This window comes from Pseudomonas sp. P8_229 (assembly GCF_034008635.1).
In the GTDB taxonomy this organism is placed as follows: Bacteria; Pseudomonadota; Gammaproteobacteria; order Pseudomonadales; family Pseudomonadaceae; genus Aquipseudomonas.
This window is the reverse complement of record NZ_CP125378.1, coordinates 3,672,720-3,730,390: the sequence shown is the minus strand read 5'-3', so window position 1 is coordinate 3,730,390 and position 57,671 is coordinate 3,672,720. Positions and strand designations below refer to the sequence as shown.

The window sequence follows — 57,671 nt, the reverse complement described above, 5'->3', positions numbered from 1 at the left end:
CACCATGCTTTGACGCGGCTCACTGGAGCACGAGGTCCAGACCATCAGACTGGTGGCGCCGGGAGCCACGCCGGTCAGCAAAAACGAAGCGCGGCCGGTGTCATGCACATCGGCGATTTTCGGGTCGCCGATGGCCACGCGGGTGATTGCCACCGGCGACTGGATGTCCTGCTGGAACCCTTCGCCGATCTCGATCACCGGCGGCATACGGCCGAGTGCCGAGCAATTGCCCGTGGCCGCGATGGCCGCGTTCATTGACAGTCCCATCAGTATCAAGGCCCGGACTACAGGTTTTACTATCGGCCTGAATCGACTCTGCATGCACGTGGATCCTTGCTCAGTCATGGGGCTTGTTGGGAAACCTGGTTGCCGCGGATCACTTCCATCGGCGTGCGCGTATGGCCGCCAGTGGCCGGCGTTTTCGGCGCCGCGCCCAGGGCCAGTTGCGTGAACTGGAAGAGTTGGCTGTTGGCGTTGTCCAGGTGCGCCGGCGACTGCTTTTCACCAGCCCAGTATTTGGCCAGGCGCTGCTCCTCGCTGCTGCGCACGGCCAGGCGCAACGTGCCGACCTGGGTGGCGAGCATCATCCGGCTCAGCAACTGCTCAGGCACCGCCAGCACCACGGTGCGCGCGGCGATGCGGCGTTGATCCTGTTTGAGTTTGTCGTCGGCGCTGAGGGCCGGGCTGGCGGGCTGGCCGTCGTTGGTCAGGCCGTATTGATCGCCAACGCCGAGTACGCGCATGGCCGGTACGACGATCTGCGCCGATTGCTGCAGATTGCTCGCGTCCTGGCGCAGGTAGAGCAACACGTCGACGTAGTCACCGGGGATCAGTTGCCCGGCAGCACCGATTACCTCATCCACCGCCACGGTCAAGGCACGCTCATCACTGTGAATCATCCGTGCCAGCGATCCGCCAGCTTCGAAGCTTTCATCGTTGAGCCAAGTGCCCGCGCTCAGGTGTCGCCAAGGGGTACGGCCGACTGCTTGATCGACGCTGGACAGGCTGCCGGCCGGGGCACTGCGCAGCTTTTCCAGCGCCAGATCCGCAGCCGTCAACGGGGTAAAAGGCGGGACATCGTGCAACAGCACGACCACGGGCTGACGGGTCTGGTCTTCGGCGGCGGCGACGGTTTTTTCCACAACGGCAGCCGGGGCGGCAGGCGCCTGGGCAACGGGAGCCGGTTGCCGACTGAGGACCAGGCCCCAGTAACCGACGATGATTGCCCCAAGCAACAACACTACTGCAAGACCCATGGTGACGCGACTGTTCATGACGGCTCTCCCTTTCCTTACTGCACCGACAGCCTGTACTTCCTGATGAGAGATTTTTTCGCGATCAGGCAGCTATGAACATGCAACTATTTCGCTATTTCCAAACTAGCTGATCCGAGCCAAAACGCCATTACTGACAGGAAAATAACTCACTAAAGTATGAGTCCTGGCCAATTAACTGTAGGGACAGGGCCGACTCACGATCCGACTAATCCTTTGTGATTAATCCGTTCTTACAGTTGTTGACCGGGGGTTTGTTGACAATGCTCTGATAGCACGGTGAAAGCATGCCGCTGTAGCGTTGGATCGGCGCCAGAGGCGCAAAGGAGTGGACGTATGTTTCGGATGATCATCGACTATCTATTGGCCAGGGCCAGATTGCTGTGCAGAAGTGAAGAAGGTGCGTCTGCCATTGAATATGCGATCGTGGTGGCAATGGTGGCGGTCGTTGTGGTGGTGTTTGTGACGCCCATCGGCGACAAGGTGCTGGCCATTTTCAACCTGGTGCTGACCAAACTCGGTGGCGCTACACAGGTCAGACCGACGCCCTGATCCAAACCTTTCCCCTCTTCCAGTGCCCGGGTCAGTGCTGAAAAACAGCAACGCTCCGGCACTGGCAAGTCATCGGATTTCAGGTCCGATCTCCCGCTGTCATGAAGGAGAATGTCCATGATCCTTGAATACCTGATAATGCGCCTGAGGTCCTTTCTGGCCAGCACGGAAGCCGCGTCAGCCATCGAGTACGCCATTGTGGTGGCCATGGTGGCGGTCGTGGTGGTGGTATTCATCACACCACTGGGCGCGAAAATCTTTGCGATCTTCAACAGCGTACTGGTGTCCCTCGGCGGCACTGCACAAACAGCTCCGGTGCAGACACCCTGATGTGAGTCGCGTCCGGCGAATGTCGCGCTACACTCGATCTCACTTTCAGCTACTCAGGGACTGCCCATGACTGCTTCCTCACTCCCCCGCCAACAGTTGCTGCTGGTTGACGATGAAGAGGATGCGTTGCTTGAGCTGGCCGAGTTACTGGAGGGCGAGGGCTTTGTCTGCCACACCGCGACGTCGGTGAAACTCGCCCTGCACCACCTCACCCGCTATCCCGATATCGCCCTGGTGATTACCGATCTGCGTATGCCGGAGGAGTCCGGCATGTCGCTGATCAAACGCCTGCGCGAGCACACTTCACGCCAGCATCTACCGGTGATCGTCACGTCCGGACACGCCGACATGGAGGACGTCAGCGACATGCTGCGCCATCAAGTGCTGGACCTGTTTCGCAAGCCGATCTACCACGTGCGCCTGCTGGAAACCCTGGACAATCTGTTCCCCAATCCCAAGGCTCAGGCCACGTAATCGGCGACGAGATATTTTGGAAGAATTGACTGCCTGTCCGCGATGGACAGGCCATCGGGATCAGTGTGCGGTTACCCGCTGACGAGCTGCTGAGGCGCTGGGTGAAAGCGCCAATGCCAATTGGGTGCGGTTGTGCATGTGGGTCAGGCGCAACACCTGCGAAACGTACAGCTTCACGGTGTTTTCGGTGATGCCCAACTCGCAGGCGATCTGATAGTTGGTCTGCCCTTTGCCCACCAGGCGCGCCACATCCAGCTGCCGTGGTGACAACTGATTGAAGATCGCCGGAATTTCCTGCTCTGCCTCGGCGCCATCGCCGCCGAGCATGTCGCTGACCACTGCCGCCGGATTACGCCGGACCTTGTCCAGGTCCTGGTAGAGATCGTCGATGGATTCGGAAAGAAATTGCAGCTTCTGATTCAGATGACCCAGCTGCACATTCTTGTGCCGATCCTGCAGCGCCAATTCCTGACGTCTCACGCCTTCGAGCAGTTCATCCAGTTCGATCGGCTTCTGATAGTAGTCGGCAATCCCTGCGCGCAGGGCCTTGATCACGTCCTGTTTATCAGCGCGACCGGTGAGCATGATCGCTTCGAACACCCGGTGTTTGCCGCAGATACGTTGCAGCTCCTGCACCAGTTGAATGCCATCCATGTCGGGCATATGCAGATCGCTCAGCACCAGGCCGATTTCCGCGTCTTCGCTGAAACGCTCGATCGCCTGCTGGCTGGATTCACACGGCACACAGCGGTAACCGCTGCTTTCGAGAAACTCGCACAACTCTTCGACAATCAACGGTTGATCATCGACTACGAGCACTTTTACCGCAGACGTAAGCTTGTTCACGAACCACTCCATTGCTCGAGGCCAAAGCTGACTTTTTCTGCACTTTGGCGGTGTAACGACTTCATTTGAAAGTAGACGCACTTTCCGACTATGTACATAGGACTAGTGGCAACTGGCGACTAATGGATCCAATGAATCGAAACCAGTACCCCCGCCAGCACGAACGGTGCAAATGGCAGCTTCTTTGACACTCCCGGCTCCATATATCGAAGATGTTCTCTAAGTCGTTGACTCATATGAAGCCAGACTCTTGGCGCGATCAGCAGCCAGAGCAGACTGGCGACGCCGGCGCCGATAAACGCGCAAAGAATGAATAAACCGTTCGTCGCAAGGCCCATGGCTGTCATTAATTTCACATCGCCCGCGCCCATGCGGCCCATGAAATACCCCGGTGCGGTCAACGCCAGGGCGATCACGCCAGCCCAGAGCCCCTCCTGCGCATCGGCCCCGAGCCAGGTCGTGCCGGTCACCCACAGATAAATCAGCGCCAGCGCCCCCGCACCGAACGTCAGCACATTGGATATACGCCGTTGCCGGGCATCCTGGGCTGCGCACAAGGCCAGCCAGATCAGGAGAACTAAACTCTGCATCCGGTTAAATCCCGTCCGATTCTGCTGATTGATTCTATGCTGATACTACGCAGTGAACGTCAGGGTAGACGCAGTCATGAAAACCGGCTTCGCAAAATCACAGGCAGGCGCAGTGGCGATCGAATTCGCTCTGGTATTCGTGATTTTTTTCGCTGTGTTCTACGCGCTCGTCAGCTACAGCCTGCCGTTTGTATTGATGCAGACGTTCAACGAGGCAACGTCCGAAGCGGTGCGTCGCAGCGTCGGGGTCGACCCCAACACCCCCGGTTATGCCTCCGTGGTGGTGAGCACTGCCAACACCGCGTTGACCCAGCAGTTGCAGTGGGTGCCACCAGCGCTGAACCTGGTGGTCGGCGTCGACACCTCAGCGGTGTATGACGCCACTCAAGGTACGCTGACGGTCAGGGTCGATTACCCTACCAGCAAGCTCAATCAGGTCATTCCGTTTCTGGTGCTGCCGGGCGTGGGTGCAGTGCCGAGCCTGCCCGCCACCCTCTCCGCCGCGTCGAGCCTGAAATTTTGACCACCGGCGACAAACTGTTCGGGCGCCTGCTCAAACGCGCGCCTGCGCCTGCCAACGAACTCCCCGACCATCTCGGCTCGCCGCCGCTGGGCCTGCATCTGCATCTGGACCACGACGGTTGCGTGTTACAGCTGGCCGGGCCGTTGCGCCACCAACTGGCACAACAGCCGCCCCACCAATCACCGGTGCCGCTGTCGGCTTATTTACTGGCGCACAGCACGCTGGCGATTGAAGGCCGCCCACAAGACTGGCAAGGGCAAATGCTCGACCTGGACTTTCCCGGCCTCAGCGATCAGACCCTGCACCTGCGCGGTTGGGTGCAGCCTTCGGCCGAGGGCTGGGTGCTGCAACTGATGGACATCGCAGACCTGCTGCTGGAGCGCCAGCAATCGCGCCACCGCGAATCCTGTCAGGCGCTCGCCGGGCAGATCAGCGAACACCTGCGAGCCTGCAGCCTGATGCGCCTGCCGGTGGTGGTCAGCGAGCAATTGCAGGCCATCGCCCAGCGCTGGCATATCCCGTGCCTGGCCATCGCCCTGCTCGACGAACAGGAACAGGGCTGGCAGATCTTCGAACAGTATCGCGCCCACGATGCACCCATGCTGTGGCAGGACGGCCAGCGTCTGGGCACGCCGCTCGACAGCCTCAACGGCAGTGCACCGCAGCGCCTCGGCGCCCATCATGGCTTGTACGAACACGCGCGGGTGGAAGCCACGTTCGGCAACGCCGATGGTTTCGCCGTGCCCTACAGCGATGATCGCGGGGTGGTGGCGTGGCTGCTCTGCGGCTTCTACACCGTCGACGTTGCCGCGCCGCATCTGAGCGACCGCGACTGGATGTCATTGACCAGCGCCCTCGCCGGCCCGTTGCTCAGCCGCCTGCGCGACCAGCAGCATCATCAATACACCGAGCGGCTCGAGTCGCTGCAAACCCTGCTCGGCACTGGTTGGTGGGAGATGCTCGGTGACGAGGTGCTGCTGGCCCCGTCGCTGCTCGATGTGCTGCCAGCAGACAGTGCTCGAATCTCACTGCAGGACTGGCTGGCGCTGATTCATCCGGCCGACCGCGAAGAACTGCGCAGTCGCCTGCACACCCTGCAACTGCACGGCGAGGCCCTGACCTTGAACGTTCGCCTGCACCGCAGCGGTCCCGAACAAACGCCCTTGTGGTATCGCGTGCAGGGTCAGGTCGCCGGCACCGGTGAACAGCGGCGCCTGGTAGGGTTCATGCTCGACATCAGCGACATCCAGAACCAGCAGCAACGGGCCGAAGCCGCCCATGCGCGACTGGACAATCTGATCGCCAGCTCGCCGGCGGTGATTTATGTCCAGCGCTACGTCGAAGGCGCGCTGATTCCAGACTTCTTCAGCGCCAGCCTGGAACCTCTGCTGGGCTGGACACCAGACGAGTGCAGCAGCGCCGACTGGGTGCAACTGATTCACCCTGAGGACCGCGAGCTGTATTTCGCCCGCTCCCGACAACTGTTACGCGAAGGCTCGGTGCGCGCGCGTTTTCGCTTGCGCGACGCGCGCGGCGAATATCACTGGCTGCTCGACGAAGCCAAGCTTTTGCGCAATGACCTTGGCCTGCCGGTCGAAGCTGTCGGGCTGTGGCTGGATGTCACCGAAGCGACCCTCGCCGCCGAGCAGGTCAGGCACAGCGAAGAGCGCTATCGGATTCTGGTGGAAGACTCGCCAGCGATGATCTGCCGCTATCGCCCGGACCTGACCCTGACGTTCGGCAACCGTCCGCTGGCGACCTATCTGGAATGCACGCCGGAGCAATTGCCGGGGGTCGATCTGGGCAGCTGGATGTCCGATGAACAACGTGCAGCGTTCGTGCAACGCCTGGCGCTGCTGACCCCGGAGCTGCCAGTGAGCACCGCCGAAATCAGCCTGCAGTTGCCCGGGCGCGAACACGCGTGGTGGGTGTGGTCAGATCGCGGCGTGTTCGATGAACACGGGCGCCTGCTCGAAGTGCAGGCCGTGGGCCGCGACAACACCGAGGTGCGGCGCTCGCAGCAGCAACTCACGCAAAGCGCGAAAATGGCCACCCTCGGCGAAATGGCCACCGGCCTCGCCCACGAAATCAACCAGCCACTGAACGTCATGCGCATGGCCATCGTCAACGTGCTCAAGCGCCTGGGTAACGGCGATGTGCAGATCGATTACCTGACCGACAAACTCAACCGCATCGACGCCCAGGTGCAGCGCGCGGCAAAAGTGGTCGATCACATGCGCGTGTTCGGCCGCCGCTCGGAGGTCGAGCAGCAACTGTTCAACCCGGCCTCGGCCATCGAAGGCACGCTGTCGTTGCTGGCCGAGGGCATGCGCGGCAAGGGCGTGGACCTGCGCATCAGCGAAACCGGTTTTAGCGTGCAGGTACGCGGTTATGTCGATCAGCTGGAGCAGGTGCTGATCAACCTGATGGTCAACGCCCGCGATGCACTACTCGGCAAACGCGAGAAAGATTCGTCGTTCAAGCCCTGGATCTCGATCTACGCCGAGCGCGATGAGCACAAGGTGCGGCTGTGGGTCGAGGACAACGGCGGCGGCATCGACCCGCGTTTGCTGGAGCGGATTTTCGAACCGTTCTTCACCACCAAACCGGTCGGCGTCGGCACCGGGCTGGGCCTGTCGGTAAGTTACGGCATCATCGAAAACATGGGCGGCCATCTCAGCGTGCGCAATTCGGTGGAAGGCGCGCGGTTCTGCATTGAGCTGCCAGTGGCACCGGAGGTCTAGATCACCAGATAGGCCTTGCCCGTCTGGCCACAGGTCATGTTGGCGCCGACGTCGACGTCCATCAGGTTGATGCCCAGGCTTTTAAGCAGATTGTTGAGCAATGGGTCGAGCAATGGGCTAACCAGGTTGGTCACCACAGGCAGCAGATGATTGGTGACATCACTGATCAATGAGGCGACGCCAGTCACAATTGCGCCCAGCGGATTACTGCCCTGCGGTCTGTATACGATCAAATTGATCCCCGCCAACGTGTTGCTCAGGCTGCCGACGATATTGGAGGTCGGCGCAGCTGATTGCACACTTGGCGGCAGTTTAAGGTTGGCAGGTGTCGAAAATGGCGTACCACTGGAAAATAGCAAGTCCTGCGAGTTTTGCGCGACGGGAGTATCCAGCATGATTGCGATGCCGCCGGCACCGTATTGAATATGCGAATTAGGGTCGCAACTGCCGAGCCCAACGACCCGGTAACAGGTCGCTATGCCCAGATCGATCAGCGGCAACGGCGTTACCGTCGGCTCTGCTGAAGATGAGAAAGCATTGGTGGGGTCGATCTTGCCGAGCTTGAGGTCGGCAATCGAGGTAACGGTATGCGCAGTCAGACTCTTGGTACCTGTGGATCCGGTCGGGCAACTGTAATCAGTGACATAACTTTTGGCACCACCGGCATCTAGGCTGATATCGATTCTCGGCGACGGCAAAAGCAGTGGATCCAGTTGCTGACACCCAAGGCATACCACCGAGTTCAGCACTGCCACCAGATTCAGGCCGAGCACAGCATTGAGCGTCGAGGTCAGCCCCCCCACCAGCCCCAGCACCGCGTTGGTCAGTCCGGCCACCCCACTCAATACCGGCAGATCCACCGAGAGCATCGTGCGGATCTGCGCAGTACGCACATAAATCCGGTCCGGCCCCAATGGATTCGCCTTGGCCCGCGCCGGGTCGCCAATCGCCGAAAACTGCGGCGGCTCGATCACCTTGACCCGCACCGTGACGTTCGCCAGCCCCAAGACACTGATCGGCAAGGTCGCGGCCACCGCGCTTTTGCTGTTGGCCAGTTGCACCACGCCCTGAATCAATTGCAGCAACTGCAGGTTGGCATCCAGCCCGGCCGCCGTGGTGCCGGTCTGCAACTGCAGGATATCGCCTAGTTTGACCGGTGCGGCGTTGATCGCCGCGACCTGCAATTGCCCCAGCGCGGTGATCACCGTGGCGGTCGCGCCATTGAGTTGCACCACTGTCGCAGCCGCCTGAATCAGTTGAGTGACCGTAGCCTGAGTGTTGAGCAGCTGCGTGTAGTTACCGGCGGCCACGTTGAGGTTGATCGCCAATTGATTGAGGTAGCTGAGCAGGTTGATGTCGGTGTTGAGCAGACCATCCCAGCCCAGTGCAGTGAGGTTGACGTTGCCGCCGAGCAGCCCGGAGAACAGCGGGTTGAGAATGTTCGATTGCGCGGTGTTGATGCTCGCCAGGGTACTGCGGATGTTCAATTGCGCCACCGTCGGGATTGGCAAGGCGGCGACCGCCGAGGCATTGAGCGTGGTGCTCAAGCTGACGGGTGAGCCAGTGAACAACGCTTGTACGCCACCGGCAAAACTGGTGGTCACCGTTCGGCTGGCGGCGACCTTGACCGCGGCCGACTGGGTGGCATCGACGGTAAAGGTACGCAGTCCGCTGGCTGGGGTCTGTAGGCTGCCGCAGGTGGTTGCCAGGGTGTTGTTGGCATCGACGGTGTAGCCATTGCGCACGGCGCTTTGCCCGGCATAAGCGGCGGCGGTCAGGCCTGACTGACAATTGCCGCCGCGACTGACGGCTTCCAGCGCCGCACTGTCGACCACCCGCTGCAACTTGCGTTGCTCCATGTACAGGCGACCGGTATCGACCACCAACAGCATCAACACCAGCGCCAGGCTGAGGGTGGCAGCCGCCATCAACCCGATCGCCCCGTGTTGCCGGGCCGGGCCGTTGAACTGCGAACGAGGCGACATGGCGCACTCCTTTGCCGGCGCGTTGCCGAGCGCTACCTCCGATGGTGGACTTGAGTGTAGACGGGGCTGAGCGAGACTGCTGGCAACACGCCACTTCGCAACGATGAAGATCCCCTGTGGGAGCGAGCTTGCTCGCGAAGACGTCGGCCCAGCAAACATTGATGTTGACTGCCCCACCGCTTTCGCGAGCAAGCCCGCTCCCACAGGGGATTTGTGTCAGGCAAAAAAAAGGAGCCACTTGGGCTCCCGTTTTTTTACAGCGGTCTAGCGCGGTGGATAGTTGGCCAATATCCGGCTGACGGTTTCACGCACTGCATTGCTGCGATCCTGTGGATTGGGTGTGCTGCTGAGCATTTGCTCATCGCTGCCGCGCCACACCAGTTTGCCGTCCTTGCCGTCGAGCAGGTCGATCTGGATCGTCGCCACCTTGTAGGTGATGTTGCGGGTTTCGTTGTACATCGGCGCGCCCCAGTAACCGTTCCACGGGCCGCCCCAACCACCGCCGTAGTTGGTGGTCACTTGCTGCTGGCGATCCTCGACGATCAGGTAGGTCTGCACGCTCAAGTCACCCTTGGCCCCCGCTGCGGCGGGGCGCAAACCGCGCTGGTCGAGCTGATCGCTGACCGCCTGGCGGATCCGTTGCTCGGTCAGGTCGCTTTTGATCCGGGGATCATCCGGGCGATATTGCAGGGCGGGGTCTTTCCAGCTCCAGCTGCGATACGCGGCAAAGTCGCGGCTGGCATCGAAGTCATGGTTGACCTGATTAGCGGCGCAGGCGCTGAGCAGCGCGGCCATGGCCAGTAATGCGAGACGACGGAACATGGTTTTTCTCCGGTTGAAGGCATGAACCTGCGAAGCGTTCTCACCTGGAGTTTAGCTGGGCGGATAGGCTGACATGGCTTTTTCCACAGCCTCGCGAATGGCATCGGTGCGCACGAGTTGGCTACCCTGGTTGGCAGTTTCGGCGCTGGCGCTCCACACCGGTTGACCGGTGCCGGCGTCGAACAGATTGACCTGCACCACGACAACCTGCTCCTGATAGGTGCGAACAATCGGCACGCTGTTGTACATGCCATAACCGCGCCCGTATCGATCATAGCCACTGTATCCGCCGTAACCGTAATCGTCCTGCACCTGACGCAAGCGGGTTTCCAGACGCAGATTGGCGCTCACCAACAGGTCGGCCGGACGATTGTCATGCAACGGCCGCAAACCACGTTGATCGAGGGCATTGCTGACCGCCTCGGCCACTTGCGCCGAATCGGCCCAAGCCGTGCCCGGCGGCAACTGGCCATTGAGCCAGGCCCAACTGCGGTAGCGCCCGTAATCGCGCGGTGGCGCCGGATAGGCACTGCGGTCGAACGTGGTGGCGGCTGGCGGCGGGGCCGGCGGCAAGGGTCGCGACTGCGCCACATAAGGGTTGCTGCCCTGGCAAGCGGCCAACCCCAGGCAAATCAGTAATAACCCCGATTGAGCTTTCATGCAGTGCTCCGATCAGATCGGCCGGCAGATCCAGTGTAAATAACGCCCAAGCCCGGCGAAGCTTGGGTGACGACGGTGCGCCAGTTCCATTTCCAGCAAGTCCGCCAGTTCGACGCGGGCCTGGAACTCCACCGGCATGTAGTCGTGGAAAACCCGCACGCCGCTCTGGGTTTCGACCTGCCACAAGCCTTCGAGTTGCGTCGCCAATTCCCGTGGATCAAGCGGCTGCTGCGGGGTCAGGCTCTGCTTTTCGCCGGCCATGACGTTCTTGCGCATCTTCTTGAAATGGCCCTTGAGCAGGTTGCGATAAATCAGCGCATCACGGTTGTAGAACGCCAGCGACAGCCAGCCGCCGGGCTTGGTCAATTGATGCAGCACCGGCAGGATCGCGTGGGGTTCGGCCAGCCATTCGAGCACCGCATGGCAGATCACCAGATCGTACGGCTCAGTGAGCTGACCGAGCAGTTCCTGCCACGGCGCCTGAATGAACGTCGCGGTTTGCCCGGCTTCGGCAAAGCGCTGGCGGGCGCCTTCAAGCATCGGCTCGGCCGGTTCGGTAAAGGTCACTTCGTGCCCACGTTCGGCCAGCCACAGCGACATGTGGCCCAGGCCGCCGCCGATATCCAGCACCCGCAGCGGCCGGTCCGGCAAAGCTTCGGCAAGGTCGGCCTGGAGCACCGCAAGGCGAATCGCACCTTTGGCACCACCGTAGATTTTTTCGGCGAAACGGGTCGCCAACTGATCGAAATGCCGGTCGCTCATCAGCTGAACCGCCGTTCGCTGTCGGCGAGCTTGCTGCGCACCACTTCATTCATGTCCAGCCCCAACTCGCTGCACAGCAGCAACAGGTACAGCACGATGTCGCCGACTTCCTGCCCGGCATGCGCCAGTTTGTCCGCCGGCAACTGGCGCGACTGGTCTTCAGTCAGCCACTGGAAAATCTCCACCAGCTCGGACATCTCGACGCTGGCGGCCATGGCCAGGTTTTTCGGGCTGTGGAATTGGCGCCAGTCATTGCGGTCGCGAATGGCGTGCAGGCGTTCGGTCAGTTCAACAAGGTTCATCGGGCTCTCCTGAAGGCGTATAGCTTCGGGGGGATGCCAAGCGAAGGCAAGGGGCACGCTGTGCTTTTGGTGGGAGCGGGCTTGCTCGCGAATGCGGTGGGTCAAGTAACTGATGAGTTGAATGACACACCGTCTTCGCGAGCAAGCCCGCTCCCACACAAGCTCGGTGCAAACCCTCTATAGTTGCAGGGAACTCGGCCACCTGCGTTGTGGCCCAAGGCTCAGCTCTTTCATCAGGATGCACACATGCAGGTAGAAAGCTTTTTCGAATGGCTCGGCCAGGCACTCGGCTCGATCATCCGCTTCATCGTCGATGGGCTCAGCGGCCTGTTCAACATTCTGGGCAACGCCGGTGGCAACTTCGTCGATGGCCTGGCCAAGACGCTGGGCATGGACACCTCGATCATCAGCATCCTCGCGCTGATCGTCGGCTTGATGCTGTTGTGGTCGGCGATCCGCGCGTTCATGAATGCGTCGATCATCGCCGGGATCATCTGGTTGCTGCTGGGGTTGTGGTTGCTGAGTTGGATCATCCACTGACACCGATGCCTCCCGGTGGGAGCGAGCCTGCTCGCGAAGGCGGTGTGTCATTCAGCACAGCTTTGACAGACCTGACGCTTTCGCGAGCAGGCTCGCTGCCACAATGGATCGCACTGCGAACCAGATGAATCGCTACAATCCCCGCTCCCCCAAGGAGCCCGCATGTCCAACCTGATTGCCGACTGGCGCGACCGCCCGACTCACCGCAAGGTCTGGGCGCTCGCCGCGCCGATGATACTTTCGAATATTTCCGTGCCGCTGGTGGCGCTGGTCGACAGCACCGTCATCGGCCACCTGCCCCACGCCCATCAGTTGGGCGCCGTGGCAGTCGGCGCCAGTCTCTACACCTTTCTCGCCTGGGCCATGGGCTTTCTGCGCATGGGCACCACCGGGTTTGCCGCCCAAGCCGCCGGGCGCAGCGATGGCGCGGCGTTGCGCCAGATTCTGTTGCAGGGCTTGCTGCTGGCGCTGGGGCTGGCGATCGTGCTCGGAGCATTGGGCGTGCCGTTGAGCGGCGTGGCCCTGCATTTCATGCAGCCCTCGGCGGAACTCGATCAACTGACCCGCGACTTCTTCCACACCCGGTTATTCGGACTGCCGGCAGCGCTGGCCAGTTATGCCCTGGTCGGCTGGTTTCTCGGCACCCAGAACGCCCGGGCACCGCTGGCGATTCTGCTGAGCACCAACCTGATCAACATCGCCCTCAACCTGTGGTTCGTCATTGGTCTTGAGTGGGGCGTGGTCGGTTCGGCCCGGGCTTCGGTGATTGCCGAGTGGAGCGGCGCCCTGCTCGGCCTGTGGCTGACCCGCGGCGCATTGCGCGCCTATCCCGGGCACATCGCCTGGGCGGCGTTGAAGGTGTGGCAGAGCTGGCGCCCGCTGCTGGCGGTCAATCGCGACATTTTCATCCGCAGCCTGGCGCTGCAATCGGTGTTTTTCCTGATCACCGTGCAAGGCGCGCGGCTCGGCGATGCCACGGTGGCGGCCAATGCCCTGCTGCTCAACGGCCTGCTGTTGACCGCCCATGCACTGGACGGGCTGGCGCATGCGGTCGAAGCCTTATGCGGACACGCCATTGGCGCCCGTGATCGCCTGGCCCTGCGTCGCTCATTGGTGGTGGCCGGGGGCTGGTCATTGCTGGCCAGCCTCGGTTTTGCCGCGTTGTTTCTGCTGGCCGGGCATTTGTTCATCGAAATGCAGACCGATATCCAGAGCGTGCGCGACACCGCGTTCGTCTATCTGCCGTATCTGGCCGTGCTGCCGTTGATTGCCGTCTGGAGTTACTTGCTCGACGGCCTGTTCATCGGCGCCACCCGCGCCCGGGAAATGCGCAACGGCATGCTACTGACCGTCGCGCTGCTGTTGCCGTTCGCCTGGGCATTGCAGGGGCTGGGCAATCACGGCTTGTGGATAACTTTCCTGTTGTTCATGGTATTACGCAGCCTGACCCTCGGCGCACTGGCCCTGTGGCTGCGGCGTAAAGATGGCTGGTTCAGCGGTAACCATTCTCAGGGTTGATCGCGTTGCCAGAGTTGGCGCAATTGTTCGAGTCGCGCTGGCGCACTCAATCCGTCCGGCACGGGCAGTAATGGTCCGCGCGGATGCTGCAAGCGTAGCCACAGCCAGTCGTCGAGCAGCGTCCTTTCGCGAAACCCCAGCGCCAGCCCCTGCTGAACGTGGGAAGCCATCGTCGGGTAGTTGCTTGCCGCCGATTGGCACCAGCGCCAGATGTGCTGTTCCAGCAGACAGCTTTGCAAGCGCTCACGCTGACGACGGGTGAGACTTTCATCGATTCCCAGCGGCTCCACCGCCCACTGCGGATTACGCAGTTGCTGCCAGCCCTGACTGCCGATGGCAAAGTCGGCCCAGGTGCCGCCGAACCAGCGCAACAGGTCGATCGGCCCGAGCCAGCGGCTCAAGTCACTGGCGTCACAGGCATCGAAGAAGTAACTGGCCGTCTGGCGGTTGTAGTACCCGAGCAAGGCACGGTGGTTGGGCTCGAAGGAAACCGTCAGCATTCGCCGCAGATGACTCAGCAGGCTCTGCTCAGAGGCCTCACTGGCCAACAGCAGACCGCGCCAGGTCTGCGGATCCCGGTGACACAGCGCGGCCAATGCCGGACAACCGTCCAGATCGACCAGCAGCGGCCCGTGCTCACTCACCGCTTGAAATTCGGTGCCATCGAACAACCGCGAGCAACGCACCCCGGCGAACCCCTGACCCAGTGTCGTCAGCGCCTGCCGGGCATCGGCGCCGTCGAGCAACAGCCAATTCACCTGCTGGGCAAACCCGACGCCGCTCAAGTGGCGCCGCCCTGATCCAGCGACGCGAGCAGCCGGCAACTACAGATTGACGCCGCGCAGTGGTTGTAACTGCCACCACCGGGGATCAGACACAACAGCAGCATGGGTTCGCCAGACTCGAGCCATTGTGTCAGGCCTGCGCTGGGCAAATCGTCCGGCAGCACGGGAGGCGAAGACTCATGTTCGCCTTCGAGCACTGCCGATTCCTGCAGGAAACCACTGATCACCGGCCGATCCGGATCGCCCTCCAGAAAGCTCACCACCACTTCGACACCTTCGCGCAGCGACGCCAGCGACGTATCGCTCAATGCCGGAGCGAGGGGTAGCCAACAGTGGCTGGCAGCAGCGCCCTCCCCCTGATAAAGCCAGTCAAACTGCACGGCCACCGGCCGCAGTTGATCGGGTTGTGGCTCGTCGACCGTCACCACCCAGGCCCGTTGCAGGCTGTACATGCGCGGCCTCGCGCAAATGCTCACGGATGTGGGGAGTGGCGCCTCGGCTGCGGCGAACAGCCGATTGCTGTAAGACGGATCGCTGGCAGGATCACCGCGATGCTCGATCCGGCTCAGCAACCAGCGGCGGTTGCACTCGGCAAACGGGTGGCCGGCCAGCGCCAGCCACTGCGCGCTGCGCAAGGTCGGCAGGTCGCTGCGGCCTTCGGCCATGCGGGTTCCGGCAGCACGCTCGGGCACATCCTGTGCCTCCACTTGTACCTGCCAGCGACGCACCGCCGGCTTGGCGCCATTGTCCACAGACGCCACGTCAGCCACGGGCAGACGCGCCGGATCATCGGCGAAAACCAGACAGTGTGCGTCAGGCCTGTGCTCGAAGTAGTAGTGGATTCGCGCCTGCGCGCACAGCCGCTGCACGAATTGCAGATCCGACTCGCGGTACTGGGTGCAAAAGGTCCGTACCGGGTATTCGCGGTGCAGATCGAAGCGTCGTTGCACACCGATAATTCCGTGTTCCTTGAGCACCTGCGCAAGGATCTGCGGCACGCTCTGGCTGCTGAAAATCCGCTGACTGAAGCGTAACTCCAGACAACTGAGCTTCGGCCCCAGCGTCACCCGACACAGCCGGGAACCCTCGCCGTGTTCATGCTGGACGACACCCTGCAACTGGCCGTTCAGACCATTGTTCAAGGGACCGAACTGCAGGAAGGCCGAGCGGTACAACAGGCTGGCAAGGTCAAGGTGCGGGTCATCGACCAACAGGTCGATGTCAAAGGCGAAGGGTTCGCTGATGCCCTCACTTCCGGTAAAGGCCAGCACCTCGAAGGGGTCGGAAAGCCCCGCTACATCGAGACGAAACGACGGCTCGTTGACTGAATCGAACATGGGCGGATCTCTACAGGAGGGGCGGCCGGGGATTCTCGCCGAGAGCCATGGCCGAGTAGAGAGCTGAAGTACAACTTAGGAAATGACCTACGCGAAAAGCAGACCGGATGACTTTCCTGATGCAGTTAGCCAAACATTTCGCGAGGATTTTGGGAGATGTCCCACCGGGTTATCCGAGTTTTCCGCAGTTTGCGGAAAAACTTCAGACAACCCGGCGGGAGCGCACCTGTTCTCAGGAAGACAGGTAGGAGGAGCGGGTCAGGCCCAGACGCAAGGCATCGAGGAACTGCGTGCGCTCGCTGGCACTGATGCGGGCACTGGCGCACTTGTCGCGGTAGTGGGTCATCAGTTCTTCCGGCGACAAGTGCACGTAACGCAGCATGTCTTCGATGGTGTCGTGGGTTTCGATACCGGCGTGGTACACGCTGCCATCGGCGTTCTGGTAGATGTTCACCGAGTCGGTGTCACCAAACAGGTTGTGCATGTCGCCGAGGATTTCCTGATAGGCGCCGACCAGGAACACACCCAGCAGGTAGTCTTCACCCTCGTTCAGACCGTGTACCGGCAGGCTGGTCTCGATGCTCTGCTCGTCGACGTACTGGTTGATCTTGCCGTCAGAGTCACAGGTCAGGTCTTGCAGCACCGCCCGGCGCAGCGGCTCTTCATCCAGACGATGCAGCGGGATGATCGGCAGTACCTGGTCGATCGCCCAGGTGTCCGGCAGGCTCTGGAATACCGAGAAGTTGCAGATGTACTTGTCGGCCAGCTTGTCGTTGAGTTCGTCGAGCACCTGACGGTGCGAACGCTGACGCGCCTTCAGCGAGTTGTGCAGGCGACGGCACACGGCGAAGTAGCACTGCTCGGCCAGGGCTTTTTCGGCCAGGGTCAGCTTGCCATCGGCGTACTGCGAAGCCACGTCGCTCATATAGTGGGTGGCGCGCCAGTAGGTCTCGGTGACCATTTCGATGTCGGTCGGGCCGAGCAGGTCAACCAGCCACTGCACGGTTTCCGGCAGCGCTTCCTTGTTTTCGATCTGCGGGATTTCGTCGTTGTGCTTCTCGACGTCGGTCACCTGCACTACCAGCATCGCGTGGTGCGCGGTCAGCGAACGGCCGCTTTCGGAGAAAATGTGCGGGTGCGGCAGGCTCTGCGCGTCGCAGAACTCCTTGAGCATCCCGACCACGACACCGGCATAGTCGTCCATGTCGTAGTTGATCGAACTGGCGTTGCGCGAGTGAGTACCGTCGTAGTCGACACCCAGACCGCCGCCGACGTCGATGTGATCGACCGGCAGGCCAAGGTTGCGCAGCTCACCGTAGTAACGGATCGCTTCCTTGAAGCCGTGCTGGTAGTCAGCGAGGTTGGCGATCTGCGAACCCATGTGGAAGTGCAGCAGGCGAATGCCCTGATCCAGACCGGCCGCGCGGAAGCGCTCGACCACCGACAGCAGTTGCGCCGCCGACAGACCGAACTTGGACTTCTCGCCACCGGTGTCCGCCCACTTCGACGAAGCCAGCGACGACAGGCGCACGCGCAGGCCGACCTGTGGCTTGACCTTGAGCGAGGCGGCCTCTTCGATCACCAGACCGACTTCGGATTCTTTCTCGATCACGATGAACACGTTGTGGCCGAGCTTCTGGCCCATCAGCGCCAGACGGATGAACTCGCGGTCCTTGTAACCGTTGCAGACGATGGTGCCGCCCTTCGGCGCCAGTGCCAGCACCGCCAGCAGTTCAGGCTTGGAGCCGGCTTCCAGACCGATGGAAACGTTCTGGGTGGCGATGATGTTCTCGATCACCGCTTCTTGCTGGTTGACCTTGATCGGGTACAGCGCGGTGTACTTGCTCTGGTATTCCAGGCGCTCGATGTTCGAGTCGAAAGCACCGGTCAGCTGACGAACGCGGTCTTGCAGGATGTCGGGGAAACGCACCAGCAACGGCAAGGACAAGCCGCTCTTGCGCAGTTGGTCGACTTGTTCGAACAGGTCGATAGGCGAGCTGCTCGGGCCGTTCGGACGAACTTCGACGCGACCGGCGTCATTGATCGCGAAATACCCGGCCCCCCAATGGCGAATCCCGTAAACACTGCGGCTGTCCGCAACTGTCCATTGGCTGCCATCGTCTTTGCGTGTGCGTCGTACGGACATCGAAGTCCCCTATAAAGAAGTCATAGTGCGTCGCCTGATCTCAGGCCGGCGCAGTCTAAAGAATGAAAATGACGGTTCGTCAGCGCCGCGGTAGACCGCGCTGACAGCGTGTAGTTTAGAAACCGGTATGAACAGGCTCTGTGAAAACCATGGAGACGACGCCGGCGCTGAGCATTTCAACACCGGATCAAGCCGCAGGTGGTTTTCACAGAGGCTGCTAGCCGCCGGACTTCTTCGCCTTGAAACCGTGCTTGATCAGCTCTGCCAAGAGTAGCTCGACATGATCGCCCTGGATTTCGATGATCCCGTCCTTCAACGCCCCACCGGTGCCGCAACGTTTCTTCAACGTTGTCGCCAGCTCCTTGAGGGCGTCTTCGGCCAGCGGCACGCCGGTGATGGTGGTCACCGTCTTGCCGCCACGGCCCTTGCTCTCGCGACGCACGCGGGCAATGCCGTCGCCTGCAGGGATCACGGTTTGTTTGCAGATACAGGCGTCCACCGGCTGACTGCATTCCGGGCAATGACGACCTGCGTCGGTGGAAAATACCAGGCCACCAAGGGCGGCGAAGGATGCGGCTTTTTTGGCCACCGGCAATCCTCTTGGGAGGACAAAGACTGATCGCAACCTTGGGCAAGGTTATCGACCGCGAAGCCCCACTCAGGCAGGGGCAGCGCTACTGCACCGGATGCTCCTGCAAAAGCAGGCCGGCACAGCTTGAAAAGGTCGCGCAGTGTAACGGCAAAAAGCGCAATTGCTAAGAGCCAATCGGCGCCAATTCATGTGTTCTTTGCGACGTCGCTTTGCTGAGCCTTCAGATAGCGCTTCAAGGCTGCCAAAGAGTCCGGGCAGTAAGGCTTTTGTTCGATCTCCAACAGCACCTGCGCAACTGGAATGAAGCGCGCTTCCAGCACTTCTTCCGGCTGCAGTTTCAACGGGCCGTCCCACACTGCGGAAAACGCCGAGCACCACAGGCGATTGCCAGTGTCTTCGAAGTAGAAATGATCGTGGGCGGTCAGTTCCACCCCGCTCACGCCCAGCTCCTCTTCCAGCTCACGGGCAGCCGACTCGGCGTAGGTCTCGTCAGCCTGCACCATGCCGCCCGCCGCCACGTCCCAATAACCGGGATAGATAGCCTTGCTCAAGGTGCGTCGGTGCACGCAGAGCTCACCGGCGGAGTTGAACAACATGATGTAGGTGCCGCGACCGATCAGCCCGCGCTCACGCAAATCAGCCCGCACCAGAGCGCCGAGCAGGTTGTCCTGCTCGTCGACCCAGGCGATTTGTTCGGCATCGGAGGCGGCGCGGTGGGCCGCCTCTTTGGCGCTATCGACCATGACTCAGCCCTGATTGAGCAACTGACGCAGATCGATCACTGCGGCGTTGGCCCGGGAAATGTAGTTGGCCATGACCAGCGAGTGGTTGGCCAATACGCCGAAGCCGCTGCCGTTGAGAATCATCGGACTCCAGACCGGCTCCTGCGAAGCCTCCAGTTCACGGATGATCTGGCGCACGCTGACGGTGGCGTTCTTCTTCGCCAGCACATCGGCGAAATCGACTTCGATGGCGCGCAACAGGTGCGACAACGCCCAGGCCTGACCGCGAGCTTCGTAGAATACGTTGTCGATCTGCATCCACGGGGTCTCGACGACTTCTTCGTCAACCTGCGGCACTTCGCCAACGGCCGGGACTTCGGTTTTCAGCGCGGTGTTGAGTTTCACCCGGCCGACGCTGGCCGACAGACGTTGCGACAGCGAACCCAGACGGGTGCCGACATCGCCCAGCCAGTTGTTCAGGTTGTCGGCACGGGCGTAGAACAAGGCGTTTTTCTGCGTCGGGTCAGACAGGCGCGCCTGATAACGGCTCAGGGAGTTGATGCCTTCCTGATATTCCGACTCGCTCGATGGCAGGATCCAGCTCTTGTTGTCGAAGTTGAAACGCGGTTCGGCCTTGGCCAGATCGGCGTCTTCGGCCGACTGCGACTGCGAACGGGCGAAGTCTTTACGCAGGGCACGGGTCAGGTCACGGACCTGCACCAGTACGCCGTATTCCCAACTCGGTGTGTTGTCCATCCACAAGCCCGGCGGGAAACGGTCGTTGGAAATGTAGCCGCCCGGCTTGTTCAGCAAAGTACCGGCAACGGTCTTGAGGGTTTCGACCGTGGTGTAGCCGACGACCATTTGCTTGCCTTCTTTCTCGGCGGCCGCCTGGGCGCTTTGCGCCACCGGAAACAGCGCCGGCTCTTGGCTCCAGTACCAGCCCAGGCCGATGGTCACCAGCAGGTAAATGCCGATCAGCGTGGCCAGCGCGCGGCTGAACAACAGCCCGCCCACATAGCTGCGGGCGGCCGACTTCGGCTCAGCGGCACGTTCAGGCGCGCTGCCCGCGCGGTTCTTCCAGTCCAGCATGGCGATATCCTTTCAATCACTTGGGTTCAACGGTTCGACCACAACCATACAACAACGTGCCGAGGCCGGCACCCGCCATTGAAGAGAAGCAGAAAATCGGCGCAAGGCGCAGCATCGACCGGCGATTTTTCTAAGGGTTTCCCTGACGCACTGTCATCAATGAAGGTCTGGACAAAGCATTTACAGATGCGCGCGAGTGTGTGCTGTCGCGTTGCTTAAAAAAGCTTTTCCGCCGGATAAGTAGCATCACATGTCCGGTTTTCGGGGGGATTAACAACGAGCAGGTCCAATCTGATACCACTCGGTCAGAAACTGAATTGTGCAGCGCCGCAGATTATTGACGCACGACACTCATATAAGGGAAAAGAGGTGCTAGCATAGAGCCACCAGTCGATCTCAGCATGCACCCTAACTAGTAGTCAGGATATGACCGAGCCAGAAGACCCCAGCCGTGAGCGCCTCAAGCACCACTTTGCCCAGCGGGTAATTCATCAGGCACGTCAGATTCTTGAGATATGGCAACGCCTGCAACGCAGTGAGTGGTCCACTGCCGACCTCGCCGAACTGAGCGAGGCCAACCTGCGCCTGCTGCGTTTCGCCGAACGTTTCGAGCAGCCTGAGCACACACAACTGGCCCACCACATCAGCCAGTCGCTGGACGCCGTCGATGCCAATCGCGGCCGCCTGAGCAGTGGCCTGATCACCGACCTCAATCGCTTGATGCAGCGTTTGTCGCGCACCGGCCTGCGTCATGGTGATCAACTCGACCAGACATTTCTGCCACCGCTGCGCAAGCCGATCTATGTGTTGCTGCAGGATCATGACCGCGCCGAGCGGCTGGCCAAGCAACTGGAATTCTTCGGGCTGACCGCCCAGGCGCTGGACAGCGTGTCGGCGTTTCGCTCCTCGATGGTCGAGCGTTTGCCGGCTGCGATCGTCATGGACGTGGACTTCAGCGGTGCCGGCGTCGGCTTGCAACTCGCCGCCGAAGCGCAAGTGGGTCTGGAAGAACCGCTGCCGCTGCTGTTCTTCAGCCTGCACGAAACCGACACCCCGACCCGCCTCGCGGCGGTACGCGCCGGGGGCCAGGAATTTCTCACCGGCACCCTCGAAGCGTCGAGCCTGCTGGAGAAGATCGAAGTCCTCACCTGCGTCGCCCAGTACGAACCTTATAAAGTGCTGATCATCGACGATTCCCGCGCCCAGGCCTTGCACACCGAACGCCTGCTCAACAGCGCCGGGATCGTCACCCGCTCCCTGATCGAACCGATCCAGGCGATGGCCGAGCTGGCGGATTTCCAGCCGGACCTGATCATCCTCGACATGTACATGCCGGCCTGCACCGGCACCGAGCTGGCCAAGGTCATCCGCCACAACGACCGTTATGTCAGCGTACCGATCATCTACTTGTCGGCGGAGGACGATCTGGACAAGCAACTCGACGCCATGAGCGAAGGCGGCGATGACTTCCTGACCAAGCCGATCAAGCCACGGCACCTGATCACCACCGTGCGCAACCGCGCCGCCCGTGCGCGCAATCTGAAGGCACGGATGGTCCGCGACAGTCTCACCGGGCTGTACAACCACACGCACATCCTGCAATTGCTCGAAGACTGTTCGTTCCGCGCGCGCCGCGAGAACAAACCGCTGAGCTTTGCCATGCTCGACATCGACCACTTCAAACGGGTCAACGACAGCCACGGTCACCCGATGGGCGACCGGGTGATCAAGAGCCTCGCGCTATTCCTCAAGCAACGCCTGCGCAAGACCGATTTCATCGGCCGCTACGGCGGCGAAGAATTCGCCATCGTCATGCCCGACACCGATATAGAAGCCGCGCACAAAGTGCTCGACGAGATCCGCCAGCGCTTCGCCGAAATCCACTACCCTGCGCAGCCGCAGGATTTGTGGTGCACCTTCAGTGCCGGCGTGGTGGAAATGCGCGAGGATTCCGACAGCCTGATGATGGCCAGCCAGGCCGACGAAGCGCTGTACCGCGCCAAGGGTGCCGGACGCAACCGGGTGCAGACCGCGCGCGACTCAAAGCAAAGTGCCACTTTTTCATCGGAATCCACCGATTCGGTCATAACCCTGTAACAGAACCGCAATAAATTCAGTCGCTTACCATTTCTGCCGTTGGTAGCCGTCATGCGCCTGAAGTTGCTCACCAATCTCAACACTCTGCTGCTGGTCGCCGTCTGCGTGGCCCTCGGCGCGACGCTGTGGTGGTCGCAAAAAGCCCTGGAGCGTCCGTATCTGCTGATGGAGCGCTATCTGGGTCTGTCGCAGCAATTTCAGAATGAGGTGGCGCGCAATGTCGAGGACTACCTTGCCAGCGGCGACGCCCTGCGCCTGAGCAGTGCCAGCCAGGCCATCGACGGTTTGCAGAAAGAGCTCGGCGAACTGCCGCCGGCGCTGGCCGAGACCCTGCGCCCGAGCCTGTCGAGTCTTGAAGAGTTCAGCAAGACCGACCTGCTCGCGGCCGGCAAACTGGCCGGCGATCCCCAGGCGCTGCTGCTGCAGGCCGAACGCGAACTGAGCGCCAGCCTCGACCAACTCAACACCTACGCCAACGGTAACGCGACGTACCTGACGCCGCTGCTCACCGCGTCCCAGCATCTGGGCAAGCTGTCGCTGGCCCGCGACAAACTGGTCAGCAGCGGCCGCAGTGAACTGGCCGCCGAGGTCGAGCGTGAAGTCGCCAGCCTCCGTACCCAGGCCCAAGCTATCGACGCCCTGCCCCTGCTCGGTGTGGTTGCCCGGAACGAATCCGGCAGTGATGACTTCGCCGCGATGATGGGTATCGAAAGCAGCGAAAAAGCCGCTGCCGAAGACGCCGGCGTCGGCCTCAAGCGCGAACTCAACAGCCTGCTGGGGCGTTACCCGGCGGAGCTGGAACGCACCCGCGAACTGATCCAGAAACGCACCGACCTGAGCACCGCGACGCACCAGAAGATCGCCGCCGTGCAGCAGGCCATTGCCGGCCTCGAGCCTGTGGTGCGTGCTCAGCACGGGCAGATCCAGGGCGAAGTGCGGCTGATGCAAGGCGTGATGATCGGCCTGATCCTGCTGATCGCGCTGCTGATCGACACCTTGCAGCGGCGCCTGGCCCGCACCCTGACCAACCTTGCCCCGGCGCTGTCGACCTGGGCCGAGGGTGATTTCAGTCGCGATATCGATCTGGGCAAAACCAACCGCGAACTGCACGACATCGAAGCGTCGCTCAATCGACTGCGCGCGTACCTGGTGGATCTGGTGGGCACGATTCGCGGCAACGCCGAACAGGTCGCAGGCAGCAGTCGCACACTGGCCGAACTGAGTAACGACCTGCACACGGGCGCCGAGCATCAGGCCGGGGACACCGCGCTGATTCGCGATTCTCTGGGCGAACTGGAAGCCACTATTCAGCAAGTCGCCGGCGATGCGCGTCAGGCCGCGGACGCCAGTCGTCATGCCGGGCTGGCCGTCGAGCACGGGCAAACCGTGATCGGCCAGAGCCTCACTGGCCTGCATGCGCTGGTCGGTGAAGTACAAGGCAACGCGCAGATGATCGAGCACCTCGCCGAAGAGTCGGCGACCATTGGTGGCGTGCTGACGGTGATCCGCTCGATCGCCGACCAGACCAACCTGCTGGCGCTCAACGCGGCAATCGAAGCGGCGCGGGCCGGGGAAATGGGCCGTGGTTTTGCCGTGGTCGCCGAGGAAGTGCGCTCACTGGCACAACGCACGGCTGGCGCCACGGCAGAAATCCAGACCCTCATCGCCGGCCTGCAAAGCGCCGCCCGACAATCGGTCGAAGGCATGCGCGCGCAGGTCGAACACGCCGAAGCCACGGCCAATCAGGCGCAAGCGGCGGACGGCGCGCTGGATAAAATCGTCGGCGCCATTCAGACCATTTCCGACACGGCGATCCGCATTGCCGACGTGACCGCGCAGCAAAGTGACGCGGTCAGCGAGATTCGCGACCACAGTGAACGGATCCATCAGTTGGGTGGGGATAACCTGCTGCGCATTGGCGAAGGTCGCGAACAGGGCGAGAACCTACTGGTATTGGGCGGGCAGTTGCATACCGCCGTTCAGGCCTTTCGCGTCTGACAGATCGCTTTCGCGAGCAGGCTCGCTCCCACAGGAGCATGCATTCCAAGGTGGGAGCGAGCCTGCTCGCGAAGGTGTCAGTCCAGACACCACAAATGACCGGATCAAATGACTCAGTCACAAATTTCGCGCAAACATCGGCCATCGTGCCGGCTATTGCATAGAACTGGACAGTCACAAAGTCTTTGCGGCATAGTCGCCGGGTTCTGAACATTGCTCACCCATAACAAGGACAACGCAGATGGCAACCCTACTGGTGCTGCACGGCCCCAACCTGAACCTGCTCGGCACCCGCGAACCCGGCACTTACGGTTCAACGACCCTGGCGCAGATCAATCAGGATCTGGAGCGTCGCGCCCGTGAAGCCGGCCATCACCTGCTGCATCTGCAAAGCAATGCCGAGTACGAATTGATCGACCGCATCCACGCCGCCCGCGGCGAAGGTGTGGATTTCATTCTGATCAATCCAGCAGCTTTTACACACACAAGTGTCGCATTACGTGACGCGCTGCTGGGAGTGAGCATCCCATTCATCGAAGTGCATTTGTCCAACGTGCACAAACGCGAACCTTTCCGCCATCACTCTTACTTCTCCGATGTAGCGGTGGGAGTGATCTGCGGCCTTGGCGCCAGCGGTTACCGACTGGCCCTGGAGGCTGCACTAGAACAGCTTGAAACACAGGCAACGACTTGAACTACAAGCGTTAAACGCCCCTGACCGACCCTTGGGAGTTGATGATTCATGGATATCCGTAAAGTTAAGAAACTGATCGAATTGCTGGAAGAGTCCGGCATCGACGAGCTCGAGATCAAGGAAGGCGAAGAGTCCGTACGCATCAGCCGCCACAGCAAGACCCCGGCTCAGCAGTACTACGCGCCGGCTCCGATGCAGGCACCGGTCGCTGCACCTGCCGCTGCTGCTCCGGTTGCTGCTGCAGCCCCGGCTGCCCCTGCTGCGCCAGCGCTGAACGGCACCGTTGCCCGTTCGCCGATGGTCGGTACCTTCTATCGCAAATCTTCGCCAACCTCGCCGTCCTTCGTTGAAGTCGGCCAGACCGTGAAGAAAGGCGACACTCTGTGCATCGTCGAAGCCATGAAGATGATGAACCACATCGAAGCTGAAACCAGCGGTGTGATCGAGTCCATCCTCGTCGAAGACGGCCAGCCGGTTGAGTACGACCAACCGCTGTTCACCATCGTTTGAACTGCGGAGAGCCTTTGATGACTGCGAAGTTGGAAAAAGTTCTGATCGCTAACCGCGGTGAGATCGCCCTGCGGATTCTGCGTGCCTGCAAAGAGATGGGCATCAAGACCGTCGCCGTTTACTCCAAGGCCGACAAAGAGCTGATGCACCTGGGTCTGGCAGACGAATCCGTCTGCATCGGCCCGGCTTCTGCCGCGCACTCCTACCTGCACATCCCGGCAATCATCGCGGCTGCTGAAGTGACTGGCGCTACTGCCATTCACCCAGGCTACGGTTTCCTCGCGGAAAACGCCGACTTTGCCGAGCAGGTCGAGAACTCCGGCTTCGCGTTCATCGGCCCGAAAGCCGACACCATTCGCCTGATGGGCGACAAGGTATCGGCCAAGCACGCGATGATCGAAGCAGGCGTGCCAACCGTTCCTGGTTCTGACGGCCCACTGCCGGAAGACGAAGAAACGGCGCTGCGCATCGGCCGTGAAGTCGGCTATCCGGTGATCATCAAAGCCGCTGGCGGCGGCGGTGGTCGCGGCATGCGCGTGGTGCACAAGGAAGAAGACCTGATCGCCTTCGCCAAACTGACCCGCACCGAAGCTGGCGCGGCGTTCGGCAACCCGATGGTCTATCTGGAAAAATTCCTGACTAACCCGCGCCACGTGGAAGTCCAGGTTCTTTCTGACGGCCAAGGCCACGCCATCCATCTGGGCGACCGCGATTGCTCGCTGCAACGTCGTCACCAGAAGGTTCTCGAAGAAGCGCCGGCACCGGGCATCGACGAGAAGGCTCGCGAAGAAGTTCTGGCTCGCTGCGTCAAGGCGTGCATCGACATCGGCTACCGTGGCGCCGGCACTTTCGAGTTCCTGTACGAGAACGGTCGTTTCTACTTCATCGAAATGAACACCCGTGTTCAGGTGGAGCACCCGGTTTCGGAAATGGTCACCGGTATCGACATCGTCAAGGAGATGCTCAGCATCGCCGCTGGCAACAAGCTGTCGTTCACTCAGGATGACGTGGTTATCCGCGGTCACTCGCTAGAGTGCCGGATCAACGCTGAAGACCCGAAAACCTTCATGCCGAGCCCGGGTACCGTCAAGCATTTCCACGCCCCGGGCGGCAACGGCGTTCGCGTCGATTCGCACCTGTACAGTGGCTATGCGGTTCCGCCGAACTACGACTCGCTGATCGGCAAGCTGATCACTTACGGCGCCACCCGCGACGAAGCCATGGCCCGCATGCGCAATGCCCTGGACGAAATCGTGGTTGACGGGATCAAGACCAACATCCCGCTGCACCGCGATCTGGTTCGCGACGAAGGCTTCTGCAAAGGCGGTGTGAACATTCACTACCTCGAGCACAAGCTGGCTGGCGAGAAGCACTAAGCTTTACGCCCGCACCTGACAAAGCCGCCTTCGGGCGGCTTTGTTGTTTTTGCAGGTTTCAAATCCCCCTTGTGGGAGCGGGCTTGCTCGCGAATGCGGTGTATCAGATACATTTATTTGTCTGGCACACCGCTTTCGCGAGCAAGCCCGCTCCCACAGGGTGCAATGCAGCTCCCACAAAAGCTCTGCGCTCGCGTAAACTTGCGCGCTTCTCGCTGGCCGCTAGGCTGCATTCATATTTTTTCAAAGGTGCCCGCCATGCCTTGGCTGCAAGTACGTCTCGCCATCAGCCCGGAACAAGCCGAAACCTACGAAGACGCGTTCCTTGAAGTCGGCGCCGTTTCGGTGACCTTCATGGACGCCGAAGATCAGCCGATCTTCGAGCCGGAACTCAACACCACCCCGCTGTGGGCGCACACTCACCTGCTGGCCCTGTTCGAGGGCGGCACCGAAGCCGCGCCGGTATTGGCGCATCTGGAACTGCTGACCGGCAGCCCATTGCCCGAGCACCACAGCGAAGTCATCGAAGACCAGGACTGGGAACGCAGCTGGATGGATGGTTTCCAGCCAATGCGCTTCGGTCAGCGCCTGTGGATCGTGCCGAGCTGGCACGCCGCCCCTGAGCCTGATGCGGTCAACTTGCTGCTGGACCCGGGCCTGGCGTTCGGCACCGGCACGCACCCGACCACCGCACTCTGCCTGGAATGGCTCGACGGTCAGGACCTGAAAGACTGCAACGTGCTGGATTTCGGCTGCGGCTCGGGGATTCTGGCCATCGCCGCCCTGCTGCTCGGCGCGAAAGAAGCCGTCGGCACCGACATTGATGTGCAGGCGCTGGAAGCCTCGCGCGACAACGCCGGGCGCAACAATATTGCCGACGAGCTGTTCCCGCTGTACCTGCCGCAAGACCTGCCGCAGGTCAAAGCCGACGTACTGGTCGCCAACATTCTGGCCGGCCCGCTGGTGTCCCTGGCACCGCAACTGTCCAGCCTGGTCAAATCCGGTGGTCGCCTGGCGCTGTCCGGCATCCTCGCCGAACAGGGCGAAGAAGTCGCTGCTGCCTATGCCCAGGACTTCGATCTGGACCCGATCGCCAATCGCGATGGCTGGGTGCGTATCACCGGCCGTCGGCGCTAGAATGTCCGCCTGCATAAACCGGATCGCCGCATGACCGACAGTTTCGTCACCCAGTGCCCGCATTGCCAAACCAGCTTCCGCGTCAGCCATGCTCAATTGAGCGTGGCCCGCGGGGTGGTTCGCTGTGGCTCCTGCCTGCAAGTGTTCAACGCCGCCAAACAGCTGCTCGAACAACACGCCGGCAAGGAAGCGGTCACGCCAGTGGCTCCGGCCATCGTGCAACCGCCTCAGGCGCAACCTGCAGTCAGCGAGCCACCGGTGGTCGAAGCGACCGCCATCGTCGAACCACCCGCACCACGCGCCATCAGCCAAAAGCAATGGAGCGCCAGCGAGCTGGATCTCGACAGCCTGGACCTGGACGAAGAACTGGCCCGCCTCGAACAACGGGAAATTCAGCCGACCACCGAATTCGGGCGTCAGCGTGAAGATTCCCTGAGCGCCCGGCGTGACAGCCCCGAAGCCGATGAAACGGTGTGGCGCGACAGCCTGTTCAGCGCACGCGATGATGAGCGCCTGCCTGAGCACGAAGATGAAATCGAACCCGAGATCATCGAACCGGAACCGGAAAAAACCGCACGCACCGAGCCATCGTTGTCGCTGGAGCCGGTGGACCTGGACGACGAACCGCCGATTCCGCAGTTGCGCCTGCACGACCCAATCGATCCGAATGCCCGCCGCGAGCGCCTGTCAGCCAGCGCCGAACCCGATGACGATGACCTGCCGTCGGTCGAACCGCTGCGCAAAAAACGCGACCGGGCAGAGCCCGGAGTTCGCGCCGAAGTCCTGCAGGACCTGACCGACGATCCGCTGCAACTCGACTGGCAGAAGCGCCGTTCACCCTGGGGACGGCGCCTGCTCTGGAGTTTGCTGGTGCTGCTGGCCGCTGCAGGTCTCGCCGGTCAGTACGTCGCCTACCACTTCGACGAACTGGCGCGACAGGATCAGTACCGCCCGTGGTTTCAGCAACTCTGTCCAGAGATCGGTTGCACGGTGCCGTCCAAGGTCGACATTGGCAAAATCAAAAGCAGCAATCTGGTGGTGCGCAGCCATCCCGAATTCAGCGGCGCACTGGTGGTCGACGCGATCATCTATAACCGCGCGACGTTCTCCCAGCCATTCCCGCTGCTGGAGCTGCGCTTCGCCGATCTCAATGGCCACCTGATCGCCAGTCGTCGCTTCAAACCCGGCGAATACCTCAACGGCGACCTCGAAGGCCTGGCGGAAATGCCGCCGCAGACGCCGATCCACATCGCGCTGGATATCCTTGATCCAGGCCCCAAAGCGGTGAATTACAGCCTGAGTTTCCACTCCCCCGAGTGAACGGCTGCAGCGCTTCAGGTTTGACGGCAGTTTTCTGACTGGGCGCCCGCCAACCAAACCGCTGGTAATAACAGAATAACTGTTCAGATTTTGTTCAATTCAGCCTTTATCCAGTCATCGAGAGCGGGTATCATGCCAACCCTTTTTCGAACTCTCATGATCCGGCCCCACTTCAGGGAAGTCCTATGTCGGCGGTACGCATCGGCCCATATACATTGCAGAACGGTTTGATTCTCGCCCCGATGGCAGGGGTCACCGATCAGCCCTTTCGTCAGCTGTGCAAGCGTTTGGGCGCAGGGCTTGTAGTCTCGGAAATGGTCACCAGTGACATGAGCCTGTGGAATACCCGCAAGTCGCGCATGCGCATGATCCACGAAGGCGATCCCGAGCCACGCTCGGTACAGATTGCCGGTGGCGACGCGCAGATGCTGGCGGACGCGGCCCGGGCCAACGTCGAACTGGGCGCACAGATTATTGATATCAACATGGGTTGCCCGGCAAAGAAGGTCTGCAACAAGGCCGCCGGCTCCGCGTTGTTGAAGGATGAAGCACTGGTTACCGAGATCCTGCACGCCGTGGTGGCGGCGGTTGATGTGCCGGTAACCCTGAAGATCCGCACCGGATGGGATCGCGACAACAAGAACGGCCTGACCGTGGCGAAGATCGCCGAGCAGGCCGGCATTACGGCGCTGGCAGTGCATGGCCGCACGCGCGCCGATCTGTACACAGGTGTTGCCGAGTACGACACGATTGCCGCGATCAAGCAGGCGGTGTCGATTCCGGTGTTTGCCAATGGCGATATCGATTCGCCTGAAAAGGCCCGTTACGTGCTCGACGCGACCGGTGCCGATGGCCTGCTGATAGGCCGGGCTGCCCAGGGGCGGCCATGGATTTTTCGTGAGATCGAACACTTCCTGCGTACCGGCGAGAAATTGCCGGCGCCGGAGCTGATCGAAGTGGAACGCATCCTGCTGGAGCATCTGGCCGCACTTCACGCCTTCTATGGGGACGTGATGGGCGTACGTATTGCCCGCAAGCATGTGGGCTGGTATCTCGCAACCTTGCCGGGCGCCAGGGAGTTTCGCGCCCACTTCAATCGTTTGGATGGTACGGAAACACAATGCGCCAACGTTCGGGAGTTCTTCGCCGAGCGTTACAAGAGCCTGACAGGGGACGAAGAAGGGGTGGCCGCATGACGATGATGACCGAGACTTTAGTGAGTGGAACAACACCCGTGAGCGACAACGTGAATTTGAAACAGCACCTCAATACCCCGAGCGAAGAAGGTCAGACCCTTCGCGGGAGTGTCGAGAAGGCGCTGCACAATTATTTCGCCCACCTTGAGGGCGCGTCCGTCACGGATGTGTACAACCTGGTGCTCTCCGAAGTCGAGGCTCCCCTGCTCGAAAGCGTGATGAACTACGTCAAGGGCAACCAGACCAAGGCCAGTGAGCTGCTGGGACTCAACCGCGGCACGCTGCGCAAGAAACTCAAGCAGTACGATCTGCTGTAAGCATTCAATCAAACCAGAAAGGCGCCCGCGTAAAACCGGTCGCCTTTTTTGCTGACTTCCCTTGCTTTTGATGGAAATTGAGATGACCGACCAGACTACCCGCCTGCCGATCCGCCGCGCCTTGATCAGTGTTTCCGACAAGACCGGGATCCTCGAATTCGCCAAGGAGCTTGAAGCCCTGGGCGTCGAGATCCTCTCCACCGGCGGGACGTTCAAGCTGCTGCGCGACAACGGTGTTGCCGCAGTGGAAGTCGCGGATTACACCGGCTTCGCGGAAATGATGGACGGCCGGGTGAAGACCCTGCACCCGAAAATCCACGGTGGGATCCTCGGTCGTCGCGGTATCGACGATGCCGTCATGAACGAGCACGGCATCAAGCCGATCGACTTGGTTGCGGTCAACCTGTACCCGTTCGAAGCCACCATCAACAAGCCAGGCTGCGACCTGCCGACCGCGATCGAAAACATCGACATCGGCGGCCCTACCATGGTCCGTTCGGCGGCGAAAAACCATAAAGACGTGGCGATCGTGGTCAACGCCAGTGACTACGCCAACGTCCTGGAAGGCCTGAAAGCCGGTGGCCTGACCTACGCGCAGCGTTTCGACCTGATGCTCAAGGCCTTCGAACACACTGCCGCCTACGACGGCATGATCGCCAACTACATGGGCACCGTGAACCAGGCCGCTGAAACCCTCAGCACCGAAGGCCGCAGCGAATTCCCGCGCACCTTCAACAGCCAGTTCATCAAGGCGCAGGAAATGCGCTACGGCGAGAACCCGCACCAGAGCGCGGCGTTCTACGTTGAAGCCAAGCCTGCCGAAGTCGGCATCGCCACCGCGACCCAACTGCAAGGCAAAGAGCTGTCGTACAACAATGTGGCCGACACCGACGCCGCGCTGGAATGCGTGAAGAGCTTCGTCAAGCCAGCCTGCGTGATCGTCAAGCACGCCAACCCGTGCGGCGTGGCCGTAAGCCCGGACGCCGAAGGCGGCATCCGTCAGGCCTACGAACTGGCCTACGCCACCGACACCGAATCGGCGTTCGGCGGCATCATCGCCTTCAACCGTGAACTGGATGCCGAGACCGCCAAGGCGATCGTCGAGCGTCAGTTCGTTGAAGTGATCATCGCCCCAAGCGTGAGCGAAGAAGCCCGCGCCATCGTCGCTGCCAAAGCCAACGTGCGCCTGCTGGCCTGCGGCGAGTGGTCGACAGACCGCGCAGCAGCGTGGGACTACAAGCGCGTCAACGGTGGCCTGCTGGTGCAGAGCCGCGACATCGGCATGATCAGCGCCGACGACCTGAAAGTGGTGACCAAGCGTGCACCGACCGAACAGGAAATCAACGACCTGATCTTCGCCTGGAAAGTCGCCAAGTACGTTAAATCCAACGCCATCGTCTACGCCAAGAACCGTCAGACCATCGGTGTCGGCGCCGGCCAGATGAGCCGCGTGAACTCGGCACGTATCGCCGCGATCAAGGCTGAGCACGCCGGTCTGCAAGTGGCCGGGTCGGTAATGGCTTCGGACGCGTTCTTCCCGTTCCGCGACGGTCTGGACAATGCCGCCAAGGTCGGGATCACTGCGGTGATCCAGCCGGGCGGCTCGATGCGTGATGCCGAGGTGATTGCTGCTGCCGACGAAGCCGGCATCGCGATGGTGTTCACCGGTATGCGTCATTTCCGCCACTAAGTACACGATCCACTGTTGATCGTGCCCACGCTCTGCGTGGGTACGCAGCCCCTACAGAATTAGCGTCATCCGAGGTTTTTGAAATGAATGTTTTGATCATTGGCAGCGGTGGCCGTGAACACGCCCTGGCCTGGAAAGTGGCTCAGGATCCGCGCGTGCAGAAGGTTTTCGTCGCGCCGGGCAACGCGGGCACCGCGATTGAAGCCAAGTGCGAGAACGTCGCCATCGACGTGCTGGCCCTTGAGCAACTGGCCGACTTCGCCGAGAAAAACGTTTCCCTGACCATCGTCGGTCCGGAAGTGCCGCTGGTGGCTGGCGTGGTCGACCTGTTCCGCTCCCGTGGCCTGGACTGCTTCGGTCCGACTGCCGGTGCTGCACAACTGGAAGGCTCGAAAGCGTTCACCAAGGATTTCCTGGCCCGCCACAAGATCCCGACCGCCGACTACCAGAACTTCACCGAGATCGAGCCAGCCCTGGCTTATCTGCGTGAAAAAGGCGCACCGATCGTGATCAAGGCCGATGGCCTGGCCGCCGGTAAAGGCGTGATCGTGGCCATGACCCTGGCCGAAGCCGAAGACGCCGTGCGTGACATGCTCGCCGGCAATGCGTTTGGCGACGCTGGTTCGCGCGTGGTGATCGAAGAATTCCTCGACGGCGAAGAAGCCTCGTTCATCGTCATGGTCGACGGCAAGAATGTCCTGCCGATGGCCACCAGCCAGGACCACAAACGCGTCGGCGACGGCGATAGCGGCCCGAACACCGGCGGCATGGGTGCCTACTCCCCTGCCCCGGTGGTCACTGCCGACGTGCACCAGCGTGTGATGGATCTGGTGATCTGGCCGACCGTTCGCGGCATGGCTGAAGAAGGCAACGTCTACACCGGTTTCCTGTATGCCGGTCTGATGATCGACAAGGCCGGTAACCCGAAAGTCATCGAGTTCAACTGCCGCTTCGGCGACCCGGAGACCCAACCGGTGATGCTGCGTCTGCAGTCGAGCCTGGTGCTGCTGGTCGAAGCCGCCCTCGCGCAAGCGCTGGACAAGGTTGAAGCGCAGTGGGATCCGCGCCCGAGCGTCGGTATCGTATTGGCCGCTGGTGGCTACCCGGGCGACTACGCCAAGGGCGCAGCGATCAACGGTCTGGACGCAGCCGCCAACCTGGAAGGCAAAGTCTTCCACGCCGGTACCGCGCTCAAAGATGGCAACGTGGTAACTGCCGGTGGTCGCGTACTTTGCGCCACTGCCATGGGCGCCAGCGTGAGCGAAGCCCAGCAGCAAGCCTACAAGCTGGCCGCCGCCATCGACTGGGAAGGCTGCTTCTACCGCAAGGACATTGGCTACCGCGCCATTGCCCGTGAACGTGGCGAAACCCAGGAATAAGCTGTCCTTCAAGTCCGGCGCGGGATGCAGTCCCTCGCCGGGCTGTTCCGCCGCCGCGCATCGTTATATTCTGGCATCAACCTACGAAGGGATTTCGCCGTGCGCTGGCTCAGGATTGCCATAAGTTTAACCGTCACGTTGCTGACCTTGCTCTGCATGCTTCCGGCCCAGGCCGCACAAGGCAGTGGCTGGTCGGTATTGCTTGACGATCAGGGCAATCTGCAACTGAGCGACATCCGCTCGGCTCGCTACACCAATCAATTCAGCCCCATCGAACTGGACCGCCTCACGGCCGCCGAGCCCGATGGTGCACTGTGGTTGCGTTTCAGACTGGCGCCGGGAAAGCACGAACAAGTGCTGCGGATCTTCGCCCCCGACCTGTCCAACCTCAGTCTCTACGTGCTGGACGGCGACAAGCTGATCGAGCAACGGATCTCCGGCACCCACCAGCCGCAGGTCGAACGGCCGCTGCCGAGCAGCGATTTCCTGCTGCCGCTACCGCAAAGCGACAAATCCCTCGACGTTTATTTGCGGATGGTTTCCGACCATCATCTGCGCCCGCACATCACCCTGCAATCGGCGGTGATGAGTGCCGCCAACCAAAACCAGACGCTGATCTTCGGCCTGCTGTTCGGCTGCCTCGGCATGTTGCTGCTGCACAATATTGTGCGCTACGCCTATTCCCGCTCGCGCAGCAGCCTGTGGCTGGCCGTCTGCGAAGGACTGCTGGGCCTGAGCCTGTTGCTGCTGCTCAACCTCGCAGGGCCCTGGCTGCCGAACTGGCACGCGATCCAGACCCCGGGCGCCTATCTGGCGTTACTGCTGACCGCCCCGGCCGGGTTGATGTTCGCCCTGCGCTTCTTCGCCCCGCTCGGCCCGCACCCGCTGAACAAACTGTTGCTGGGCGACATTCTGTTCATCGTGATCTGCAGCCTGCTGCTGTTGTTCGTCAACACCCTGCCGCTGAACATCATCACCTATGCACTGGTGGCCCTCGCCGGTCTGAGCATGCTGCTGGTCGGCTTCTATCACTGGCAGAAAGGCTACCGTCCGGCGCGGTTGTTCGTTGCCGGGATGGTGGTGTTCAACATCGGTACGCTGATCATCCTGCCGGCATTGCTGGGGCTGACCCTGGTCGCACCGCAAGGCCTGATCATGACCCTGATGGCGTTCATCTGCGTCAGCGGCCTGCTGATGAGCATCGCCTTGGGTGAGCGCCAGCGCAGCATCACCGAAAGCCGCTTCAGCATCAGCCGCGATCTCGCCGCCAGCAACGCCGAGATCAACGCGAAGGCCGAGTTCCTCGCCAAGATCAGCCACGAGATCCGCACCCCGATGAACGGCGTGCTGGGCATGACCGAGCTGCTGCTGGGCACGCCGCTGTCGGTCAAGCAACGCGACTATGTGCAGACCATCCACAGCGCCGGCAACGAGCTGCTGACCCTGATCAACGAGATCCTCGACATCTCCAAACTCGAATCCGGGCAGATCGAACTGGACGACGTGCAATTCGACCTCAACGCCCTGATCGACGATTGCCTGAGCATCTACCGGGCCAAGGCCGAACAGCAGAACGTCGAGCTGATCAGCTTCATCCAGCCGCAGGTGCCGCGCGTGATCAGCGGTGACCCGACGCGCCTGCGCCAGACCCTGCTGAGCCTGCTGGAAAATGCCCTGAAGAAAACCGACGAAGGCGAAGTGCTGATCGTCGTCGCCCTCGACGAGCGCAGCGTCAAACCGCGCCTGCGCATCGCCGTGCAAGACAGCGGGCAGCCGATGGATGCGGAGGAGCGCGATGCGCTGATGCACGCCGAACTGCACAGCAAGCACTTCCTCTCGGCCAACCGTCTGGGCGGCAACCTCGGGCTGGTAATCGCCCGGCAACTGATTCGCCTGATGCACGGTGAGTTCGGCATCAAGAGCGGCGCCAACCAGGGCAGCACGTTGTGGCTGACCCTGCCGCTGGACCCCGACCGTCTCGAACACCCGACCTCCGACCTCGACGGCCCGTTGCAGGGTGCGCGAGTGCTGGTGGTGGACGACAACGACACCTGCCGCAAGGTGCTGGTGCAGCAATGCAGCGCCTGGGGTCTGAACGTCAGCGCTGTGCCATCGGGCAAGGAGGCGCTGGCGCTGCTGCGTACCAAGGCACACCTGCGTGACTACTTCGACGTAGTGCTGCTCGATCAGAACATGCCCGGCATGACCGGCATGCAACTGGCGGCCAAGATCAAGGAAGATCCGAGCCTGAACCACGACATCCTGCTGATCATGCTCACTGGCATCAGCAACGCGCCGAGCAAGATCATCGCGCGCAACTCCGGGATCAAGCGCATCCTCGCCAAACCGGTGGCCGGCTATACGCTCAAGACCACGCTCGCCGACGAATTGAATCAGCGCAACAAGGGTCAGGTGGTGTTCCAGCCGCAAGTGGTCACGCCCGCCACAGCAGCCAAGGTGCCGAGCGATTTCCGCATCCTCGTCGCCGAGGACAACACGATTTCGACCAAAGTGATTCGCGGCATGCTCGGCAAGCTCAACCTGCAGCCCGATACTGCCAGCAACGGCGAAGAAGCCCTGCAGGCGATGAAGGCGCAACGTTACGATCTGGTGCTGATGGACTGCGAAATGCCGATTCTCGATGGCTTCTCGGCGACCCAGCAACTGCGCGCGTGGGAAGTCAGCAACCAGCGCATCCGCACACCGATCGTAGCGCTGACCGCGCACATCCTCGCCGAGCACAAAGAGCGCGCACGCCAGGCTGGCATGGACGGGCACATGGCCAAACCGGTGGAGCTGTCGCAACTGCGCGAGCTGATCGAACACTGGGTGGCCCAGCGCGATCAGCAGAACCGAAGTACTGCGCAAACATCCTGATCAGCCTGCGCGTGCCTACAGCTTTTCATCCACCTGACCGTCAGTAACCATTTCGATCAAGTCCATGTATGGCAACACGTGCCCCGCGAGAATTTCGCGGATCGGATCGAAGAGTGGCGGAGCAAGATCCAGTTGCAGGAAGTATTGCTCTACCAGCCCCGAAACATTGGCAGCAGTAAAAATCTGAGAGTACGGATTGATTGCGCCGACTACCGATGACTTCAATGTCATGTATGTCGCGTTGATCCGGGGGCCAGGTTGCGCGACGATGAGCAAGAAACGAAATCGGCCGAAGCCTGGTTCGTCCGCCGGGTCATGTTCGATCGACTGCTGAACCCGCTCGTGCAGAGACTCGATGAGCGGGTCTGCAGCCGACCGCCCGACAATGTCTTTCAGGACTGGCACCAACGTGCCCTTGTCGGCACTTTCGAGCCCACCCTCCATATAGTCCACCAGCCTCGTCATGGCTGTGTCACTGGATTTGCGTGGCGGAGTGAGCTCGAACGATTTCCAGCTTTTCTCCAGCCAGTTGTCCTTCAAAACCTGCTGCCAGGTCGCGTACCAGTTATCCTGCTCACTGTCTAGCGGGAACATATTGGTGGCAACCAGTTGGGCAAACAGGAGGGAATGTTGTACATCCTGTTTTTCCTGCTCGGTCATTCTTGACGACAGCAGAACCAATGCGCCGGCATTTCGATAAATTGCATACTTTTCCTGCACTGGACAACTCCTCGAGTTGAGCACGCGGCGACTGAAAACAGCCACCACATGCTTTGATTAGATCTTAAGAACTTACTGACTTACTTTAACTTCAGAGCCCACCTACTTACATTAGTCACTGCACGATCACCCAACGCACCGGAAATGAGATCGCGCGTCTTGGCGATGATAAATGGAACCATCGTCATATGAGACTCACCTTTATATAGATCTACCGAACTGCTATCCCAGTTGACGAACAGCACTTTGGTTTGATTAACCCGATTAATAAAGCGCACAGCGCCCATTGTCAGGATGACTTCCTTATCCGGTGTTTCAATGCACGAACCAACCGCGAAACCACCGTTAGCCTTGTTTTTGACATTCTTGTCGAAAACCTGAAGAGGTTTCTCGGAGTTTTGCAGAGACGCCATTGCATCGGTTGCCACTTTCAGCAACAGCGCCGAAGTTGGACCCGGCAGGGCGGCCGCAGCTGCGGCGGAGCCGAGAATGGTCAGGGCAAGCTGGTCCATCGTGAAGCTTTTACCGGATGCTTGGGTAGAGTCGTAATATCCCTTGAGAATGGCCCAACCACAGTCTTGCATGACTGTCAGAAAAGTTTTGTACCACTCCTTGCCCTGGCTTTCCAAAGGATGTTCCTGGTTAGCCACCAGGGTCGCAAAAAGATAGGTATTGCGAACGTCTGCCTGATTCTGTTCGGACATGCCCGACACGAAAGCAATAATAGCTTCACCTACGATCGCGGCCTGATCTGGCTGCTCGACATCAAAAGCTGTTACACCGGAAAAACTGCGCGGGGCCAAAACAAGCTGGTCGGCAGTTATATTATAATTGTTCAAGCGTTCCAGTCGCTCTGCAATACTGAGTACGGTATTAGTTTGCATTATTCAATTCCATTAGTTTGTTTTAATTGAGCTCTTTCCAAGCCCGCAGTGCAAACTTACGCAGAAAACTTTCACCCAACAAGCTGATGAGTGTTACCAATAAACAACAACAGCAACTTACAACTCAAAAGTCAAAACCTCTTAGAACAAGCAGCTGAAAAAACGAACAGTTGAACTATGCCGTACGGCAAGCAATCGAGTCCGACAGACTGCCCGTTGCCTGATAGACTTCGCTCAACTTTCACCGGTACGGACGTCTCCCCATGCTCCACGTGTTATTCAGCGTTTACCTGAAGATGCTGGTGCTCTACAGCCCGTTCTTCGTGTTGTCCTGCTTCATCAGCCTGACCCGTGGTTACTCGCGCAAGGAACAGCGACGCCTGGCCTGGAAAGTGGCGATTGCCACACTGATCTCCAGCGTTCTGCTGTATCTGTTTGGCCGGGTGATTTTCGACGTGTTCGGGATTACCGCAGACGCATTCCGCATCGGTGCCGGTAGCGTGCTGTTCATCTCGGCGCTGGGCATGGCCCAAGGCAAGCCTGTGGTGCAAAGTGACAACGTGCAGCAGGACGTGACAATCGTGCCGCTGACCATTCCCTTGACCGTTGGCCCGGGGACTATCGGTGCGCTGCTGGTGATGGGTATCAGCCAGCCGCATTGGGACGACAAACTGACTGCGATCATGAGTATCGCCTTGGCCAGTTTCACCGTTGGGGTGGTGCTGTACCTGTCCAATCACATCGAACGGATTCTCGGCGACCAGGGCTTGCAGATCGTCAGTCGGTTGATGGGATTGTTTGTCTGCGCCTTGGCGGCACAGATCATCTTTACCGGGGTGAAGGGCTATCTTGTTTCCTGAAAACGACAAAGGGCTGCGGATAATCTGATCCGCAGCCTCTTCAACTAATCCCGTCGGCGTTGAGCTGCCGGGTTACGCCTTAACGGATGTCAGAAATCAGCGCGCCAAGTTCACTCAGCGCTTCCTCCTGCAAGGCGCTCATCAACTCATTGAGATAGAGCGTCACCGCGAGGTCTTCCGCCAAGGGGATACTGAGTGACACATTCTTTCGAGACTCCGCACTGATAGCACCGACATTGCGCAAAATGATGCTGCGCCCCGTGTCAGTGTCCGTCAGCAGCAGGTGCCCATCCTTCTGCGTGACCAACCACTGCTCCATCGGCTGCAGCTGGAACGAAAGATGACTTTTCAACGCGTCGGGAAAATCGAGATCGACAATCAGGCAGTCAAGTCGTACCCAGGTCCGCTGGTCGATCAAAAAGGAGGCGCCATCCGTCGAACACTTCAGGATCAGCGTATCAATGCCGTCCGGAATCGGCGCAAGCCTGCCAGATATCCGATCACTTTCGATGACCAGCGTATTATCTACTCGCCTGACTGTTTGTGCAGTCATCCATACGTCACTGAGCTTGCCATCTTCACTGCGGTTGCTGAAAAGCTGCAGGCTCTGCGGGTCATGCAACACCAGGGTTTGACCGTTAGCGACTCCCACGTAGCCGGGCAAGTCTTGACCTGGGGCCGTTGCACTGAGCAAGCGGCCGGCGTCGACGTCATACCAGCTGCAAAGATCATCGATCCTGCCTGCCGTCAGATACGGAGCACAATGCTGCCCCGCCAGCATCCGGGCCAGTTTCCGTTCCCGCGCCTGATGCAGATCCACGCCGTCGAAGAACTCGTTTTCCACACCGACAATGCGCGCAGGCTCACCTTCGAACAGGTCGAACAATACGTGATCATGGGACTTGGCGCGCAAGCCCGACTCATGGGGCATAGCCCAGGCGAACGTGCGCTGTGGCAGCACCCTCTGCATTGGCGGGATCAAGTCGGCCCGTAACAGATGTGTTCCCGCGCCAAATGCTGCGAACAAGCTATCGGGGGCCATGAACGCTTGGCGGTAGATCCGTCCAGTAGTCCAATCGATCATCAAGGCGGCCTTCCTGTCCAAGGTCTGCCTCAATAACCCAAAGCTTTTCCCCGCCGTATCGGCGATAAGAAGTTGCTGATCGAGACACACGACATAGAGCGGCGAGTGATTCGAAGCAGCGCTGATGCCACCGACCTCCACAGCCCCGGCGGACCACATTGCGGCAGTGCCAAGGACCGAATCCCACCAACGAAAATTGCTGCCTGAGCGCTCTTGGCGGGCGAATAGCCAATCATTACCGAGGCCTGCCAAATGTCGTTCGCCCGCGCCATTCAGGCGAAACACCATGCCCTCGTCAGTCAATGCAATGTATTGCCGGCCTCGGCGATGAATTTGCTGCACCTCCAGCGACAAGATGGATTGTGCAAAAATTACCGAGGACTGTTCTTGTGCACTGATGCGCTGTCGATAAAGGAGGCGATGACGCAGGTGATGGAACAGAACCGTATCGCGTTCTGGCTGCTGTGGATCCAGAAGAGCCCAATCGAAGGCGTCGGCGTCGCTGTCCTCCTCTTTGAGCATCGGCCTAAAAACCCGTCCGTCGTCGCAACGTACCCAGACCCGGCTGAACGCTTTCGAGCTGTAGTCCATGTAATCAACAGTAATGAACCTGGACCAACCGGCACTTGTCACTTGTTCGTCGTCAACGCCTGACGCTGCCGGAATCAACCGGTACCACGAGAGGAAATCGTCCAGGAAGACCGTCCCACTTCGAATCTCCCGACCTTCGTGATAGCTGAGATGACCGGACACACCAGTAATCGAGAGTTCATCTTCTTCGATCAGGTAAGTCATTTTCACAAACTGGTCTTCGTCGAGTTCGATGCGCCGAACCACTTGCAACGCACCGCCCGGCATCTCCTGGATTGCGGTAATCCAGGCTTTCAATTCCGTACGCACCAATTGGAAAACACGTATGATTTTCCCGGTGACAACATCAACGCGCCAGATCAATGCATCAGCGGGGCAGTAGTAGTAAATGTCCCGACCAATCCTGGGGCCCATACAAATATCCGCGGCATATTTCGGCTCCAGCCCGCGAACCAACGATAATGAATCTTGCTCGCGGTCATACCAGGCGCTGGTGCGCACGCCAGTCAGAGCGTCCTGGTAATTGCGAATGACCGTGGGGCCGTCCGCCAGACGGCTGGAACGTGCAAGTTCGCGAACTCGCTTAAGGGTCATCGGGCCGTTTTCATCCGGGCCGGCCTCCAGCTCCGTGAGCAACAGGGTTCCGGTTGTCCAGTCCACCTGATACGAATGTCCGTCGAGTTGCACAAGCACTGTGTTCTTGCCAGGCACCTGCACCTGTATCGTGCCCAGTTGCAGGACGTCGCCCTCAATTTTCACGCCACCTTCATTCAACCAGGCTGTGCGCAATGACCAGGTCATCGCTTCGCCGGTCGAGACTTGTAAACGCACAGACTTGACACCCTCGGCCAAGGTAACCGAACAGTGTCCGCCCAATGCCTCGATATCATAGGAAAGATGGCCGTGAACCTCTTGCGGCAAAGTCGGTACATGCAGAAAACGGTGTTGCTTGCCCAGCACCACGCTGACCGTGGTTGCCACATAGTTGGGCACCATTTTTTCGATGATGTATTCGGTAGGTATTTTGTAGAAGGTAAACCAGAATTGCCGCTTGCCGTAACGGTCATGCTCAAGCGCCAGGGCCGTTTCCAGATCTTCCCCCAGGGTTGTCGAAAAAGGCAACCCGCCAAACTCATAGGCCAGGTAGCAATCCGGCAGGCTCGGCAACACAACGCTTTCAACGTTTAATCCGTCGCTGATGGCAAATTTTCCCGGCAGATCGAGCGCTTTTCGAATGCTGAATGCATGCTCGCGATCCGGGTCGATCTTGGGTGGATGCAAATCAGAGTAGTTGTCTGCAGCGTAAATTTTCTGACTGCCAAAGGTGATGGTTCCGCTGCGCAGATCCAGTTTTGAATAAACAGCATGAGGGTTGGCAAAGAGGGTATCCCCTCGTACCGAGTAACCTCCGGTACGATACGCCTCGTTGACCCGATTCAAATACCTGCCGATCTGCTTGCCACGCTCTGTCCTGGCGCTGAAACCCTCGACCAGTGCACCGATGCCAACAGCCAGCCCGCCCAGAATGACACTGGCGCCCCCCAGAAACGCAGCCGCCGTGGCCGCTCCGGCAACACCTGCGCCAAACGCTCCGGCGCCCAGCACCAGACCGGCGGTATCAAACGCCAGCTGTGTAGCGAACACCGCGCGCTGGGTATCATTTTCAGCGTTGATCAACAAATAGATGTCGAAACCGATACTCGCCAGTTGCAATGCATTCCCCACACCTTCGTTCAATACGTTGCCCAGCGCATTGCCCACAATTGCAGAGGTGGTGTTGGCCACACGCACACTGTCGGTGAACGCATGACGAACCAGCCCCAGCAATTGCACCGCGTCAACCACGAGTCCGTGGGCCAGTTGCGCGTAGGAAAGGTAACCGTGAATGCGCACCGCAGACGTCAATGCCGTCGAACCATCGGCGTGTTCCGCTTCCTTGAGCCCAAGCAGCAACGCCTGAATGGCAAAACCGGCATTGAGCGTGTGGACCGCACCGACGTCGGTCGGATCGGCCACGGGTGAACCTGCGCGCCTACCGGATAACTCTTCGAAGGAATCGCTCAGATAAGATTTGATTCCGGACAGCCGTTTGTCATCGGTCAACACCGTGCGCGTCTGATGCGGGTCTTTGGCGTTGACCAGAGTGATTTCACTGCGCCCTTGTGCGGCGGGTTTCAAAGACTCGAATACTGGAACGAAGTCACGGCTCAGTTGATATTTTTCATGCAACTGATCGGTCGCACCTTTGATGATCCGCGTCCACTTGTGGGCGTCCACACTGGCGAACGCTTGGCCAAGACGCGCGTTCTCCGACAGCGACCGTAGTCGCAACTGCGCATGATGGTGCCAGGGTTCGACAGGCTTCCCGCCGGCAATCGGGTCATTGCTCAGCAGGTTTCCAACGCTGACTCTGGACGGCAAAGTCGCGTCGGCAATGTTCACGCCGTTGAGGTCCACCACATCGAAAGTGGCTCCGGGCCCCTCTGCAACGCCATAGAGTGTGGCGACCGTCCCATCCTGCAAAAATCCCTGGATACCTTTGTGCAGTTCATCTATTCGGGCAAACGCATACAGGCCGAAGTTGGGATCGTAGAAGCGATAGGATGTTTCCTCTGCTCCCGCGACTTTGCTCACCAGCATCGAATGATTTTCGGTATTGAGCAGCAAGCTGCCGCCGCTGGTTTTGGCATCCAGCGCCTGTATCACTGCGTGCAGATTCGCCACCGGCGTTTTTTCGCCGAACTGCGCCATCGGGATGCCGCGCAACTCATCCAGCACATGCAGCAACGCCTGGGTTTCAGCTGACTCCGGGGCGATATTGGCCAGCGCCAGTTTACCGATCAGAGCGCGCTCTGCGGCGACGCCTCGTTCCAATGCTGCCGCCATGGCCAATGCCAATGGATAACAGCGCCGCCCCGGATCGCCCACACCCTGTACCAGCAACCCTTGTGGAAACTGTTTGGCTGAGAGAGCCCCGGACCGGAAAAACTGCTCACGTACCGCATTGCCTCGTGTGAGAATCGACGCCCGTTGTTCTTTTTTAGCCACGGCTTCTACCTGGCTCAGGTGTTCACGCCATTGCCGTACGCTCATCGGCTTGGCAAAGGCCTGCGCCTTCAGAACCCGAGAGTTGTTTTCCCCCGTGCCGATTCTGGAAGTACTGAACTCTGTCGGTGCCGCGTAACGGTTGAGCAGCGTTTGTTCGATGACGTCATAGCGTGCGAACAGCCCACGATCACGGGTTTTCTCGGCAAAATCAACGGTGGTTTTCCAGGTGTCGGCGAACCCGTTCTGATCCAGTGTCGTAGCGCCAAACAGGCCGCCGAACATCACACGGTGCAACGGACTCAACTGATCCACAGGTAATTTGCCTGCCGCGATCCGCGCCAACGCTTCGTTCAAATTGCCCAGCGACTCGGCGCCTGTCGATGGCGGCAGTTCGACGGTGGGTTGCTGCAGAATCTGCTGACGTGTTTCGAAATCGACAGAGAACGGAGCATCGAATGCAATATCGCCAGTCAATCGGTCATTCATCGCACGAACGAACGGTTCACCCAGGCTATCCAGCAGTTGCTGCAGCACTGACGTCAGCAACACGGGCTTGCCTTCCATGACCGGCCAGCCTTGCTTGAAAGTCAGAGTCTGACCTTTGAGCAGCTCATCCACATTGCCCAGGTAACGGTTTTTGTAGGCACCATCGGCAATTCTGGTTGTTTCCAGTTCGAACCAGGCGGACTCGGTCTTGGCGTTGTCCTTCCAGCTATGGTGGGTCTCCTCTTCGGTGGCCAGATTGAAACCGTCACGCAGATCGACTCGGTCACTGATTTGTTGACGAGCTTCAGCAAGCGCTTTTTCGTTGACGTAATCACTCAAACCTTGCGAAACGGCCGTTGGGCCACTCATGGTAATAGCCGATTGGGCACCAAATTTGATGCCGTCGGCATCGTACTCAGCGATAGCCTGCAAAAACCGGTTTCGAGCAATTAACTCGTCACCCCAGGTTGATAGCGGTCCATATATTTTCTCCATCTCGCTAATGATCAGATTGGAGAATGCTGCGGAATCTGTCAGTGAGATGTTCCCCCGACGAGCCAGCACCTCCACTCGATCCAGAAATGCGTAATTACTGCGAATTTTATCGATGATCCCGACAATTGCCGCGGACCCGGCATGACCACTCAACATTGCATTGGAAAGACCATTGAAAGGGCTGCTTTTTAAATCAGCGCTATTTTTATTGCCTACACGCACTCCGTGTTGTGAAACAACGACATCATTGAACGGTGCAAAAATATCCTTGAGTGAAGGTGCGATCCTGGCAAACTCTATCAATGCGTTTTTTATGTGTTCCGGTACCTTATGGCGTAAATCCGCATACGGTGCGCTTCGATTCGGAAGTATTTGCGGGTTAGAGTCGAGCAGAATCTGCGTGATTCCCATCCGGGTTTCGATGTCAAAAGCGGAAATATCCACGCCACCGATATTTTCATGTAATGACGGCAATAGATCCGCATCCAGATAAGTTCCGCTTTCGAAATGCACCGCCTGCAGTCGCGTGATGTCAGACGCCGCTGCCAGATTGCCGCGAAGAGACAATTCTCGTTCATAGATTTCGAACAAGGGTCGACTGGACAATTCGCTACGGATATCCCGAAGTGCAATGCCATTCGCAGCAACACTTTCAAGCGACTGCAGATTGCGCACCTTCAGCGCGTTGAGCGTGGCCTCATCCTGACCGTAAGCGCTGACCAAAAGATTGATTCTTGTCTGGTCGGCACTGCCACCTGTCGCGGTGGCTTTCTGGATATGTTCGAACATCTGCTGACGAAGCACGCGGGCGCGCTCAACGTATAGCTTGCCAAGCCTCGCGGACTTCATCGATGCATCTTCAGAAGCGAGCTTCGCGACTTGAGCCTTGGCCGATTCGACGATGATCTTGTTGGTTTCATGCGCAAGCAGTCCATCGCTGTCGTACCAGAGATTCAGACGGTATCCATCAGCGTCGGTCATCTGTTTCCAGACATTGATGTAATCCCCCTGAATGGTTCCAATGCCTCCGCCTACCCAGACAAAATGTAACTTTCGCGCAACCGGTTGACCTCGAGACAAAAGGTTTGCAGTAGTCGTTAGCCGGTGGTGGTAATCCCTAAGGTTTTCACTGAATTTTTTGAATTGAATATCGGTTACACCAGGAAGATTCGACTCGACGACTTCCTTGAGTAATCTGACTGCTATCAGTTGTTCTGTCCACTCCGCGGCCCCGACCGCAGCGTTGTAATAACGCAGCAACTGTTCTCGAGACATGTCATCACGCAAACTCCCTGCGATCAACTCAATTTCGGCTCGCTCAAAAACGTCCGAGAACTTACTGTTCACCATTAACCCATGATCCTTAGTATTCAACCGAGCTTCCTTTTCTCACGCAAATATAGACCGCGACGGGCTTTACCATCACGACATCCAGAAACAATTAAATGTTTTAAAACCGCAACTTTTCGCGCGACTTCTACTCGCCAATCAATTGCGCCAGCTTACAAACAATTAACAACTATCGAGAAACTTCCATTTGTTTCTCAAGCCGGTACTACACGCAATAACTGCTCGAGCGTCGCACCGGTTTGGGCATTTGGAACACTCTGCAACCCCTGCACCAGTCTGGAAACCGGATAGGAGTTCTGCCCCTCAAACCCCAGAAAGACGTCGCCTCGCAGCGCCGGATCGGCCGAGCACACTTCGCGCAGGATCAGGCTGTGCTGGCGATCGGGATCGACAACCAGCAAATGCTCGCCAACCACCGACAGTTGCAGTTTCCCCGGTGCATCGACTGCCCAGATCAACTTGCCGGGAATCGCCGACCGCTCTCCAGGTCCTGGCCGGCAATCGACAATGACGAAGTCCAGTCGCAGCCAGCTGGCTTTTGACAAGTGATAGCTCACGCCGCCCTGCCCCATGCGTAAAACCAGACGGCTTACGTCATCGGCGAGCAGCGGCAGCAGGTCGCTGACCTTGTTCTGCCCCTCGACCACGAGTACCTCGGCATTGCGCTGCACATAATCGAAAGGTCCGACGCTATGGTGACCGGGATAGATCGAAACGCGCTGTTCCTGGGGCTCGTGCAACAGCACACTGTCACGGCAGGTGCCGAGCAGTTCGCAATCACTGGGCAGGTCTTGACTGGCGACTCGAATCATCCGCGCGTTGGCCACGTCATACCATTGCCGGACGCCAGCGGCGGATTCCACAGTGATGAATTCGCCATGCCCGGAGGTCTCCAGCAACGCTTGCAGCGACTCGAGCAGATGGTCGGCATGCGCCTTTGCCCAGCGGTGGTCGACGCCAATGACGAGCTCCGTCTCCTGGTAGCGCAATTGCAGAGACACACCTTCCACCGACGTGCCACGCAAGGCGGAGCCTTCATTGGTTACACCGCTGAACCGCCAATCGTCCCACTCGGCCTGCGGTGCCGGTAACAAGTCGCTCGCCAATAACTGTTGACCGTTGCCAAAGGCTTGCTCGAGTTGCCGGCTATCGAAGAACGTCTGACGCCACAGCTCACCGCTGCTGACGTCCAACAGCCACGCGGCCTGATTGTCCGGCGTGACACCGAGCAAACGCATCTCCTTGTCGTGGCCCGGATCGCACAGCAACAAGCGATTGTCCAGGTACCAGGCGCACAGGCTGTGATCACCGCTGGCGTTGCGCACGCCGAGAATGGCGAAGCTGCTCACCGGATACTTCTGCGCCAAGGCCTCCAACGCCAGCCACCACTGTGTCCGTCCTTTGAGCCAGCGCTCACTCAGCCCCCCCAGATGCACTTCACCGTTCTCGCTCAGATTGAAAAACAACCCCTCGTCGGTCAGCGCCAGATACCCGCCCTCGACCGCCGCCACCTCGCTGAGTCCGGCCGGTTCCACCCACTGATGGCTCCACTGCGAAGGCCAATGTTGATTGTCGTCGGACAGGCTGCGCTGCACTCGGCACAGCTTCTGCGCTGCCCTGTCGTAAATGAAATACAGGTTCTGCTGATCATTTGCCGGCAACAACAGCAGATCGGCAAGCTTGCTGATTGAGTCCTGCCAGCCACGGGTATGCCCGGACGCAATAAACGGATGAATGCACAGGCGATCACGGCTGCGAATCCAGACCAGATCGCGCTTGCCCGGTTCGAACGCCCAGCAGACTGAAACGTAAGCAGCCGGTTGCCAGTCGAGCGTGGCGACGCCATCGCGCTCGGGGACTGTCGACAACGACACATAGTCACCAAGCACCTGCGACCAGTGCTCCAGCGTCTGCCGCGCAAAAACCCTTTCACCCAGCTCGCGGTCCATGTCACGGGTGACCGAAGTGAGCTGCAATTGGCCGTCATGCAACAGGTAGTTGAATTGCGTGGTTTTCTGATCAGGGCCTGTCCACTGTTGTTCGATATGCATCACGCCATGGTCGTCGACGTCGATTCGGCGGATGCTGCACTGTCCGCGCATCACCAGCAATCGATAGCAGAACCGCAGCAGACCGCTGACGGCATCGACCTGCCAGATCACATAGTTCTGTGGTTCATAAAAGAACGCCGAATCGCCAACCACAGCCGCCAGCAATGCTTCATCGGCCTGAAGCACTTCTTCATTGCGGATATACAGAAAACGCTCCCCGGCCGCGTCGTACCAGGCAGTGGTGTAACGCGGTTGATGTGCAGACTCGAACGGGATCAGAAAGTTGTGCAGGGGTGTGTAAGGCAGTACCAGCCGGTGCTCGCTGACCAGTGACTGATAGTGCTGGAGCAAGCTCAGTTCGTCCGCGCCGGCTGGCGCGGTCTGCTCCAGAATCAGCAACTGGCGATGGGCGCTATCGACCCTGAACAGCTGCCGGTCGGCCAGACGGATCAATACCTCGTGCCGCCCCCTGCCCGACAGCGTCACCGTGACGCCACCGATAATAATTGCCCCGCCAACCGATACCTGCACATCACGCTCGGTGGCCCAGGTCGCCACCAGGTTCCAGCGGCACAACTGCAAGCTGGGCGACTCGAGTTCAACGTCGACTCCACGATTGAGGATCAATGAGCAGGATGCGCCCCCTCCTTCAATCCGATAAGACAACAGCTCGTGCCATTCCGCAGGCACCAACGGCACTGCCAGCGCACGCTCATTGGCGTCCAGCCGAATCTCGATCACGGTGGGCCGATACGCCGGTGCCAGGCGATTGACTATGTAGGGAGAGGGAAACGAAAAGAAGGTAAACAGGAACTGCCACCGCCCCTCCCGATCCTTTCTTTCCAGGCGCCGCGCTGTATCGAACCCCGTGTGGTGTCCCCAGGCGTAAAAAGGCAAGGCTTTGTATTCATAGCCGTAACAGGTTTGCGGCGTGCATGGCAGCACCACGAGTTGCCCTGCGGGTAGCGCCCGCCTGATGGTCCGAGGCAGCCCCAGCTCGCGTTGAAGATTGAGCGCTTTCTGATAGTCCGGATCGAAATCCGGCACGCCGAAATGATCACGCAGTCGATACAGCTTCGGGCTGTCCAGCGTCAGGGTACCGCGCTTGAAATCCAGGCTTTGCACGATCAGCGCAGGATCTGCAACCCAGCCACCCATAGCGTCATCGTAGCGATAACCCACGCCCCGATAGGCACGCTCCAGATGGTCGAAAAACAGCCCCACCGCCTTAGCCTGCTGCGCGATATTGGCGAACCCCTGAGCCAGCGCCGCGACGCCGACAGCCAGCCCGCCAAGGATCACGCCGGCACCACCCAATACTGCTGCAGCAGTTGCGGCGCCCGCAGTCGCCGCACCGAGGCCGCCGGCAGTCAATGCCAGACTGGCGGAGTCAAACGCCAGTTGCGTACCGAACTGCGCCCGCTCGATCTCGTTGTCCGTCGTGGCCAATTGATAAATGTCGAAACCGACATTAGCCAGCCCCAGCACCGCACCCACACCTTCGTTGAGAACGTGCCCCAGCGCCTCGCCCACCACCGGCGCACAGGTGCGAGCGATGAGTTTCTCTTCATTGAGCGCCGTTTTCACCAGGCTGATCAGGCCGGCAATGTCCGTGACATTGCCGTGTGCCAGCTGTGCGTAATTGATGTAGGCATGCAGCCGCACGGCGGTGGTCAATGTACGGTCGTCGCCTTCCCGCCCGCGCAAGGCGTTCATCAACGCCTGAATCGTGAACCCGGTATTGAGGGTATGAACGGCGCCGGCCTCAGACAATGCCGGCTCGGGGCGGGTACCCAGGGTCGAGAACTGCTCGGACAGATAGTTCCTGATTCTCAACAGGCGCGGGTCTGTGCTGGTTACCTGGATCACATGCTCGCTGTGCAATGGATCGATCAGGCTGATCAGGTACTCCCCGCCGGGCGTGATGTTAAGGGTTTCGAACAACGGCACCAGTGGTGTCACCGAAGGGTGCAACGCCTGCAACGCGTCGGTCGCATGGGCAATCTGTTGTCCCCACCAATGACTGTCGAGATCGCGCAGACTGCGTCCAAGATGCGGATTGCTGACCAGCGACTGACCACGCGCGCTGTTCAGGCGCTGGCGTATCGGGCGTCCTGAATGCTCCGGCAGCACATTGTCGGATTTCAGCAGTTGCCCGACACGAAATCCGCCAGACAGGTCCAGGGTCGATATCTTTTGCCCTTGCAGCTCGATCAGATCAAACGTCGGGCGCGCTTCATCGCCATAGGCCGCATAGTATTTCGCCAGACCCTGCTTCTGGAAGAAATCGGTCAAGGCGTGCAGAAACAGGGCCGGCTGACTGAACTCGAACACGCCGAAATTGGGGTCATAGAAGTGATAAGTGGCGTGATCGCCGTCGAAGGTTTTCGCCACCAGCATGGCGTGGTTGTCGGAATTGAGCATCAGCGTGCACGTGCTGCCGTACGCTTCAAGCGTGGCGCCGAGCTGCTGCAGATCAACGCGCCCCAAAGGGCTGCCGACTTCATGCAACGGCACGCCGCGCAACTCTTCAAGCGCTTGAAGAAACGTCGCCGAATCGCTTTGTTGCGGCTCAGCGGTAGCGAGGAAGAAGCGCTCGCGCAATCTTCGCGACGCCGCTGCGCCATTTTCCAGCGCCGCACTCATGATCAGCGCCAGAGGATAACAGCGAGCCCCCGGATCACCCGGCCCGGTGAGCAACAGATCCTGGGGCACAAGCTTGACGTCACTGGCCTCGATCTGACCCAGCACCTGACCGAGCTGTCGGATCACCTGGTCACGATGCTCGCGCGTGGCGACCTCTTGGATATGGGCGACATGACGCCCCCATTGGAACAGCGTGTGCGCCTGAGACAGGGCCGTTCGCTTCAGCGTCAACGCGCTGTCCGACGCGCGCGCCGGCTGATCGAGATGACTGGCGAGACCGGCCATGAACGCCGCTGCACGCTGCTGGTATAGATGGCGTTCGATGGCCGCATAACGTACCGAAGCGCCGACCTCGGCGACGCCATTGGCCAGGTTATCGAGTTCGGCAGCGACCGCGATCAGGCTTTGGTTGTCCAGTGAACGCACGCCCAACAGTTGGCCCAGCAGCGCCCGTTGCAAGGCACTGACCTGGAAAAACTGCAGTGTCCCCTCGGCAATAGCGCTCAGCACTTCATCCAGCGCCAGGCCCTGAATGTGCGCATCGCCCAGCGAAGCCGGGGCTCGCAGGCCAGTGGGCTGGGCCTTTATAGCCTCGCGATCATCGAAACCGAGCCCGGCACCTGACGGAAAAACCAGCGGACCGTTATGGCCTCGCCGCATCGCCGCCATAAAGGGTTCACCGAGCCTGTCCATCATCCGCTGCAGGACATCCACCAACAACACCGGCCGGCCCTCGATAACCGGCCAGCCTTCCTCGAACATGACAGTCTGCTGCGAGAGCAACGCGTCAATATCGCCGTTGTAACGCGCGCTGAATTGCCCTTCCCGCCAGCGCTGCTGCTCGTCGAGCACCCATTGCTCAACATCGCTGGCATTGTCTTTCCAGGAGTGATCCTGCTCTTCTTCGGTCTTGTCGTTGACCACCCAGAGCGGTTCGATGGCCGCCTCCAGGCGCTGGCGTTCTTCCTCTCGCGGGACGAAATTGTGTCGCTGATAATCGACCATGCCATCGCGCATCGCCGCCGGACCGGTCAAATAGATTGTCCATTCGCTCTGCGCACGTATACCGTCGCCGTAGTAGCCCGCAGCTGCCAGAGACAGATAGCTGGCCGCCACATCTTCGCTCATCGACAGGTCGGCGAAAGAGCCGTAGGCCTGCTCGAGTACCTCACGCGACAGCATCGACATATTGTCGAAATCGCTCAAGGCAACGCCGCGTTGCTCTGCCAACCGGGCCGTCCGGTCGATGAGTTGGTAATTGAAGCGAAACCGTTCGATCACGCTTTTGAGCATCGGCGATCGCGCATGCGCCGCCAGGAAGGAGTTGCTCAGCGTGCTCTGCACGGCAACGGCGCGCAATGCCTGTGGGCGTACGAGCAGTTCGGCCGGTGCCTGAAATACCTCGCTCAGTGCCGGTTTTTGCCGGGCAAAGGCATCCAGCGCGGCGCGGTGTTCCTCGGGAATTTGCCCCAGATAGTCGGTGTATCCGTCGCGCCGTGCCTGGCGTCCCGGCATCCAGTGCGGGTTGTGGTCGAGCAGCAGTTGCAGGACGCCAACGCGCGCATCACCGCCGAACGTGCTGATGTCGACCCCACCCAGGTTCTTGACCAGCGGCGGCAGATTATCGACATCGGCATATCCACCCCCCTCGTTGTACAAAGCTTCGACACGGACCACATCAGAGGCGGCTGCCAGATTACCGCGCAGCCGGGTCTCGCGATCATAGATACTCTGTAATTGCAGCGGCGGGTCGAGGTCATGCAGATCGCGCAACTGCAGATCGTTTCCAGCCAGATCCAGCAGACTGCGGCGGTTTTGTTCGATCAGCCCTTCCAGTTGCTCGGCGTTCTGCCCGTAGGCGCGAGTCAACAGGTCGATCCGCGCCTCATCTGCCGACATTCCCTGTTCCAGGGCCGCGTTGATGTGCATGAACATCTGCTGCTTGAGGACGATGGCCCGTTCCTCGTACAACGTGCCCAGCTCGGCTTCGGAGAGCTTTTCGCTGCCGCCATGCTGCATCGCATCAGCCTTGGCAGCCTCGACGATCAGCTTATTGGTTTGCCAGGCCAGCAGCGCGTCACTGTCGTACCAGAGATTGAGGCTGTAGCCCTGCCCGCCCAGCACCTGTTTCCAGAGGTTGAGGTAATCACGCTGAATCGCACCAAGACCACCACCGAGCCAGACAAAGTGCATGATCTTCGGAACCGCCGTTTCCGCACTTTTTTCAAAGGCAAGGGTGTTTTTCAGCCGTGTCTCGAAGGCCTGAATATTCTCGTAGATGCGCGGCAAAGTGTCCTTCGGTTGCGCCTCGGCCGGTTGCGTAACGTGGCCCTCGACGGATCGACGTACGCGAGTCGGGGCGATCAACTGGCCCAGCGACTGCTTGAGCAATGCCAGGGGTTCGAGCAATCGGGGGGAATCCAGCAAGCCGACACAGGCAAAGTAATAACGCCACACAGACTGATAAGAGTCACTGTCTTTGTGCAACAACATTGCCTGTTCCAGATCTGCCTGTCTGAACAAGTTGATAAAGTTGACATAACCACTAGCGTCTTGAGACCTCTGATCCTGCATGAAACTTTCTCCTTTACCTTGACCAACATCATGCGTGCCCGCTGGCACTTTCATGACGATCAAACTAACGACTGGAGAATCAACTCTCAAACCTCAAGACTTTCAATACATGTCAAAACAGGTCACTTAAAAACAACTAATAACATATGTAACAGTAACCGGGCATTACCCCAAACCCGGATATAAATCAACACAACTAACCAAGACCCAAAACTAACCAGCCTGATTCCTTGCGCCTATCTATCTGAATTCAGAATAAGTCGAACAAAATATAAGTAACAAGAAAGCTCCGACGACGAAGCGGAGCAAATCGTACATGGGCTGTTGATAAATACGACACAGGCAAATCCGGTAACAATGCGCACGGGAACCGGGGCGTGGCGAGGGAGCCGACTCCCTCGCCAATCGCTCAGGACAGCGGTTTTTCGCCGTACCAGCGCGGCGTGTACACCCACTCGCCACCTTCAGCCTTGGGGAAAGTACAGGTGGTCGAGGAGCCAATCAGCACCATGGTGCGCATGTCCACCTGTTCCGGAGTCAGTTGCCCCAGCGTAGTGACCCGCAGGGTTTGCCCCGGCCGACCGATGTCGCGCCCCAGCACCACCGGTGTTGCCGCGACGCGATGTTGCGCGACGATTTCCAGTGCGCGCCCCAATTGCCACGGACGCGCGCGCGAAATCGGGTTGTAGAAGGCCAACGCCAGATCGGCCTCGGCGGCGAGTTCCAGACGCCGCTCGATGATCGACCATGGCTTGAGGTTGTCCGACAGCGACATCACACAGAAGTCATGCCCCAGCGGCGCGCCCGCCTGCGCCGCAGTCGCGAGCGAGGCCGAGACACCCGGGAGAATTTCCAGATCGACGCTGTGCCACGCCGGGTCATCCGACTCATGCAGAGCCTCAAGCACTGCTGCGGCCATGGCGAACACGCCGGGATCACCCGACGACACCACGATCACTGAGCGGCCCTCGGCCGCCAACCGGAAGGCATGTCGCGCGCGCTGCATTTCTTCACGATTGTCGGTGCAGTGTTGCACCTGATCGTCGCGGAACGGGCCGGCCATACGCACATAGGTTTCGTAGCCGAGCACATCGGTGGCCCGCGCCAGTTCGGCTTTTACCGCCGGCACCATCAATTCGGCAGCGCCGGGGCCAAGGCCGATGACTGCCAGACGACCGCGCGGACGACCGATGCTCGAGACGTCCAAGGGTTGTTCGCCAATGACAATTGCCAGCTTGTTTGCACTGACGACCCGGGCCTGAGGCACCGCGGTCTGCGCCAGCGCAGCGACATCGTTTGGCGCTGCGACAAAGCGCAGTGGCACACCCAGTTCCAGCGCCGCCTCACGCAAACACGTCGAAGCCATTTCGCTATCGGCAGCCACCACGCACGCCAGCGATTGCACGGCGACGTTGGCCTGCTGCAACGCCATACGAACTGCATTTGGCAGATCCGCCACTTCGGCCACTACCGCTACCGCAACACTGCGCGGATAGATCAGCAATTCATTGGCACTCGCTGCACGCTCGGCACTGCCGACATGAATCGAGCGCTGTGCCTGCGGATCTTCCGGCAACTGCGCCTGATCCAGCCACGGCGCCTCGCCTTCGATGCGCACGCTGTGTCCGGCCAGCAGATCCGAGACAAACCGCTTACCCAGCTCCAGATCGCCCAGCGCGTAACCGTTGGGGGGATTGAGCAGGCACGTGCCGAAGCGCAATTCACCACTGGTAGTAATCGCCGCCGCCACTTGCAGCCCGGCAGCAATGTTGCGAGCCATGACGTTTACACCACCGAGGCCACCGAGCAGCGGCACCACGGCGCTGCCGTCTTCAGCAACGGCGAGTACCGCAGGTTCGGCGCCCTTCTCCAGCAGCAACGGCGCCAGGGTTCGAATGATGATGCCGGCAGCGCACAGGGCGATGATCGGTATGTCCTGCTGATACAACTCACGCAGGGTCGCGCCGAATTCCTGATACGTGCGGTCGGCACCTTCAACGCGCCCGGCGAGACCATGGATCTGCGCCGTCGGATACAGCTGCTGAATGCTCCGTGCTGTGGCCAGCGCGCCCTGTCCGAGAATGACAATGGCCGGTATCGATTGAGTCATCACCCTTGCCACCGTTCGCCCGGGACGATGATCAGCGAGAAGTACGGCGAAGACATCGGCTCGACCTGATCCAGCGGCACGATCTTCTGATTGGCCATCGTCGCGCGCTCGACGTACAGCGCACGTTCGGCGAGGCCAAGTTCTTCCAGTACCGCACGAACCTTGGGAAAGTTGCGCCCAAGCTTCATGATCACCGCCGCGTCGGCATCGGCCAGACGCCGCTTCAGATCGTCATGCGGCAACACGCCAGAGAGCACCGACAGGCTCTGATTGCGATACACCAGCGGCGCTCCAAGCACCGATGCACCACCGAGCATCGAACACACACCCGGCACCACTTGCGCTTCGTATCGCGTGGCAAGGCGGTCGTGCAGATACATGTAGGAGCCGTAGAAGAACGGATCGCCCTCACAGATCACCGCGACATCGCGCCCGGCGTCCAGGTGTGCCGCGACTTCTTCGGCCGCGTCGTCGTAGAAGTCACTGATCACCTGCTCGTAGGACAGCGGTGCAGGCAGCACTTCGGTGGTCACCGGGTACACCAGCGGCAGCAGATTCTGCGCATCCTGCAAGTGCGCCTCGATGATGCCGAAGGCGTTGCCCTTCTTGCCCTTGGCGACGAAGTACGCCACCACCGGCGATTCGCGCAGCAGGCGCAGGGCCTTCACGGTAATCAGCTCGGGATCACCGGGGCCGACACCCAGACCGATCAAACGTCCCTTTGCCTGCATCATTCGATCTCCGTGGCGAGGGCATTCACTGCAGCGGCGGCCATGGCGCTGCCACCGAGGCGGCCCTGCATGATCACAAACGGTACGCCACGACTATTCGCCGCCAGCGCCGCTTTCGACTCGGCGGCGCCGACAAAACCCACCGGAAAACCGAGGATCAGCGCCGGTTTCGGCGCACCGGCGTCGAGCATTTCCAACAGATAGAACAGCGCGGTCGGCGCATTGCCGATCACTACCACGCTGCCTTCCAGGTGCGGACGCCACAGTTCCAGCGCTGCGGCGGAACGGGTGTTACCCAACTCCCGCGCCAGTTCCGGCACGCTGTCATCGCGCAGAGTGCAGATCACCTCGTTGTTCGCCGGCAGGCGCGCGCGCGTCACGCCCTCGGAGACCATCCGCGCATCACAGAGGATCGGCGCACCGGCCGCCAGCGCATCGCGCCCGGCCTTGCCGGCGCCTGCGGAAAATTGCAGACCGTCGACCGCCTCGACCATGCCGCAGGCGTGGATCACCCGCACTGCGAGCTTTTCCAGGTCGGCCGGAATGCGCGCCAGATTGGCCTCGCTGCGAATGATCGCGAAGGAGTTGCGATAGATCTCCTGACCGTCGCGAATGTAATCAAGCATCAAGGGGGCTCCGTGAGCGGGCGTCGAGCAGGGTCGCGGCCGCTTCAATAGTAAGGTTGCGTGCGTGCAGCGCGCCGAAACCCGGCAGTGCTGCATCGCGAAAATAAAGGTCGTAGTGGCCCGGGCTGACCGCCAGCAACGTCACCGGTGTGCGATGGGCAGCGGCGCAAGAGCGCGGGCATGCGGACAGGTGCACGCCCTGCGCTTGTGGCAACAGTGTCGCCAACA

Annotated in this window: 43 protein-coding genes (2 of these 43 cut by a window edge); 20 read left to right on the top strand and 23 right to left on the bottom strand. The window is 60.1% G+C overall.

The window, feature by feature from the left end; genetic code table 11:
• Both QMK55_RS16815 and cpaB read right to left on the bottom strand, forming a co-directional pair.
• Window positions 1-321, bottom strand: partial view of a type II and III secretion system protein family protein gene (locus QMK55_RS16815; protein WP_320329600.1) — the 5' end (the start) only. It extends 903 nt beyond the left edge of the window; 321 of the gene's 1,224 nt are visible here — the first part of the coding sequence; the start codon lies at window positions 319-321; its stop codon lies beyond the left edge, outside the window.
• A 20-nt stretch (window positions 322-341) separates the two neighbouring features.
• A complete protein-coding gene (gene cpaB, locus QMK55_RS16810; protein ID WP_102357082.1) occupies window positions 342-1,274 on the bottom strand; it encodes a Flp pilus assembly protein CpaB in 933 nt (310 codons plus the stop codon).
• Window positions 1,275-1,619: 345 nt separating this feature from the next.
• On the opposite strand from cpaB, the gene QMK55_RS16805 reads away from it, so the two are divergent.
• From QMK55_RS16805 to QMK55_RS16795, 3 genes are all read left to right on the top strand, one after another.
• The gene (locus QMK55_RS16805; protein ID WP_102357094.1) at window positions 1,620-1,826 is read left to right on the top strand and encodes a Flp family type IVb pilin; all 207 of its coding nucleotides are present in this window, start codon (window positions 1,620-1,622) and stop codon (window positions 1,824-1,826) included.
• A 117-nt stretch (window positions 1,827-1,943) separates the two neighbouring features.
• Window positions 1,944-2,156, top strand: a complete 213-nt coding sequence (locus QMK55_RS16800) for a Flp family type IVb pilin (RefSeq protein WP_102357083.1) — start codon at window positions 1,944-1,946, stop codon at window positions 2,154-2,156.
• A 66-nt stretch (window positions 2,157-2,222) separates the two neighbouring features.
• On the top strand, window positions 2,223-2,630 hold the full coding sequence (locus QMK55_RS16795) for a response regulator (protein ID WP_320329599.1): 408 nt from the start codon (window positions 2,223-2,225) through the stop codon (window positions 2,628-2,630).
• 60 nt (window positions 2,631-2,690) lie between these two features.
• Here the strand turns inward: QMK55_RS16795 and QMK55_RS16790 are convergent, their stop codons facing one another.
• Complete coding sequence (locus QMK55_RS16790) at window positions 2,691-3,476, bottom strand: response regulator transcription factor (protein WP_102357086.1); 786 nt, start codon at window positions 3,474-3,476, stop codon at window positions 2,691-2,693.
• A gap of 119 nt (window positions 3,477-3,595) precedes the next feature.
• Window positions 3,596-4,066, bottom strand: a complete 471-nt coding sequence (locus QMK55_RS16785; RefSeq protein WP_102357087.1) for a prepilin peptidase — start codon at window positions 4,064-4,066, stop codon at window positions 3,596-3,598.
• Window positions 4,067-4,142: 76 nt separating this feature from the next.
• On the opposite strand from QMK55_RS16785, the gene QMK55_RS16780 reads away from it, so the two are divergent.
• Complete coding sequence (locus QMK55_RS16780; protein WP_041068044.1) at window positions 4,143-4,589, top strand: TadE/TadG family type IV pilus assembly protein; 447 nt, start codon at window positions 4,143-4,145, stop codon at window positions 4,587-4,589.
• On the top strand, window positions 4,586-7,333 hold the full coding sequence (locus QMK55_RS16775) for a PAS domain-containing sensor histidine kinase (RefSeq protein WP_102357089.1): 2,748 nt from the start codon (window positions 4,586-4,588) through the stop codon (window positions 7,331-7,333). Before QMK55_RS16780 ends, QMK55_RS16775 begins: the two co-directional genes overlap by 4 nt.
• On the opposite strand, the gene QMK55_RS16770 is transcribed toward QMK55_RS16775, so the two are convergent.
• From QMK55_RS16770 to QMK55_RS16750, 5 genes are all read right to left on the bottom strand, one after another.
• Window positions 7,330-9,318 (bottom strand): pilus assembly protein TadG-related protein, encoded by a 1,989-nt coding sequence (locus QMK55_RS16770; protein WP_320329598.1) that lies wholly within the window; start codon window positions 9,316-9,318, stop codon window positions 7,330-7,332. The genes QMK55_RS16775 and QMK55_RS16770 overlap by 4 nt on opposite strands.
• 264 nt (window positions 9,319-9,582) lie before the next feature.
• Window positions 9,583-10,140: a DUF4136 domain-containing protein gene (locus QMK55_RS16765; protein ID WP_102354403.1), complete on the bottom strand. Its 558-nt coding sequence runs from the start codon at window positions 10,138-10,140 to the stop codon at window positions 9,583-9,585.
• Window positions 10,141-10,191: 51 nt separating this feature from the next.
• Window positions 10,192-10,800, bottom strand: coding sequence for a DUF4136 domain-containing protein (locus tag QMK55_RS16760; protein WP_320329597.1), 609 nt, complete (start codon window positions 10,798-10,800; stop codon window positions 10,192-10,194).
• Between the two features lie 12 nt (window positions 10,801-10,812).
• Complete coding sequence (locus tag QMK55_RS16755) at window positions 10,813-11,562, bottom strand: methyltransferase (protein WP_102354401.1); 750 nt, start codon at window positions 11,560-11,562, stop codon at window positions 10,813-10,815.
• Window positions 11,562-11,864, bottom strand: a complete 303-nt coding sequence (locus QMK55_RS16750) for a MazG-like family protein (RefSeq protein WP_007951009.1) — start codon at window positions 11,862-11,864, stop codon at window positions 11,562-11,564. The genes QMK55_RS16755 and QMK55_RS16750 overlap by 1 nt, the downstream gene beginning before the upstream one ends.
• 246 nt (window positions 11,865-12,110) lie before the next feature.
• Here QMK55_RS16750 and QMK55_RS16745 point away from each other — a divergent pair, with 246 nt between their 5' ends.
• Window positions 12,111-12,404 (top strand): hypothetical protein, encoded by a 294-nt coding sequence (locus QMK55_RS16745; protein ID WP_102354400.1) that lies wholly within the window; start codon window positions 12,111-12,113, stop codon window positions 12,402-12,404.
• 162 nt (window positions 12,405-12,566) lie between these two features.
• Window positions 12,567-13,922, top strand: a complete 1,356-nt coding sequence (locus QMK55_RS16740; RefSeq protein ID WP_102354399.1) for an MATE family efflux transporter — start codon at window positions 12,567-12,569, stop codon at window positions 13,920-13,922.
• Here the strand turns inward: QMK55_RS16740 and QMK55_RS16735 are convergent.
• The 6 genes from QMK55_RS16735 to QMK55_RS16710 form a co-directional block, all read right to left on the bottom strand.
• Complete coding sequence (locus QMK55_RS16735; protein WP_320329596.1) at window positions 13,913-14,707, bottom strand: DUF4123 domain-containing protein; 795 nt, start codon at window positions 14,705-14,707, stop codon at window positions 13,913-13,915. The two genes, QMK55_RS16740 and QMK55_RS16735, sit on opposite strands and share 10 nt — an antisense overlap.
• Window positions 14,704-16,044: a type VI secretion system Vgr family protein gene (locus tag QMK55_RS16730; RefSeq protein WP_320329595.1), complete on the bottom strand. Its 1,341-nt coding sequence runs from the start codon at window positions 16,042-16,044 to the stop codon at window positions 14,704-14,706. The genes QMK55_RS16735 and QMK55_RS16730 overlap by 4 nt, the downstream gene beginning before the upstream one ends.
• Window positions 16,045-16,276: 232 nt before the next feature.
• Window positions 16,277-18,190: an arginine decarboxylase gene (gene speA / locus QMK55_RS16725; protein ID WP_025111754.1), complete on the bottom strand. Its 1,914-nt coding sequence runs from the start codon at window positions 18,188-18,190 to the stop codon at window positions 16,277-16,279.
• A 217-nt stretch (window positions 18,191-18,407) separates the two neighbouring features.
• The gene (locus QMK55_RS16720; RefSeq protein WP_016984929.1) at window positions 18,408-18,779 is read right to left on the bottom strand and encodes a translation initiation factor Sui1; all 372 of its coding nucleotides are present in this window, start codon (window positions 18,777-18,779) and stop codon (window positions 18,408-18,410) included.
• Between the two features lie 188 nt (window positions 18,780-18,967).
• Window positions 18,968-19,525 carry an NUDIX hydrolase gene (locus tag QMK55_RS16715; protein ID WP_102354396.1) on the bottom strand — a complete coding sequence of 186 codons (558 nt, stop codon included), beginning with the start codon at window positions 19,523-19,525 and terminating at the stop codon, window positions 18,968-18,970.
• 3 nt (window positions 19,526-19,528) lie between these two features.
• The gene (locus QMK55_RS16710; RefSeq protein WP_102354395.1) at window positions 19,529-20,596 is read right to left on the bottom strand and encodes a DUF2333 family protein; all 1,068 of its coding nucleotides are present in this window, start codon (window positions 20,594-20,596) and stop codon (window positions 19,529-19,531) included.
• A 426-nt stretch (window positions 20,597-21,022) separates the two neighbouring features.
• Between QMK55_RS16710 and gcbA the strand changes: the two genes are divergently transcribed.
• From gcbA to QMK55_RS16650, 12 genes are all read left to right on the top strand, one after another.
• On the top strand, window positions 21,023-22,693 hold the full coding sequence (gcbA, locus tag QMK55_RS16705; protein ID WP_102354394.1) for a diguanylate cyclase GcbA: 1,671 nt from the start codon (window positions 21,023-21,025) through the stop codon (window positions 22,691-22,693).
• 51 nt (window positions 22,694-22,744) lie between these two features.
• Window positions 22,745-24,691 (top strand): methyl-accepting chemotaxis protein, encoded by a 1,947-nt coding sequence (locus QMK55_RS16700; RefSeq protein ID WP_320329594.1) that lies wholly within the window; start codon window positions 22,745-22,747, stop codon window positions 24,689-24,691.
• 241 nt (window positions 24,692-24,932) lie between these two features.
• Window positions 24,933-25,385: a type II 3-dehydroquinate dehydratase gene (gene aroQ, locus QMK55_RS16695; RefSeq protein ID WP_025111759.1), complete on the top strand. Its 453-nt coding sequence runs from the start codon at window positions 24,933-24,935 to the stop codon at window positions 25,383-25,385.
• A gap of 48 nt (window positions 25,386-25,433) precedes the next feature.
• Window positions 25,434-25,895: an acetyl-CoA carboxylase biotin carboxyl carrier protein gene (accB, locus tag QMK55_RS16690; RefSeq protein WP_320329593.1), complete on the top strand. Its 462-nt coding sequence runs from the start codon at window positions 25,434-25,436 to the stop codon at window positions 25,893-25,895.
• Window positions 25,896-25,912: 17 nt separating this feature from the next.
• Window positions 25,913-27,271, top strand: a complete 1,359-nt coding sequence (gene accC, locus QMK55_RS16685) for an acetyl-CoA carboxylase biotin carboxylase subunit (RefSeq protein ID WP_077570780.1) — start codon at window positions 25,913-25,915, stop codon at window positions 27,269-27,271.
• Between the two features lie 258 nt (window positions 27,272-27,529).
• Complete coding sequence (gene prmA / locus QMK55_RS16680) at window positions 27,530-28,408, top strand: 50S ribosomal protein L11 methyltransferase (protein ID WP_320329592.1); 879 nt, start codon at window positions 27,530-27,532, stop codon at window positions 28,406-28,408.
• Between the two features lie 30 nt (window positions 28,409-28,438).
• Window positions 28,439-29,728: a DUF3426 domain-containing protein gene (locus QMK55_RS16675; protein ID WP_320329591.1), complete on the top strand. Its 1,290-nt coding sequence runs from the start codon at window positions 28,439-28,441 to the stop codon at window positions 29,726-29,728.
• Between the two features lie 185 nt (window positions 29,729-29,913).
• A complete protein-coding gene (dusB, locus tag QMK55_RS16670) occupies window positions 29,914-30,924 on the top strand; it encodes a tRNA dihydrouridine synthase DusB (protein WP_102354389.1) in 1,011 nt (336 codons plus the stop codon).
• Entirely contained in the window at window positions 30,921-31,241 is a 321-nt protein-coding gene (fis, locus tag QMK55_RS16665; protein ID WP_002555375.1) for a DNA-binding transcriptional regulator Fis, read from the top strand. Before dusB ends, fis begins: the two co-directional genes overlap by 4 nt.
• Window positions 31,242-31,323: 82 nt before the next feature.
• The gene (purH, locus tag QMK55_RS16660) at window positions 31,324-32,931 is read left to right on the top strand and encodes a bifunctional phosphoribosylaminoimidazolecarboxamide formyltransferase/IMP cyclohydrolase (protein ID WP_102354388.1); all 1,608 of its coding nucleotides are present in this window, start codon (window positions 31,324-31,326) and stop codon (window positions 32,929-32,931) included.
• A gap of 83 nt (window positions 32,932-33,014) precedes the next feature.
• On the top strand, window positions 33,015-34,310 hold the full coding sequence (gene purD / locus QMK55_RS16655) for a phosphoribosylamine--glycine ligase (RefSeq protein ID WP_102354387.1): 1,296 nt from the start codon (window positions 33,015-33,017) through the stop codon (window positions 34,308-34,310).
• A 99-nt stretch (window positions 34,311-34,409) separates the two neighbouring features.
• Window positions 34,410-37,187, top strand: a complete 2,778-nt coding sequence (locus tag QMK55_RS16650; protein WP_102354386.1) for a hybrid sensor histidine kinase/response regulator — start codon at window positions 34,410-34,412, stop codon at window positions 37,185-37,187.
• A 15-nt stretch (window positions 37,188-37,202) separates the two neighbouring features.
• On the opposite strand, the gene QMK55_RS16645 is transcribed toward QMK55_RS16650, so the two are convergent.
• On the bottom strand, window positions 37,203-37,907 hold the full coding sequence (locus QMK55_RS16645) for a hypothetical protein (protein ID WP_320329590.1): 705 nt from the start codon (window positions 37,905-37,907) through the stop codon (window positions 37,203-37,205).
• A gap of 80 nt (window positions 37,908-37,987) precedes the next feature.
• On the bottom strand, window positions 37,988-38,791 hold the full coding sequence (locus tag QMK55_RS16640) for a hypothetical protein (protein ID WP_320329589.1): 804 nt from the start codon (window positions 38,789-38,791) through the stop codon (window positions 37,988-37,990).
• Window positions 38,792-39,054: 263 nt separating this feature from the next.
• On the opposite strand from QMK55_RS16640, the gene QMK55_RS16635 reads away from it, so the two are divergent.
• Window positions 39,055-39,651, top strand: coding sequence for a MarC family protein (locus QMK55_RS16635; RefSeq protein WP_102354383.1), 597 nt, complete (start codon window positions 39,055-39,057; stop codon window positions 39,649-39,651).
• 79 nt (window positions 39,652-39,730) lie between these two features.
• On the opposite strand, the gene QMK55_RS16630 is transcribed toward QMK55_RS16635, so the two are convergent.
• From QMK55_RS16630 to cobG, 6 genes are all read right to left on the bottom strand, one after another.
• Window positions 39,731-46,729 carry a TcdA/TcdB pore-forming domain-containing protein gene (locus QMK55_RS16630; protein ID WP_320329588.1) on the bottom strand — a complete coding sequence of 2,333 codons (6,999 nt, stop codon included), beginning with the start codon at window positions 46,727-46,729 and terminating at the stop codon, window positions 39,731-39,733.
• Window positions 46,730-46,899: 170 nt separating this feature from the next.
• Window positions 46,900-53,976, bottom strand: a complete 7,077-nt coding sequence (locus QMK55_RS16625; RefSeq protein WP_413787274.1) for a TcdA/TcdB pore-forming domain-containing protein — start codon at window positions 53,974-53,976, stop codon at window positions 46,900-46,902.
• Window positions 53,977-54,385: 409 nt separating this feature from the next.
• The gene (cobJ, locus tag QMK55_RS16620) at window positions 54,386-56,086 is read right to left on the bottom strand and encodes a precorrin-3B C(17)-methyltransferase (RefSeq protein WP_320329586.1); all 1,701 of its coding nucleotides are present in this window, start codon (window positions 56,084-56,086) and stop codon (window positions 54,386-54,388) included.
• A complete protein-coding gene (locus QMK55_RS16615; RefSeq protein ID WP_413787273.1) occupies window positions 56,086-56,820 on the bottom strand; it encodes a precorrin-2 C(20)-methyltransferase in 735 nt (244 codons plus the stop codon). The genes cobJ and QMK55_RS16615 overlap by 1 nt, the downstream gene beginning before the upstream one ends.
• Window positions 56,817-57,443, bottom strand: coding sequence for a precorrin-8X methylmutase (locus QMK55_RS16610; protein ID WP_320329585.1), 627 nt, complete (start codon window positions 57,441-57,443; stop codon window positions 56,817-56,819). Before QMK55_RS16610 ends, QMK55_RS16615 begins: the two co-directional genes overlap by 4 nt.
• On the bottom strand, window positions 57,436-57,671 hold the 3' portion of the coding sequence (gene cobG / locus QMK55_RS16605) for a precorrin-3B synthase (RefSeq protein WP_320329584.1). It continues 1,063 nt past the right edge of the window; the window shows 236 of its 1,299 coding nt (coding positions 1,064-1,299); its start codon lies beyond the right edge, outside the window; its stop codon occupies window positions 57,436-57,438. The genes QMK55_RS16610 and cobG overlap by 8 nt, the downstream gene beginning before the upstream one ends.

Coding starts and splice junctions, on each gene's coding strand:
- QMK55_RS16625 (WP_413787274.1), bottom strand. CDS start 53,976: ATGCAGGATCAGAGGTCTCAAGACGCTAGTGGTTATGTCAACTTTATC.
- QMK55_RS16760 (WP_320329597.1), bottom strand. CDS start 10,800: ATGAAAGCTCAATCGGGGTTATTACTGATTTGCCTGGGGTTGGCCGCT.
- QMK55_RS16740 (WP_102354399.1), top strand. CDS start 12,567: ATGTCCAACCTGATTGCCGACTGGCGCGACCGCCCGACTCACCGCAAG.
- QMK55_RS16795 (WP_320329599.1), top strand. CDS start 2,223: ATGACTGCTTCCTCACTCCCCCGCCAACAGTTGCTGCTGGTTGACGAT.
- gcbA (WP_102354394.1), top strand. CDS start 21,023: ATGACCGAGCCAGAAGACCCCAGCCGTGAGCGCCTCAAGCACCACTTT.
- QMK55_RS16610 (WP_320329585.1), bottom strand. CDS start 57,443: ATGCTTGATTACATTCGCGACGGTCAGGAGATCTATCGCAACTCCTTC.
- purH (WP_102354388.1), top strand. CDS start 31,324: ATGACCGACCAGACTACCCGCCTGCCGATCCGCCGCGCCTTGATCAGT.
- QMK55_RS16675 (WP_320329591.1), top strand. CDS start 28,439: ATGACCGACAGTTTCGTCACCCAGTGCCCGCATTGCCAAACCAGCTTC.
- QMK55_RS16785 (WP_102357087.1), bottom strand. CDS start 4,066: ATGCAGAGTTTAGTTCTCCTGATCTGGCTGGCCTTGTGCGCAGCCCAG.
- QMK55_RS16615 (WP_413787273.1), bottom strand. CDS start 56,820: ATGATGCAGGCAAAGGGACGTTTGATCGGTCTGGGTGTCGGCCCCGGT.
- QMK55_RS16755 (WP_102354401.1), bottom strand. CDS start 11,562: ATGAGCGACCGGCATTTCGATCAGTTGGCGACCCGTTTCGCCGAAAAA.
- QMK55_RS16805 (WP_102357094.1), top strand. CDS start 1,620: ATGATCATCGACTATCTATTGGCCAGGGCCAGATTGCTGTGCAGAAGT.
- aroQ (WP_025111759.1), top strand. CDS start 24,933: ATGGCAACCCTACTGGTGCTGCACGGCCCCAACCTGAACCTGCTCGGC.
- QMK55_RS16745 (WP_102354400.1), top strand. CDS start 12,111: ATGCAGGTAGAAAGCTTTTTCGAATGGCTCGGCCAGGCACTCGGCTCG.
- QMK55_RS16730 (WP_320329595.1), bottom strand. CDS start 16,044: ATGTTCGATTCAGTCAACGAGCCGTCGTTTCGTCTCGATGTAGCGGGG.
- cobJ (WP_320329586.1), bottom strand. CDS start 56,086: ATGACTCAATCGATACCGGCCATTGTCATTCTCGGACAGGGCGCGCTG.
- prmA (WP_320329592.1), top strand. CDS start 27,530: ATGCCTTGGCTGCAAGTACGTCTCGCCATCAGCCCGGAACAAGCCGAA.
- QMK55_RS16750 (WP_007951009.1), bottom strand. CDS start 11,864: ATGAACCTTGTTGAACTGACCGAACGCCTGCACGCCATTCGCGACCGC.
- QMK55_RS16640 (WP_320329589.1), bottom strand. CDS start 38,791: ATGCAAACTAATACCGTACTCAGTATTGCAGAGCGACTGGAACGCTTG.
- accC (WP_077570780.1), top strand. CDS start 25,913: ATGACTGCGAAGTTGGAAAAAGTTCTGATCGCTAACCGCGGTGAGATC.
- QMK55_RS16780 (WP_041068044.1), top strand. CDS start 4,143: ATGAAAACCGGCTTCGCAAAATCACAGGCAGGCGCAGTGGCGATCGAA.
- QMK55_RS16800 (WP_102357083.1), top strand. CDS start 1,944: ATGATCCTTGAATACCTGATAATGCGCCTGAGGTCCTTTCTGGCCAGC.
- QMK55_RS16715 (WP_102354396.1), bottom strand. CDS start 19,525: ATGGTCGATAGCGCCAAAGAGGCGGCCCACCGCGCCGCCTCCGATGCC.
- QMK55_RS16700 (WP_320329594.1), top strand. CDS start 22,745: ATGCGCCTGAAGTTGCTCACCAATCTCAACACTCTGCTGCTGGTCGCC.
- dusB (WP_102354389.1), top strand. CDS start 29,914: ATGTCGGCGGTACGCATCGGCCCATATACATTGCAGAACGGTTTGATT.
- fis (WP_002555375.1), top strand. CDS start 30,921: ATGACGATGATGACCGAGACTTTAGTGAGTGGAACAACACCCGTGAGC.
- QMK55_RS16770 (WP_320329598.1), bottom strand. CDS start 9,318: ATGTCGCCTCGTTCGCAGTTCAACGGCCCGGCCCGGCAACACGGGGCG.
- QMK55_RS16765 (WP_102354403.1), bottom strand. CDS start 10,140: ATGTTCCGTCGTCTCGCATTACTGGCCATGGCCGCGCTGCTCAGCGCC.
- QMK55_RS16635 (WP_102354383.1), top strand. CDS start 39,055: ATGCTCCACGTGTTATTCAGCGTTTACCTGAAGATGCTGGTGCTCTAC.
- purD (WP_102354387.1), top strand. CDS start 33,015: ATGAATGTTTTGATCATTGGCAGCGGTGGCCGTGAACACGCCCTGGCC.
- QMK55_RS16710 (WP_102354395.1), bottom strand. CDS start 20,596: ATGCTGGACTGGAAGAACCGCGCGGGCAGCGCGCCTGAACGTGCCGCT.
- cpaB (WP_102357082.1), bottom strand. CDS start 1,274: ATGAACAGTCGCGTCACCATGGGTCTTGCAGTAGTGTTGTTGCTTGGG.
- accB (WP_320329593.1), top strand. CDS start 25,434: ATGGATATCCGTAAAGTTAAGAAACTGATCGAATTGCTGGAAGAGTCC.
- speA (WP_025111754.1), bottom strand. CDS start 18,190: ATGTCCGTACGACGCACACGCAAAGACGATGGCAGCCAATGGACAGTT.